The organism is Streptomyces sp. SID5464 (assembly GCF_009862985.1).
Lineage (GTDB): Bacteria > Actinomycetota > Actinomycetes > Streptomycetales > Streptomycetaceae > Streptomyces > Streptomyces chartreusis_D.
The window spans coordinates 164,316-219,802 of the sequence record NZ_WWIQ01000049.1; the positions used below are offsets into that span (position 1 = coordinate 164,316).

Genomic DNA, 55,487 nt, shown 5'->3' on the forward strand with positions numbered 1-55,487 from the left:
CCGGGCCCGGTCAGGGGCTGCTGCAATGCGGACGGCCGTCCGTCCCCGAGCCCGGTCAGGCGCTCCGCGGAACAGACGCGGCCCCCCCCCTGTCACGCCGAGTCGTTCAGCAAACGGCTCAGATGCTCGCGGCCCGCCCCCAGCAGGCCGGGCAGTTCGGCGGCCGACTCGTACCAGCGCTTCTCGTACTCCCAGCACAGCCAGCCGTCCCAGCCGTGCCGGGAGAGGACCTCCACGCACTCGGCCAGCGGCAGGACGCCCGCGCCGAGCGGCAGCGGGGTCGTGTCCTCGGCGGAGGCGATGTCCTTGACCTGGACGTAGCCGAGGTGCGGGGAGAGGGCCGCGTAGGTCTCCGAGGGCTGTTCGCCGCCCAGCCAGGTGTGCATCACGTCCCACAGCGCGCCCACCTGGCGGTGGCCGACCAGACCGAGGACGCGCATGGCGTCGGCGGCGGTGCGGTGCGAGTCGTGGGTCTCCAGGAGGATGCGGACGCCCAGGTCGCCCGCGTACTCGGCGGCCGTGCCCAGCCGCCTGGCGGCCGTCGCGTCGGCCTCCTCGGGCGTCTGGACGTCCAGGTCGCCGCCGGGGAAGACCCGGATGTACGGGGCGTCGAGGTCACGGGCCAGGTCGAGGAGGGATCGGATCTCGGCCAGGACGGGCTCGTCGTCGCCCGGCGCGGCGACCCGCGCGTAGCCCGCCAGGCCCAGGATCTCTACGCCCGACCCCTTGAACTCGGCCGCGACATCGGCCCGTTCGGCGGAGCCGAGGCCGGGGTGGACCGGTTCCTCGGGGTGGGCGCGCAGCTCCACGCCGTGGTAGCCGTGCGTGGTCGCGAGCCGCAGGACGTCGGGCAGGGGCAGGCCGGGGACACCGAGGGTGGAGAACGCCAGCTTCATGTGGACGGACCCTACCCGGCGGCCCTGCCGACGACTCCCCTTCGTCACTCGGGTGTTGCGAGAAGATCCAGTCGCCAGTCCTGGCCGACCAGGTCCTGCCCGAAGGAGCGGTGCGGTTTCTCCGCGACCAGCACGAAGCCGTGGCGCTGGTAGATGCGGCGGGCGGCGGCGAGGATGTCGTTGGTCCACAGGACGACCTCGCGGTAACCGGCCTCGCGCGCGAAGGCGACGACGGCCCCGACCAGCCGGTCCCCGATACCCAGGCCGCGCGCGTCCGGCTCGACGAGCAGCAGCCGGAGCCGGGCGGCCCCCGGCGCGTCGTCCCGTACGCACATCACGCACCCCACCGGCCGGCCGTCCAGCTCGGCGATCCACGTCCGCTCCAGGTGCGGGTCGTGGTCTTCGGCGTACTCGGCGACGATCCGGGCGACCAGACCCTCGTAGTCGAGGTCGAAGCCGTACTCGGCGGCGTACAGGGCGGCGTTGCGCTGCACGATCCAGCCGAGGTCGCCGGGGACGGGGTCGCGCAGCACGACGTCCTCCGGTCGCGGCGCCCGGCCCTCACCCAGGATCGTCCGGACGGTCCGCAGCGCCTCCGCCAGCCGCGGCCGGTCCTCGGCGCGCACGGTGCCCAGCATCGCCCCGACCGTCTCGCGCGCCCGCTCGTCGAGGAGCGCGGCGGCCTCCCGGCCACGCTCGGTGAGGGTGATGCGGCGGCGGCGCGGATCCGTCTCGGACGGCCCGCGCTCGACCAGGCCGTCCTCCTCGAACTTGTTCAGGATGCGGCTCAGGTACCCGGCGTCCAGGTGCAGCTGGGTCCGCAGGTCGGCGGCGTCCGTACGCGGCGCGTGCGCGAGTTCGTAGAGCACGCGGGACTCGGTGAGGGTGTAGGGCGCGTAGAGGTGGCGGCCGTAGTCGAGCGCGCCGATGACGTTCGTGTAGAAGCGGTTGAAGGAGCGGATGTCCTGGACGGTCATGACCACGACCCCCGATGGTTGACTCAGTCAGAGATTCCCGTGGGAGAGTCTAGACGTCCAGGACAGCCGGGACCAGACGGGGCGACGGCCGATGAGTTTCTCCGTGATCCGCAGTCAAAGACCACGATTGGTGCGCCGCGGCTGCGAGTGTGGTGGAAGCGCGCACAGACTGATTCTCTTGCGAACCGGACACGAGACACCGAAGGAACCTCAGATGCGTACCCTGATCAGCACAGCTTTCCTCTCGCTCGACGGCGTCGTGGAGGCCCCGGGCGGCGAGCCCGGTTACCGGAACTCCGGGTGGACCTTCAAGGACATCGAGTTCCTCCCCGAGGCATTCGAGATCAAGGGCCGGGAGCAGAAGGAAGCCGCCGCGATGCTGATGGGCCGGACCAGCTACGAGGCGTTCAGCGCGGTGTGGCCCGACATGGAGGACTTCGCCGACTACAAGGTGATGCCGAAGTACGTCGTCTCCACCACCCTCACCGAGGACGACCTGGTGTCGAACTGGGGCGAGACGACGATCCTGCGCTCGCTCGACGACGTCGCCGCTCTGAAGGAGACCGAGGGCGGCCCGATCATCGTCCACGGCAGCGCATCCCTGAACCAGGCCCTTTCGGACGCCGGCCTGATCGACCGTTACCACCTGCTCGTCTTTCCGCTCCTGCTCGGTGCGGGCAAGCGGCTCTTCAGCACCACGGACAAGGACACCCAGATGCTGAAGCTCGTCGAGCACGAGGTCTACGGCAACGGTCTGCAGAAGAACGTCTTCGACGTCGTGCGCTGACATCGGCGTCCGCGACTCCGAGCGAGCAGGGGGACCCCACCCGCACCTTCGACTCCTGGAACACCACCGGCCGCAGCGGGACTGCGCATCGAGCGGACGGCGGAGGCGGGGCCGGGCGGAGGTGCCCGGTCTGTTCGGGCTCACCGGGGTGCAGGCGTGGACCGCCGCGTCCGCAGGTCCGCACGCAGGGAAGCAGCGCCGAGGTCAGGAAACCCGCGGCACCCCGGAGGACCCCCGCACCATCAACTCCCCCCGCACCGAGGCGATCCCGCCGGGCGGCGCCTCCTCCCGCCCCATCGCGATCCGCCCGGCCCGCGCCCCGGCCTCCGCCAGCGGCAACCGCACGGTCGTCAGCGAGGGCACCGCGTCGATGCTGAACGGCAGATCGTCGAACCCGGCCACCGACACGTCCTCCGGGATCCGCAGCCCGGAGTCCCGCAGCGCCGCACACGCCCCCAGCGCGACGGAGTCGTTCGCGGCGACGACCGCCGTCAGCGACGGGTCGCGCCGCAGCAGTTCCAGCGTCGCCTCGTAACCGGACCGCCGGTCGTACCGCCCGTGCACCGTCCACCGAGGGTCCTCCTCGATGCCGTGCGCGGCGAGCGCGGCCCGGTGCCCCTCCAGCCGGTGCCGGGTGGTCGTCCGTTCCTCCGGGCCCGCGATGTAGCCGAGCCGCCGGTGCCCGAGCCCGATCAGGTGCTCGGTGAGTTCCTGCCCGCCCCCGCGGTTGTCGAAGGTCAGCGCGATCGCGCCGGTCTCCGGCGCCGGCGGCCGCCCGCACAGCACCACACGCGTCCCGGCGTCGGTCAGCTTGCGCACCTTCGCGTCCATCGCCGCCGTGTGCGCCGCGTCCTCGATCGCCCCGCCGGTCAGCACCACGGCCGCCGCCCGCTGCCGCTGCAACAGCGTGAGATACGTCAGCTCCCGCTCGGGAGAACCCCCCGTGTTGCAGACCACCGCGAGCCTCTCCCCGCCCGCGCGACCGCCCGGCCCGCCGATCTCGGCCTGGATCGCGCTCGCCATGATCCCGAAGAACGGGTCGGCGATGTCGTTCACCAGGATCCCGACCAGGTCGGAGGTGGCGGCGGCCAGGGCGCTCGCGGGCCCGTTGAGCACGTAGTCCAGCTCGTCCACGGCCTTCAGCACCCGCTCCCGGGTGGACGCGGCCACGGGGTAGTTCCCGTTCAGCACGCGCGACACCGTCGCGGGCGAGACCTGCGCGCGGGCCGCCACGTCCGCCAGGGTCACCGTCATCTCGTCGTCCTCCGGTCGCGCATCTCGTCGTCCGCCCTCGTACACATACAGAGTCGCCCTCGTACACATACAGACCTGTGGCCTTGGTTCCGATGGAACCGAGGCCCTGGCTCCGATGGACCTATGGCCATGGTTCCGAGCAGACCTTAAGCCCCCGGCCCCCGGTCGTTCGCCCCCTCGAACAACTCGTCCTGGTCACGGTCTTGTCCGGACCGCGGTTCAGAGGCTAGCTTCTTCCTGTATAGAAAGCGCTTGCTGTACCGCTCACCAGTCGGGCGTACGCGGCGCGACGACCGCGTACGAAGGGAACGACGTGACACGCAAGACGGTGCGTATCGCCATGAACGGCGTGACCGGGCGCATGGGCTACCGCCAGCACCTGGTCCGCTCCATCCTCGCCCTCCGTGAGCAGGGCGGCCTCGACCTCGGCGACGGCACCGTGCTGTGGCCCGAGCCGATCCTGGTCGGCCGCCGTGAGCACGCGCTGAAGGCGCTGGCCGAGCAGCACGGCCTGGAGCACGTCTCGACCGACCTGGACGCGGTCCTCGCCGACGAGACGGTAGACATCTACTTCGACTCCCAGGTCACCTCCGCCCGCGAGGAGGCGCTCAAGAAGGCCATCGCGGCCGGCAAGCACATCTACACCGAGAAGCCCACGGCCACCGGCCTCGACGGCGCCCTGGAGCTGGCCCGGCTGGCGAACGAGGCCGGCATCAAGCACGGCGTCGTCCAGGACAAGCTCTTCCTCCCCGGCCTGCTCAAGCTGAAGCGCCTCATCGACGGCGGCTTCTTCGGCCGGATCCTGTCCGTGCGCGGCGAGTTCGGCTACTGGGTCTTCGAGGGCGACTGGCAGGCCGCGCAGCGCCCGTCCTGGAACTACCGGGCCGAGGACGGCGGCGGCATCGTCGTCGACATGTTCCCGCACTGGGAGTACGTCCTGCACGAGCTGTTCGGCCGGGTGAAGTCCGTCCAGGCCATCGCCACCACCCACATCCCGCAGCGCTGGGACGAGAACGGCAAGCCCTACGACGCCACGGCCGACGACGCCGCCTACGGCATCTTCGAGCTGGAGGGCGGCGCCATCGCCCAGATCAACTCCAGCTGGGCCGTGCGCGTCAACCGCGACGAGCTCGTCGAGTTCCAGGTGGACGGCACGGAGGGTTCGGCGGTGGCCGGCCTGCGCAACTGCCGCGTCCAGCACCGCTCGGCCACGCCCAAGCCGGTCTGGAACCCGGACATCCCCGCCACCGAGGTCTTCCGCGACCAGTGGCAGGAGATCCCGGACAACGCCGAGTTCGACAACGGCTTCAAGGCGCAGTGGGAGCTGTTCCTCAAGCACGTCTACGCCGACGCCCCCTACCACTGGGACCTGCTGGCCGGCGCCCGCGGTGTCCAGCTCGCCGAGCTGGGCCTGCGGTCCTCGGCCGAGGGCCGCCGCCTCGACGTACCGGAGATCGCGCTGTGACGATCCGACTCCCCGACGCCACCGGCGGCCTGCGGACGTACGAGCCCCGCACGGAGCCCCTCGCCCTGACCCCCGGCACCCCCTTCACCTCCCGCACGGTCTTCTCGGCGGCGCACGTCGTCGCCGACCCGTACGCGGACGTGTCCCCCGACTCGCCCGCCGCGGTCGACTGGGACGCCACCCTCGCCTTCCGGCGGCACCTGTGGTCGCACGGGCTGGGCGTGGCCGAGGCCATGGACACCGCCCAGCGCGGCATGGGCCTGGACTGGGCGGGTGCGGCCGAGCTGATCCGCCGCAGCGCCGCCGAGGCCAAGGCGGTCGGCGGCCGGATCGCCTGCGGTGTCGGCACCGACCAGCTCACGGCCGGTTCACCGGCCGAGGTCCGCGCGGCCTACGAGGAGCAGCTCGCGGTCGTGGAGCAGTCCGGCGCGCAGGCCATCCTGATGGCGTCCCGGGCGCTCGCGGCAGCCGCCTCCGGCCCGGAGGACTACCTGGAGGTCTACGGCCACCTGCTCCGCCAGGCCGCCGAGCCGGTCGTCCTGCACTGGCTGGGCCCGATGTTCGACCCGGCGCTGGAGGGCTACTGGGGGTCGAGCGACCTGGACGCCGCCACCGACACCTTCCTGGACGTCATCGCGGCGCACCCGGACAAGGTCGACGGCATCAAGGTCTCGCTGCTGGACGCGCAGCGCGAGATCGACATCCGCCGCCGGCTGCCGCAGGGCGTGCGCTGCTACACGGGCGACGACTTCAACTACCCCGAGCTGATCGCGGGCGACGAGAAGGGCTTCAGCCATGCCCTGCTCGGCATCTTCGACCCGCTGGGTCCGCTGGCGGCGGAGGCGGTCCGGGTCCTGGACACGGGCGACGTGCGGGGCTTCCGCGACCTGCTCGACCCCACGGTCGAACTCTCCCGCCACCTCTTCCAGACACCGACCCGCTTCTACAAGACGGGCGTGGTGTTCCTGGCCTGGCTGGCCGGCCACCAGTCCCACTTCACGATGGTCGGCGGCCTCCAGTCGGCCCGCTCCCTCCCGCACTTCGCGAAGGCGTACGAACTCGCCGACGGCCTCGGCCTGTTCCCCGACCCGAAGCTGGCGGAGGAGCGGATGAAGAACCTGCTGGGCGTGTACGGGGTGGACCAGTGAGCACCACGGAGCTGGAGCGCTTCTCCATCAACCAGATGACGGTGAAGCAGCTGTCGATGCCGGAACTGGTGGACGAGTGCGGCCGGTTGGGCGTCCGCAACGTGGGCCTGTGGCGCGAGCCGGTCCAGACGTACGGCCTGGAGGCCACGGCGAAGCTGGTCCGGGACGCGGGTCTGACGGTGACGACGTTGTGCCGGGGCGGCTTCTTCACGGCGATCGACCCGGCCAAGCGCGCGGAGGCCCTGGCCGACAACCGCCGGGCGATCGACGAGGCGGCGACGCTGGGCACCGACACCCTGGTCCTGGTCTCGGGCGGCCTCCCGCCCGGCTCCAAGGACCTGCACGGCGCCCGCGAACGCATCGCGGACGCCCTGGCGGAACTGGGCCCGTACGCGGAACGGCACGGCGTCCGCCTGGCGATCGAGCCGCTCCACCCGATGTACGCCTCCGACCGCTGTGTGGTGTCGACGCTGGCCCAGGCCCTGGACCTGGCCGAACGCTTTCCGGCGCACCAGGTCGGGGTCACCGTCGACACGTACCACATCTGGTGGGACGACACGGCTCCCGCGCAGATCGCCCGGGCGGGTGCGGGCGGCCGGATCCACACCTTCCAGCTCGCCGACTGGACGACTCCGCTCCCCGAGGGCGTGCTGACCGGCCGTGGCCAGATCGGCGACGGCTCGATCGACATGCGGGAGTGGCAGCGGTACGTGCAATCCGCCGGCTACACCGGCGCCATCGAGGTCGAGCTGTTCAACGACGGGCTGTGGGCGAGGGACGGACGGGAGGTGCTGGCCGAGACGGCGGCGCGGTTCGTCGAGCACACCCTCTGAAGGTCGAGCGCACCCTTTGAAGGGAGAAGTGGCGGCTCATCCGCCCCGTTGAACCCCTGGTTCACCTCGCCTACCGACTTCCGGAAATCCGGCCCGGGCCGGGAACCCGGCCCGGACTCCCGTCGTCCAATCGCAGGCCGCCGGAGAGTCACCACGGTGCGGTGTCGGCCCTCGCTGCTGGCTGCGATCGCTGACCACCCTCTCCGCCGTACCGCGGCCGGCGGCACCGCCGCCATCGGCGCGTCCCCCTCCAACCGCGCCGGTGGCGGCCCCTGTGCAGTTAGTGTGCATTCCCTTGACTGGCAGAAACTTCCCGGTTACTGGTGACCTCTTGGAAGTTTCCTTCAGCGGATCCGAGCGGATCACCTCCGGAAGGAGCGCACGTGCACGACACCGGCACGGGAAGCACGGGAAACACCGCACAGCCCTCCAGACGCACCGTCCTCGCCGCCACGGCCGGCGCCGCCGGCGCCCTCGCAGCCGGGCCCGCGTACGCCGCGGACGCCCCCGACGACAAGCGACTTGGCGCCCTCGTCTCGCGCATGACGCTGGAGGAGAAGGTCGGCCAGCTCTTCGTGATGCGGGTGTACGGCCACTCCGCCACCGCCCCCGACCAGGCCGACATCGACGCCAACCTGAAGGAGATCGGGGTCCGTACGGCCGCCGAGCTGGTCGCGAGGTACCGGGTCGGCGGCATCATCTACTTCGCCTGGGCGCACAACACCCGCGAGCCGCACCAGATCGCGGATCTGTCCAACGGCATCCAGCGGGCCTCCCTGGAACTGCCGCGCGGGCTGCCCGTGATCGTCTCCACCGACCAGGAGCACGGGATCGTCGCCCGGGTGGGCAGGCCCGCGACGCTCTTCCCGGGCGCCATGGCCGTCGGCGCGGGCGGGTCGCGGTCCGATGCCCGGAACCTCGGGCGGATCGCCGGGCGCGAGCTGCGGGCGATGGGCATCCGGCAGGACTACTCCCCCGTGGCCGACGTGAACGTCAACCCGGCCAACCCGGTCATCGGCGTACGGTCCTTCGGTGCCGACCCGCGGGCGGTGGCCGCGCTGGTGGCCGCCGAGGTCGCCGGGTACCAGGGGTCCGGGGTGGCGGCGACCGCCAAGCACTTCCCCGGGCACGGGGACACCAACGTCGACAGCCACACCGGCTTCCCGACCATCACGCACAGCCGGGAGCTGTGGGAGAAGCTGGACGCACCGCCGTTCCGGGCGGCGATCGCCGCGGGCATCGACTCGATCATGACCGCGCACCTGATGGTCCCGGCCCTCGACGACTCCGGCGACCCGGCCACCCTCTCCCGCCCGATCCTCACCGGCATCCTGCGTGAACGGCTCGGCTACGACGGGGTCGTGGTGACGGACTCCCTCGGCATGGAGGGCGTGCGGACCAAGTACGGCGACGACCGGGTGCCGGTGCTCGCACTGAAGGCGGGCGTGGACCAGCTCCTCAACCCGCCGGACCTGGACCTCGCCTGGCACGCGGTCCTGGATGCCGTGCGCAGTGGCGAGCTGACCGAGGCGCGGCTCGACGAGTCGGTCCTGCGGATCCTGCGGCTGAAGACGAAGCTGGGCCTGTTCCGCGCGCCGTACGTCAGTCAGGCCGGTGTCGACCGCGTCGTCGGCACCCGGGCCCACCTGGCGGCGGCCGACCGGATCGCCGAGCGGACGACCACCCTGCTCGTCAACCGGGGGCGGCTGCTGCCGCTGTCCCGGCGCCGGTACCCGAAAGTGCTGGTGGTCGGGGCCGATCCGGCCTCGCCGTCGGGGACGACCGGACCGCCGACCGGGGTGCTCGCCGCCGCGCTGACCGGGCTCGGGTTCACCGCCACCGCCCTGTCGACCGGGACGGCCCCGTCCGCGGCAACCATCGCCCGGGCGGTCGCGGCGGCACGGGACGCGGACGCGGTGGTGGCGGCGACGTACAACGTCACGGCGGGCAGCGGCCAGCAGACGCTGGTCGAGCAGCTCGTGGCGACGGGGAGGCCGGTCGTGGCGGTGGCGATCCGCAATCCGTACGACGTGGCCCGGCTGCCCTCCGTGCCGGCGTGCCTCGCGGCGTACTCCTGGACCGACGTGGAACTGCGGGCCGCCGCCCGGGTGATCGCGGGACGGGTGGAGCCACGCGGCACACTCCCGGTGCCGGTGCAGCGGGCGGATGATCCGGAGCAGGTGCTGTACCCGATCGGGTACGGGCTGACGTACTAGACGTACGTCACGGACCCGGCGCACCACCCCCAAGGTGCGCAAACCGTCCCATGTGCCTGGCGTGCGCCCGCCGCGCGGGCCACGCTGGGCCAGGGAGCTCGGGGGGACGGCGATGCAGGTGAGAAGTTCGGCGGGGGTGGTGTGGGGGCTGCTGGCGCTGGTCGGTGTGCTGCTGACCGGGTGTCAGAGCCCCTCCGCGGGTGTCGCGCAGGACGGCCGGCCGGGCGGGCCCGCGTCGGGGACGGCGACCGGCGGGTCGCCGCCGGTGACCCGGCCGTCCGGGTACGGGGCGGTGTTCCTCGCGGTCGACGAGTGCAGTTCGTTCGGCACGACGAGCTTCACCGAGGTGCCGTGCGCCGGCGAGCGGGCGGCGGCCCGGGTCGTGGCGCGGCACGACGGCACGGTCCGGGACGGGCCGCGCTGCCCGGCGACCACGGACTTCGTGCTGCACATCAGCGAGCAGCGGCCCTCGTCCGACGAGGACGGCGACGGGGCGGTGCCGCAGGGCTACGCCTGCATGCGCAACCTCCAGCCGCCGCACCCGGGCGACCCCGGCGGCGGGGGCGGGCCGCGCACCATCGTCGGCGACTGCGTCTACAGCTCCGGCGACGGACAGGTCCGCGAGGCCGCGTGCGACGGCAAGGGCAGGCAGGAGCCGGAGTACGAGGTGACCGACGCCGTCGTCAGGCGCTCCGACTGCCCCGTCTCGACCGCCCTGTACGTCCGGCTCGGCGGCGACCGGCCGGTGGGGTGCGCCCGGCCGCTGTGAGAGTCGGTCGACGGGACAGGGCAGACACCGGCCAGTCGGCAGCAAGACGGCCGATGATGAGGCACAGCCGGTGGCCGTGGTGTGCCTTACGGCAACGAACGAACTCAGGACCTGGCTTTATGGGCGATTGAATTTCACGAGCTGCCCGAGCTGGGCCTTGCGCTGGTCGGAGAGGAAGTCGGGCAGCCGCACCAGCGTGGGAGCGGTGACGGTCTCCTTCAGCTTCTGGAACCGCTGCCAGTCCCACGTGGGGAAGCGGTTGTGGTTCTCGTCGAAGGGATAGTCGACGACGAAGCGGATGTTGCCCGTCATGCTGGGGACGAACTGCTCGTCGGAGAGCCTGCCGGCGTCGGCCACGTTGCCTTAGACGAACTCCACGGTGCGCTTCGTGCCCCGCCAGACGATCTCCCGCTTGTCGAAGAACTCCCCCTCCGTGACGTCGAGGAGCTTCCACAGCTGCTCGCGCACCCACACCCTGCGCGGCCCCTCCTTGTCCTCCCCTTCCACCCGCTTGAGCAGCGGCTCGATGTCCAGGTCGGACAGGTGCAGCGAGAAGACGGGATCTCTGCCGCCCTCGCTGCGCAGTTCGGTGGGGAACTCGCCCTGCAGGACCTTCATGCGCTCGACGACCTTCTCGCCGACGGGCACGGTCCGGGAGTGCACGGAGCCGTGGTTGAGGGCGGCGAGCCGAGCGCCCGTGAGCCGGCGCAGGGCCGGCACGTCGGGGGCGAGCGCGGCGAGCAGCAGCGTCTTCACGAAGCGGTCGTCGGCGAGGAAGTCGGCGTTGGTCACGTCCCGGCCGTACTTCTTCAGCAGGATCTCGCGCGCCTTGGCGTAGAACTTCTCGGCCGCCTAGGACTCGTGCGCCAGCTCGTCGGTGAAGGCCGCGCCGGTGCCGTCGACCAGGACGTCCCACAGATCACCGAGCGGAATGAGCTTGCCGAGCGGGGCGTCCGCGTTCTTCTCCAGCAACTGCTGGACGAGCTTGAGGCCGCTGCGCTCGCGCTGGAGCGCGCCGGACAGCGCCACGAGGACCGTTCGGCAGGCTTGACTTCCGTGATTGCCAGAAGAGCTCCTCCACGATGATCTGCGGATCCTCGACGCGCCGGATGAAGGTGTAGATCAGCCAACCGTTTCCGTGGTCGAAGAGGAGGATGCGGGCCCCCTTCGGCTTGCCCGACTCCGCCACGTGGCGTTTGGCGGCAACGACATCACGAATCGGAGACAGTCCGCCTGTGCACACTGCGCAGCCGAACCTCGATGTCCCTGTCGCGGTGCAGCAGCCCGTTACGGGATGTCTCCCATCCGGGGCCCCTGGGGCTCGCGTTCGACCGGTACGGCCGTGTTCACAGACTTCGTTGCGTTACGAAACGGTGACCATGCGACCCTTTCGCCAGCGGTGGCTTCTGTGGCGATTTGCCCGGTTGGATGGCCGGGCTTGACGTAAACCAAACTGGTGCCACCCAAGTCACCTGGATACCGTTGGCAGGCTCATGAGAACCCTCGCCCCACCGGGAGTCATTCGTGAACGGCCGCCCCACCTTGCTCGCAGCCGCTGCGCTGACCGCTGTAGCGGCCCTGTCGCTGTCCGCCTGCGGGGGCGGTGACGACAACTCCAAGGGCAATGACAAAATTGCGGGAGCGGACGCGGGGGACGAATCGGCGTCCTCGGCTTCGCCGAGCCCCAGCGCCCTGGACACCGCCAACCGGCCGGACATTGCGGTACCTGAAGACATGAAGAGCATCTTCGAGGGCTGGAAGACCGGGGATGCCGCGAAGGACGCTGCGCTGGCCGACGCCGAGCGGGCACTCAACTCGGTTGACGACGCGATCGCCCGAGGCGACACAAAGTCGAAGGCGCTCGCTTTCTACTACCAGGACGATGCACTCATCAGTGAAGTCAAGTGGGTCCAGGCATGGCTTGACGCGAACATCTCCTGGAAAGGGACCATCCGCTATTTCGACCCACAGGTGACGCTTCGCGACAAGAACACAGCCGTCGTCATCTATTGCGCGGACGACAGTAAGGCATACAACAAGGACCGAAAAACCGGCAAGGTGGATAAGACCCCAGCCAGCGACAGCCCCTACGTTCTTTACAACACTCGCTTGGAGAAGAACAACGAGGGCGTGTGGGTGACCACAGGCCTGAACACAAAGAGGGGGCACGAGCGTTGCGGAGGCTGATGACACCAACCCGGATCGGAACCACTGGCCTTCTGGCTCTGATTCTGGGAGGACTCCCGAATGCCGCATGGGCAACACCGGGACCCGCTCCTTCCGTAACCGAAGTCGACTCCGACACATCGGGCAAGGTCGACGGTGCCGCCCTCTCGGCGTCCGCTGGAGGCGTGATTGTCTTCGACCGCTCGAAGAACGGCAGTGGCGAGTCGGCCGGGGCCGTCACATCGACCACGTCATGGAATCCGCCCGCCTGCTACTACGCTCCGAAGTACACACCCAAGGAAATCGAGTCGCAGATGCGGCAGGTGTGGGAGAGTAGTGCGCCCAGTCCCGAGTGGTCCCTGAAGACCAAGAACTACTTCGTCAAGGGCAAGCCCTACAAGGACTTCAACAAGGACAAGGAGGGCGAGGGCTACTGGTGGGACGCGTACACCACCGAAGGGCACGAGGCGGACCCCGCGGCCCAGGACTGCGACGAGATGCCTTTCTGGGTCGACAAGGGTGACGCGCCGCCGGCTGAGGTTCCGCAGGCCATCACGTCCGAGATGCTGGCCCAGCTCGCTTACGCCGAGATCCGCGTCCCGTCGACGAAGGTCGAGCTGGCTCCTGAGGGCACCACGAAGGTGAACCTGCCGACGTGGGCGTGGCTGGACACGGCGGAGTTCAAGCCGGTCTCCGTCACCGCGCGCGTGCCCCTCCTCGGCATTGAGGCGACGACCACCGCTGAGCCGGTCGCGCTGAAGATCACCCCGGGTACGGACGACGCAGTCACCTACCCCGCCTCCGGCGCATGCCAGAACGCGGACGGCTCCATCGGTGAGCCCTACGCCAGGGGCAAGGCCGGTCAGACCCCGCCATGCGGCGTGAAGTACCTCCGGTCGTCCGGCGACGGCTCGTACAAGCTGCAGGCCACCGTCACGTGGAAGATCCAGTGGACCGGCACCGGCATGAACGGTGAACAGACTCTGCCGGACGGCACGTTCGGCGCCGAACAAGACGTCGTGGTTCAGGAGATCCAGGCCGTCAACCGCTGACGGTCGCACACGGGGAGTGAGCATGTCCAAGGGGTCGGATCTCCAGGTCGACTTCCACCTGCTGTCCACGAGCGCGAAGCAACTCCGCGACATTCGCGACGAGTTCAACGGCCTGGGCGAATGGAAGAAGGACGTCAGGGCCGTCGTCGGTGACGCCCGCGTCCAGGAGGCCATGGGCGATTTCGTGGACAACTGGGACAAGAACCGCAAGCGCCTGATCAAGGAGATCGAAGAGGTCGGAGAGATGGTCGAGACGACGCGCGACGCATTCAAGGGTCTCGACGACGATCTGGCCAACGCCACCAAGGGGAAGAAGAAGTAGCGACTTGGGCCCCGACCGACCGACGGCGCTCGTTACTCCGCACGGGGGAATCTTGCATGGCACGGCCGACTGACTGGTCTCCGCTCGCCGAAGCGGATCCTGTTCCTGGTGACCCGGACGGGATCCGCGACGAGGTCACGCACATGAAGAAGATCGCCAAGAAGCTCCGTGATCAAGCGGCAGCCATGCAGGCGATCGCCGACAGCGATGGCCTGAAGGGGAAGTACGCGGACAAGATCGGCGAGAAGGCGCGCGGACTGTCCAAGCGGCTCGATCTCGCCGAGGACCGTTACCGGGAAGTCAAGGGGCACCTCGACGGCTGGGCGGACGACATGGAGACCGCCCAGAAGAAGGCCGACCGGGCTCTGCAGGACGCCAAGGACGCCCAGCGAACCCTGGACGCCCATAAGACGGATGACACGAAGGGCGGCACGAAGAAGGACTCCGACAAGGGCGGAGCGTCCGAGGATCCTGCCGTCAAACGAGCCGAGGAAGACTTGGAGGAGGCACGCCGGAAGCTGAACTCGGCGGTGTCCTTCTATGACGAGCGCGCGGACCACTACGCGAGCAAGATCCGGTCGTCGATCGATGATGACATGGAAGACAGCTGGTGGAATGACTTCAAGGCCGCGGTGGGCGACGCCGACTGGCTGGACACGCTGGCCGACAAGCTGAGCGACATCAGCACCGTCTGCGGCCTGCTCGCGGTCGTCTTTCCGGCGCTTGGCCCGGTGGCAGCAGCACTGGCCGGCATCGTGGCGCTCATCCACGTGATCCAGGCGGTCACTGGAAACGGGTCCTGGTTCGATGTCCTCATGGACGTCACGGCCCTGAAGATGATGCGCAACGGCACAAGGGCGGCCAAGGCAATCAAAGGGCTGCAGAACCGGTCCCGGACCATCTCGCAGGGCCTCGCCAAGCAGAAGAGGGCGACGGAGTCCATGCGCGCGAGCGCGGCACGGCGATCAGCCGTCCGAGGAAGAGCTTCCCGTCTGCATCGCAGCTTGGACGTACAGCGGGGCCGGGCTGCGGCGACCCGGGTGCGTAATGAACCCCTGCCGGAGGTGACCAAGCAGGAGGTCAGCAGGACGACCTTCGGTGACCAGACGATGGCCAAGCAGATGAAGGACATCCGGCGCTGGCGGGACGAGCATCCCGACAGCCAGGAACTGCGTAATGTCGCCGGTGAAGCAGAGCGCCAGCTAGGTGTGCACCGAGCGTCCTGGCTCGTGGGTACAGGCCTCGACCTGGCTGACAAGGGCGGAGAGAGGATGACGGACGAATACGAGCGCACGAAGGACAACATGACGGCACCCGTGGGGTCGCAATGGTGAGGTTCAAACCGCCGAGGCGGAGTCCAGGCGCCGCGGAACCCTCACAAGCCGGGTCGGCGTCCTCCGGCCCGGAGGCCAGGGACGAGTTCCGCAGCGGGCAGAGGGCGCGCATCGGCCTCATCGCCGTGGCCGCCGTCATCATCCTGTGGTTCCTCAGCTCTGATGAACAACTTGGCGGTTGGCGCGTCCCCACACTCCAGGCATGGGCTCTGGATCTCGCCGCGGCCACCCCGCTGCTGGCCCTGATCCGCTTCCCGGGCCGGCAGGCACGGGAAGAGACCGCGACGCTGGAGTTCGAGCTGAAACTGCTCAGCGGCCTCTACGCCTTCTTCGCCGTCGTCGACATCTTCGACGACACAGGCGCCCCGCTGGCCGCTCTGCCCGCCGTGCTTTTCGGCGTCGCGGTCTTCGCAGGCATCTGGTACACGAACAGGCAGGCACGCACTCGTGGCTGAGCCCACCTCCCCACCCACCGGCTACAGGCTTGTCCTGCCCTCGGACTGGGTCCAGATCCCCCTGCGTACGGGTGACACCGAACGGACGGTCCGTGACGTCGTCGCCGCGGCCTTCGCTCGCGTACCGGCTGATGTACCACGCGACAAACCCACCCCACTCCGGCTGGAGTTGGAGCGTCGGCTGCTTTCCGCCGTTGCTGACGCCCGCAGGGCCAAGGCACTGGAACTGTATCTGCCGATGCGGTTGGCGGGGGAAGTGAATCTCGGCGCGTCGATCATCGTCTCCGAGACCCAAGTGCCCTCTCGTTCCAGCGTGAACGCTGCGACCGCTTCGGCGTCCGACTCCGCCGAGATCGCCGGGCAGCTCATGTCGCGGGACGACGGCACCGATCTCGACCTGAGCAGCGGGGAAGTGGACGGTGCACTCGCCGTGAGGCGTGAGCGGATCGTGCCCGCCGCAGCCGATCGAGGACTGGAGCTGGCCAGCCGGAGGGTCGACTACCTCGTGTCCGTGCCCGGCGACCCAGGCCGTTGGTTCCTGGCCGCCTTCTCCACCATTGGAGCCGGCAACCCGCAGGACGACCTGGCCGACGCGCTCGTCGAGTGGTTCGACGCGCTGATGGCGACCTTCCGATGGAGCTGGGCGTGACGGAGAACTGGGTGGATCTGGAGCACGAGTTCGATCTCGTCATCGACTACGACGCGAGCCTGTGGCTCGAAATTCCACCCCGTTGGGACGCGGAGTCATGGAGTGATATCGACTCCTGGGCAAGCGAGTGCGCCGAGTTGTTCTGCCGGTCACACGCCCAGGACCCGGGCGAGTCCGGGATTGCGTTTCTCGCGGGTACGCTGCGTCGCTGCGCGGACGCCTTCGCGCCGGAACGGTTCGACACCCGGGCTCTGCTGCATATCGCCTCGCCGACGACTATGCCCCTGCCTGTCTTCGCCGCAGTGCGGCCTGCAGAGGAGGAAGGCGAACGCGAGGCGGCACTGCGTGCCCTGGTGCAGGCAGATGATCCGGACGCAGTAGAGCCTCCGGTCGTCGAGATGTTCCACACGGAGAATCTCGGGGAGGGCGTGCGCGCACTGCGGTACGTGCGCCAGGACGACGCCCCGGAGGTGCTGGCCGGGCTGAGGTACGCCTGGCACGACGATGAGATCGATACGGATACGGTCCTGTGGACCGCCACAGACGACGTCGGTCAGGTCATCCGGGCTGCGAAGGACATCGAGAAGCTGGCGCACAAGATCCAGATCCGTATCTGGGACGTGGACCCGGAGGACTAAAGCGCGGCCAAGTTGCCGCGGCCCGGTGCGTATACGGTCAGTTCAGGCAGACCAGGCAAGAGCGGACTACGAGGGGCTTCCCTTGAGGCAGCACTTGCGCGATGGGCGGGGGCGGCTCGTCGTACATGGGGTGGCGAGGCGGCCCTTGTCAAAGTGCCGTTGGAGATCGCCACCCCCTATCACGTCCGTACGAAGGGGCTGGTCGGGCGAGATCGCGCCGACAAGACGCCCCTGCTCCCCCCGGCCAACAGCGTTCACACCTCTCGCAGGTGGGCCACACTCCCGCACTCGGCCCTTGAGGACCGTCATCCCGCGTTCCCACCTGATCCCCTCGGCGATCACCCGTGGCCAGCATCGCCGGCGTGGGCGTCCTACCCGATGTTCGAGAACGTCCCTCAGTACGGCCTTGCCGCCGCCCCTGGCCATCAGCCGCTCCAACTCCCCGCTCATGTCCCTCCCGGCCTGCGGCCGGCTACCCGGCGGAGCCGGCCGGTCACCCGGACCCCGCACGCCATACTCCTTCCTGCCAGCTTGGGCGAGACGGGAGAGGCGAGAGGGACGGGTGTGCGGAGCCGGGCACGGTCAGCCGGTTTTCCGCGCCGCGCCCGGCTGCGGGCTTCCGTGACGGCGGGTCCTCAGTGGCGGCTCCTCACAGGTAGGTCACCTGTGCACGAAGACGCACTCGTGCCGGGGAATGACCTGGTAGTTGAGGAAGCCGCCTGACACGTGGGCGACGCCTCCCTTCGGGTCCTGCTCCCGGTATCCGGTCACGCGGACACCGCCCGCCGGGCCGCGGCTTCGACGGCGCGACTGGGTGCCGACATGCGAACCGCCCCCGGCCCGTAGGCCGAGGGGCGGTCGAGTGCGGGCGGCATCCAGTTACGGACGCAGCGTCATCTCACGCTGCGTGTCCCGCTTGTCCAGCTTGGCGTCGAACTTCGCCAGCGGCTTCGCCGCCGCCGGGTCGGCCTGCACCGCGCTGGAGGCGACGCCGGCCCAGTCGAGGATGCGGGCGGTGGCGAGGGCCTTCTGCTCGGGCACGAGGCCCGCGACGTTGGCGCCGTGGTTCATGCCGGGGGCGGTCATGACGTAGGAGTCCTTCGCGCCCTTGCCGACGCGGAAGGGCTCCGCGCCCCACGGGTCGTTCTGGCCGTAGACGAACAGCATCTGCCGGGCGTTGTGGCGGACCCAGGTGTCCACATCCCGCATCGCCGACGGCTGGAACGTCATCGGGATGTCCCGGGGGACGAAGTTCCGCGGCGGCTGGTAGCCGTAGCGGATGTACTTCTTCTCGATGTGCGGGAACCGGATCGTCGGCGCGCCGAGCTGCGTGCCGGCCTGGTAGTAGTACGGCGTGTAGGCAGCAAGGCCCTGGTCGGCATAGGCGGAGAAGCCGGAGATCGTGTCGACGGAGTTCCAGATCTCGTCGTCGGTGGCGTTCTTCGCGTCGGCCGGGATCTGGTCGCAGTCCTCCAGCAGGCTGTACTGCCAGAAGCCCCACACATAGTCGAGGACGGTCGCCTCGTAGGCCTTGTCCAGGCTGCCGATGGTCTCGAAGGTGAGGTCGTTCTCCTTCGCGTAGGCGGCGTACTTGTTCTCCAGCGGCTCGCGGCGCACCAGCGCCTCGCGCTGCACGCCGTTCAGCCGGTCGCGGCACTCCTCGGTGCCGACGCGCGCGAAGAAGCGGTCGTAGGCCGAGTCCTCCTTGTTGACGACGTCGTTGGGGGCGACGTAGGCGACGACGCCGTCCATGTCGCGCGGGTAGAAGCGCTCGTAGTAGGTGGCGGTCATGCCGCCCTTCGAACCGCCCGTGGAGATCCAGTTCTTGCTGTAGATGCCCTTCAGCGCCTTGAAGACGCGGTGCTGGTCGCTGGCGGCCTGCCAGATGTCCAGCTTGGACCAGTCGGCCGGGTCGGGCCGGGACGGGGTGAAGAAGCGGTACTCCAGGGAGACCTGGTTGCCGTCCACGATCTGGGTGGGCTCGCTGCGGCGGGGCGACGTGGAGACGTTGTAGCCGCTGGTGAAGAAGACCGTCGGGCGGGAGACGTCCTTGTGCAGCACGGTGATGCGCTGCTGGAACGTGCCCTTGGAGGGCCTGCGGTGGTCGACCGGCTGGGTGTAGTTCAGGACGAAGAAGCGGTAGCCGGTGTACGGCTTCTCCTCGACCAGGCTCATGCCCGGTATGGAGAGCAGCCTTTCCTTGATGTCAGTGGTGCTGTCGGTGCCGGTGGCCTCCGGCTCGGCGGCGGTGGCCGCTCCGGCCGTGCTCAACGTGCCTATGAGCACCGTGAGCGCCAGCAGCCATCTGAGCGCCTTGCGCATGCGCACTCCCCTGTGAGACAGATGTGCGCCGGAAGCTAGCGGACCAACTCCCCCCAGCACCAGGGGACATAGGGAAAACCCTGTGCGCCGGTCGTCAGCACAGGATCCAGCCGGAGCTGACCGATCCCGGCCCCACCCTGCCCTTCAGCCATACGCAGCGGCGCCCGGCGTGCACCATGACCGGGCCGGCGTGGTAGGCGTACCGGCCCTCGTCGACGACCGGGCGGCTGCCGCGCGCCTGCACGCTCACCGACATCTTCCGTTTCACGCCGGGCTTCTTGGCGACGGTCACGGCGCAGACGTAGCCGCCGCGCTTGTAGACGAGCACGGTTCCGGTGGCGAAGGGCAGGGTGCGGACCTTGCGGCCGGGACAGTAGGCGGAAGCGGCGGCCTGCGCCTCGCCCGGCGCCGCTACGGCCAGCAGGCCGGAGGCGGTCAGCACGGCCAGGCCGAGCGCGAGCCGCCGGCGTATCGCTCCACTGTCCACTGTCGTCCTCCCGTACCGCGTCGTCCGCGACCATCGGCGTACGGCTGTACGGACGCATGACGTATGTCGCACGGTTGCACGACCGTCGCGGCGGCGCCGCACGGACTTGCGTCAGCGGGACGCGCCGACCGGCTCCTCCGGCTCCGCGGCGCCGATGAACGTCCGCCACAGCTCGGCGTACCGCCCGCCGCGCGCGAGCAGCTCCTCGTGGGTGCCGTCCTCGACGACCCGGCCGTGGTCCATGACGACGACCCGGTCGGCGCGGGCGGCGGTGGTGAGGCGGTGGGCGACGACGAGGGTGGTGCGGCGGCCCGCCAGGCGGTCGGTGGCCTGGTTGACCTGGGCCTCCGTGGCCAGGTCGAGGGCGGCCGTCGCCTCGTCGAGCAGCAGGACGTCCGGGTCGACCAGCTCTGCGCGGGCCAGGGCGATCAGCTGGCGCTGCCCGGCGGAGAGGTTGCGGCCGCGCTCGGCGACCTCGTGGAGGTAGCCGCCTTCCAGCGTGGCGATCATCTCGTGCGCGCCGACCGCGCGGGCCGCCGCCTCGACCTCGGCGTCGGTGGCGTCGGGGCGGCCGTAGGCGATGGCGTCGCGGACGGTGCCCTGGAAGAGGTACGCCTCCTGCGGGACGACCCCCAGACGGTGCCGGTACGAGGTGAGGTCCAGGGCGCGCAGATCGGTGCCGTCGACGGTGACCCGGCCGCCGGTGGGGTCGTAGAAGCGGGCCACGAGCTTGACGAGGGTCGACTTGCCCGCGCCGGTCTCGCCGACGAACGCGACGGTCTGCCCGGCGGGGATGCGCAGGTCGACCCCGCCGAGCGCCTCCTCGTCGTCGCCATACGCGAAGTGCACGTCCTCGAAGGCGATCTCGCCGCGCAGGGAGAGGACCTCGCGTGGCTCGTCGGCGGACTTCGTCGACGTCGGCTCCTGGAGCAGCTCCTGGATGCGGCCCAGCGAGACGGACGCCTGCTGGTAGCCGTCGAAGACCTGGGACAACTGCTGCACCGGCGCGAAGAACAGGTCGATGTAGAGCAGGTACGCCACCAGCGAGCCGATCGCCAGTGTCCCGTCGTCGACCCGCGCCCCGCCGACGATCAGCACGGCCGCCGCCGCCACCGACGACAGGAACTGCACGAAGGGGAAGTACACGGAGATCAGCCACTGGCCCCGGATGCGCGCCTGGCGGTAGCTGTCGCTGTGCCCGGCGAACCGCCGCCCGCCGTCCCGCTCGCGCCGGAAGGCCTGCACGATCCGCAGCCCGGACACCGACTCCTGGAGGTCGGCGTTGACCACCGACACGCGCTCACGGGCCAGTTCGTACGCCTTCACGCTCGCCCGGCGGAAGAAGAACGTGGCGATGATCAGCGGCGGCAGCGTCGCGAAGACGACCAGCGCCAGCTCCACGTCGAGCACCAGCAGGGCGACCATGATGCCGAAGAAGGTGACGACCGAGACGAAGGCGGTGACCAGGCCCGTCTGGAGGAACGTCGACAGGGCGTCGACGTCGGTCGTCATCCGGGTCATGATCCGGCCGGTCAGCTCCCGCTCGTAGTAGTCGAGCCCGAGGCGCTGGAGCTGGGCGAAGATCTTCAGCCGCAGGGAGTAGAGGACCCGTTCGCCGGTGCGGCCGGTCATCCGGGTCTCGCCGACCTGGGCCGCCCACTGCACGGCCACCGTCAGCAGCGCGAGCAGTGACGCCGCCCACACGGCGCCGAGCGCGGCCTGGGTGACGCCCGAGTCGATGCCGTGCCGGATCATGATCGGCAGCAGCAGGCCCATGCCCGCGTCGACGGCGACCAGACCGAGGCTGACCAGCAGCGGCAGTCCGAAGCCGCGCAGCAGCCTGCGCAGACCGTACGACTGCTCCGGCTGCACCGCCCGCGACTCGTCGACGTCGGGGACGTCGGTGGCCGGGGGCAGCGCCTCCACCTGGGCGAGCAGCTCGGGCGTGGCGGGGCTCTCGGCGAGGGCGAGGTCCTTGCGTTCGCGGTCGCCGGTCCACAGGCGCGGGGTGACCCCGCGCTCGGCGTCGAACTCGGCGTCCAGCTCGTCCCGGACGGAGGTGTCCTCCTCGGGGCAGGCCGCCTGGGTGTGGCCCGGGGAGACCGCTCCCAGCTCGTCGGGGTCGGTGAGCAGGCGCCGGTAGAGGGCGGAGCGCCGCTGGAGCTCCTCGTGGGTGCCGATGTCGGCGAGGCGCCCGCCGTCCAGGACGGCGATGCGGTCGGCGAGGTTCAGGGTGGAGCGGCGATGGGCGATCAGCAGGGTGGTGCGGCCCCGCATGACCTCCTTCAGTGCCTCGTGGATCTCGTGCTCGACCCGGGCGTCCACGGCGGAGGTGGCATCGTCCAGGACCAGCAGGCGCGGGTCGCTGAGGATGGCGCGGGCGAGTGCGACGCGCTGGCGCTGGCCGCCGGAGAGGGTCAGGCCGTGCTCGCCGACGGTGGTGTCGTAGCCGTCGGGCAGCTCGCTGATGAACCGGTGGGCCTGAGCGGCGCGGGCGGCCTGTTCGATCTCCTCCTGGGTGGCTTCCGGGCGGCCGTAGGCGATGTTGTTGCGGACCGTGTCGGAGAAGAGGAAGGAGTCCTCCGGGACCAGCCCGATCGCGGCCCGGAGCGATTCCAGGGTCAGTTCGCGCACGTCGTGGCCGCCGACCAGGACGGCACCGCGGGTGACGTCGTAGAAGCGCGGCAGCAGCAGGGAGACCGTGGACTTGCCGGAGCCGGAGGAACCGACGACGGCGAGGGTCTCGCCGGGGCGGATCTCGAAGGAGAGCCCGTCGAGGACGGGCCTGGTCTGGCCGGGGGCGACGTCGTAGCCGAAGGAGACGTCGTCGAACTCGACGGTCGCCGGGGCGTCGGCGGGCAGTTCCTTGCGGCCGTCCTCGAGAGACGGCTCGGTGTCGATCAGCTCCAGGACGCGTTCGGTGCCCGCACGGGCCTGCTGGCCGACGGTGAGCACCATGGCGAGCATCCGGACCGGGCCGACGAGCTGGGCGAGGTAGGTGGAGAAGGCGACGAACGTGCCGAGCGTGATGTGCCCGCGCACCGCGAGCCAGCCGCCGAGCGCCAGCATCGCGACCTGGCCGAGGGCGGGGACGGCCTGGAGGGCCGGGGTGTAGACGGAGTTGAGGCGGATGGTGCGCAGCCGCCCGGCGAAGAGCCTGCGGCTGACGTCCCTGAGCTTGCCGGTCTCCTGTTCCTCCTGCCCGAAGCCCTTCACCACGCGGACCCCGCTGACGGCACCGTCGACCACACCGGCGACGGCGGCGGCCTGGGCCTGGGCGTACCAGGTGGAGGGGTGCAGCCGGGTGCGGCTGCGCTTGGCGATCCACCACAGGGCGGGGGCGACGGCCAGGGCGACGAGGGTGAGCGGCAGCGACAGCGACGCCATGATCACCAGGGAGATCAGGAACAGCAGGAAGTTCCCGATGGTCATCGGGAGCATGAACAGCAGGCCCTGGATCAGCTGGAGGTCGCTGGTGGCCCGGCCGACGACCTGGCCCGTGGACAGTTCGTCCTGGCGGCGGCCGTCGAGCCGGGTGATCGTGCCGTACATCTCCGTCCGCAGGTCGTGCTGGACGTCGAGGGCGAGGCGTCCGCCGTAGTAGCGGCGGATGTAGGTGAGGACGTAGACGACGAGTGCGGCGGCTATCAGGAGGCCGGCCCAGGTGGTCATCGAGCGGGTGTGGTCGCTGATGACGTCGTCGATGATCACCTTGGTGATCAGCGGGACGAGGGCCATGACCGCCATGCCGGCCAGCGAGGAGCCGAGGGCGAGTACGACGTCCTTCGGGTGGCGCCATGCGTAGGCCCACAGTCGTCGTGCCCATCCCCGTTGCGGTGTCACGCGGGTGCCCTCCGATCGTCCTGGTCTGCCGGAAGGCACCAACGCCGTGGGAGGCTGTTTTCATCCCGCGGCGTGACGAGCGTTACCCCGCACCCACCCTGGACGGTCGTTGATACTCGCCGGTATCTTGTTCTGAGCAAGCGCTTAGACAGCTGAGGTCCCTGGAGGTGGCGGCGTGCGCCGTACGGTGTTCAACGAGGATCACGAGGCGTTCCGGGAGACCCTGCGCGCCTTCATCGAGGCCGAGGTCGTACCGGTGTACGACGAGTGGTTCGCGGCGGGCCAGGCGCCCCGCGACTTCTACTACAAGCTCGGTGAGCTGGGCATCTTCGGGATCAACGTCCCCGAGGAGTTCGGCGGCGCGGGCCTGGACAGCCACAAGTTCGAGGCCGTGCTCTACGAGGAGACCGCTCGCGCGGGCGTCCAGTTCGGCGGCTCCGGCGTGCACGTGCTGCTCGCCCTGCCCTACATCAAGATGCTCGCCACCGACGAGCAGAAGAAGCGCTACCTGCCGAAGTTCGTCACCGGCGAGGAGATGTGGGCCATCGCGATGACGGAGCCGGGCACCGGTTCCGACCTCGCGGGCATGAAGTCCACCGCCAAGCTGAGTGAGGACGGCACGCACTACGTCCTCAACGGCGCCAAGACCTTCATCACCGGCGGCGTCCACGCCGACCGCGTGATCGTCTGCGCCCGGACCGCCGCCCCGACCGCCGAGGACCGCCGCCACGGCATCTCCCTGTTCGCCGTCGACACCAAGTCCGAGGGCTACTCGGTCGGCCGCAAGCTCGACAAGCTCGGCCTGAAGACCTCCGACACCGCCGAGCTGGCGTTCGTCGACGTCAAGGTGCCCGTCGAGGACCTCCTCGGCGAGGAGAACAAGGGCTTCTACTACCTCGGCCACAACCTGGCCTCGGAGCGCTGGGGCATCGCCTTCGGCGCCTACGCCCAGGCCAAGGCCGCCGTCCGGTTCGCCAAGCAGTACGTGCAGGAGCGCACGGTCTTCGGCAAGCCCGTCGCCCACTTCCAGAACACCAAGTTCGAGCTGGCCGCCTGCCAGGCCGAGGTGGACGCCGCCGAGGCCGTCGCCGACCGCGCGACCGAGGCCCTCGACGCCGGTGAGCTCACCCCCGCCGAGGCCGCCTCCGCGAAGCTGTTCTGCACCGAGGTCGCCCACCGCGTCATCGACCGCTGCCTCCAGCTGCACGGCGGCTACGGCTACATGAACGAGTACCCGATCGCCCGCCTGTACGCGGACAACCGCGTCAACCGCATCTACGGCGGCACCAGCGAGATCATGAAGACGATCATCGCGAAGGACATGGGCCTGTAAGGCCCCCGACACCGGCACGCGATCACTGGCCGGTACAACTACCTCATGAGTCAGGCACTACAGGACCTCCTCGATCTGCTCGACCTGGAGCAGATCGAGGAGGACATCTTCCGCGGCCGGTCCCGGTCCGCCGTCGTCCCGCGGGTCTTCGGCGGGCAGGTCGCGGCCCAGGCGCTCGTCGCCGCCGGGCGGACCGTCCCCGAGGACCGGCCCGCGCACTCCCTCCACGCGTACTTCCTGCGCCCCGGTGACCCCGGCGCGCCCATCGTCTACACCGTCGACCGGATCCGCGACGGCCGCTCCTTCACCACCCGCCGGGTGGTCGCCGTCCAGCACGGCAAGCCGATCTTCCACCTCTCGGCGTCGTTCCAGGTGTACGAGGACGGGCTGGACCACCAGGAGCGCATGCCGGACGCGCCCGATCCCGCCACGCTGCCCACCGGTGAGGAACGGCTGCGCGGCTACGGGCACCTCGACCCGGCGGTCGTGGAGAAGTTCCTGGAGGCCCGGGCCGCCGTCGATCTGCGCTACGTCGACGAGCCGCCGTACGGGAAGTTCGGCGAGCCGCGCGAGCCGCACTCGCAGGTGTGGTTCCGGACCAACGGCAAACTGGGCGGCGCTGTTGACGAACCGCTGCTGCACGTCGTCCTCGCCACCTACGTCTCCGACATGACGCTGCTCGACTCCGTGCTGCTCGCGCACGGGCGGGGCGGCTGGGCCGTCGGGGACGTCGTCGGAGCCTCCCTCGACCACGCGATGTGGTTCCACCGGCCGTTCCGCGCCGACGAATGGCTGCTCTACGACCAGGAGTCCCCGTCCGCGTACGGCGGCCGGGGACTGGGACAGGCCCGCATCTACACGCAGGACGGGCGGCTGGCCATCACGGTGATCCAGGAGGGCGTGGTCCGCGTCCCGCGCGAGCCGGGCACTAGCTGAGGCCCGCCTCCGCCAGCAGGTACGCCGTCATCGGGTCGTAGTGGCGGGGGCTGACCACGTGGTCGTCGAGGGGCACCGTCACCTGTACGGTGCCCTCGGCCTCGGCGATGAAGAGGGCCGGGTCGTTGCAGTCGGCGTAGCCGACGGAGTCCACGCCGTGCTGTCCCGCGTAGCCCGCCCAGCCGTGGTCGGCGACGACCAGGTCGGGCAGCGGGCGGCCCTCGCGCTCCAGGGCGGTCAGGATGGCCTTCATCGGCTCGCCCGAGTGGGTGTGCCACAGGGTGGCGCCGTGCTCCAGCACCGCCACGTCCGCGAACTGCATGACGTAACCCTCCTCGGTCGTCAGCCCGTCCGGGATGACGACGATCTCGCAGCCGGCCGCGCGCAGGGCGGACGCGGTCGCGCGGTGCACGTCGAGCAGGCCGCCGGGGTGGCCGGTGGCGAAGAGCACCCGCTGCTGCCCGTCCGCCGCCTTGCGCAGCCGCCCGGCGAGCCGGTCCAGGGCCGCGACGGTCAGCTCCGGGTCGATGGTGTCCTGGCCGTACCGGTGCTCGGGGTCGTCGTTCACGCCGACTCGTTCCGCCATCACCGCGAGGACGTCCTGCTCGTCGCTCCAGCGGTCGCCGAGTTCCAGGCCGAGCCAGTAGTGGCGGTCGGCGTTCGCCAGCTTGCGGTAGTGGGAGAGGTTGTTCTCGCGGGGGGTGGCGACGTCGCCCGCGATGCGCGTCCTGACGAGGTGGTCGACGAGTTCGGCGCGGCTGGGTGTCCCGGGTATCGGCATGACAACCATTGTGGAGCAGCCGACTGGGGGCGGCCCTGGCGTATCGCACGCTGGGATGTGCGTCACGTACTCAGCGGGACCCCGCTCACCTACTCAGATCTGCCGCAGCGCGAACCACAGTTCCATGCGGACGTCCGGGTCGTCCAGGTCCGCTCCCAGCAGGGTCGCGCACCGGGCGATGCGCTGCCGCACGGTGTTGCGGTGCACGGACAGGGCGACGGCCGTGCGGTCCCAACTGCCGTGCAGGGAGAGCCAGGTGCGCAGGGTCTCGGGGAGCGCGGGGTGGGCCGTGACGGGCGCGAGCAGGGTGCGGGCGTGGGCCGCCGCCTCGTCGGGCGGGACCAGGTCGGCGAGGGCGGGGCGCGGTCCGTGCCGGAGCAGCGGGGCGCGGGTGGCGCGGGCCCGGGCCAGGGCGCGGGCCGCCTGGGTGTCGGCGGCGGGCCAGTCCTCCGGGGCGACGTCGGCGCTGACGCCCAGGGTCCAGCCGGGCAACGGGTCCGGTGCCGGGTCGGCCGGGAGCAGGACCCGTACGACGTCGCCCGCCGGGTCGACCAGGGCGGAGCCGAGCGCGGCACCCAGCGCGCCGGCCGCGACGGCGTCGGGGACGCCCTCCCCGTCCGGACGGGCGTGCACGACGACCCACCGCCGCCCGTCGCCGAGCAGCGGTGCGACGTCCTCGGGCGCGGCCCCCAGCAGCAGCCGCACCAGCGCCGAGGAACGGGCGGCACCCGTACCGCTGTGCTGCTCCCCGGTGAGGAGGGAGAGCAGCACGGCGGCGACCGACACGATGGTGTGATCCCCCGGCGCACGCCCCGGGGCAGCCACCCCGAGCACGAAGCCGCGCCCGGCACCGAGGGCGTAGGCGGCGAGATGCGTACCGGAGACGGTGTCGGTGGCGGAGGTGGGGTGGGGGCGGTTGGCGGGAGAGGGCGTCCGGGGCTGAGGCGGGGGCGCGGGTCGGTTGGGTGGTTGGGGCTGGGGGCGGCCTGCGTCGGGTGCCCCGTCACGCGGCCGCGAGCGCCTGGCCCCGGCGAGCCCGCCCGGGCGTTCGACTTCGGCGGGCCCGCCCGGACGTCCGACACCGACGGGACCGCCCGGCTGCGCCGCCGGTCCGTCCGTGTGCGGTGCCCTGCCCGGCTCGACCGCCCGGGAGAACTCGCCCGGAGACCGCGCGCCCCCAGTGGGCGCCGACCGCACCACCCCGGAGCCGACCTCGCCAGGCACGCCCGGCCGTCCGCCCCCGCCAGGCACGCCGGACCGTCCGCCCTCGCCAGGCACGCCCGACCGCGTCGCCCCGCCCGCCCGCGAGGACTCGCCCGGAGACCGCGCGCCCGCAGTGGGCGCCGACCGCACCACCCCGGAGCCGACCTCGCCAGGCACGCCCGGCCGTCCGCCCCCGCCAGGCACGCCGGACCGTCCGCCCTCGCCAGGCACGCCCGACCGCGTCGCCCCGCCCGCCCCCGAGGACTCCACCGCAGGCCGCGCGCCCGCACCCTGCGTGCCCGCCGGCGGCCCGGCCCCCGCGTCCACCGGCCGCACCACTCCCGCCAGCTCCGCCAGCGCCTCGCGCGCCTCGCCCGCGGGCTCCCTGCCCGCCCCCGCGATCTCCGCCCCCTCCGGGCCGTACAGCACCGCCCACCCGCCCAGCCGCTGGGCCAGTTGCCGGAGGACCGACGGGACCGGGTCGGGGCGGGAGGCGGCCGCGGCCAGGCTCTGCTGGGCCTCCGTCACGCGGCGGAGTTCGGCCAGGCGGGCCTGGGCCATCAGCTGCCAGACCGCGCGGGCCACGCCCGAGAAGGTGGTCTGCTCCGGCACCTCCAGCAGCGGCAGGCCGTGCCTCTCGCACGCCGCGACCAGCGCCCTCGGCACCGTGTCGTGGACCGGCGCCACCCCGAAGCCGAGGGCCGCGCCGCCCGCCGCGACGATCCGGGCCACGTAGTCGTCGAAGTACGTCCCCGACCCCGCCGCCTCCGGGATGTGCACGCCCGCCGTGAGCAGCAGTTCCCCGCCCAGCAGATACGGATACGGGTCCGCCATCTCCGAGGTGTGCACCCAGTGGACGACGGTGCCGGGGTCGTCGGGGCCTGCGATCCGGCGCAGGGCCAGGTCCTCGCGGGCCAGGAGGGCGGACAGCGGAACGGGGGGTGTGGGGGGAACCGTCGAATCCGGCATGTGTGCGTTCCCTCCGGCCAGTGCCGTTCGAATGGATGAAACGTACACTTCGCAGTCGCTTTCCGGCCACCTAGGGTCAGTCCTCGTCAACCTCGTCCCCCACGACCGAGCTCCGCGCCCCGTGCGTGCGCGAAGGAGGCCCCATGGCCGTCGACTACCTCGTGATCGTCGTCTACCTGGCCGGCATGCTCGCCATGGGCTGGTGGGGCATGCGCCGCGCCCGCTCCAAGAGCGAGTTCCTGGTGGCCGGCCGCCGGCTCGGCCCGGCCATGTACTCCGGCACCATGGCGGCGATCGTCCTCGGCGGCGCCTCCACCATCGGCGGTGTCGGGCTCGGCTACCGGTACGGCCTGTCCGGCGCCTGGATGGTCTTCACCATCGGCCTCGGTCTGCTCGCCCTCTCCGTCTTCTTCTCCGCCCGCATCGCCCGGCTGAAGGTCTACACCGTCTCCGAGATGCTCGACCTGCGCTACGGAGGCGGCCGGGCCGGCGTCATCTCGGGCGTCGTCATGTGGGCGTACACCCTCATGCTCGCGGTGACCTCGACCATCGCCTACGCCACGATCTTCGACGTCCTGTTCGACATCAACCGCACGCTCGCGATCGTCCTCGGCGGCTCGATCGTCGTGGCGTACTCCACCCTCGGCGGGATGTGGTCGATCACCCTGACGGACATGGTGCAGTTCGTCGTGAAGACCATCGGCGTGCTGCTCCTGCTGCTGCCGATCGCCGTCGTGAAGGCCGGCGGGTTCAGCGAGATGAAGGACCGGCTGCCCACCGACTACTTCGACCCGCTCGGCATCGGCGGCGAGACGATCTTCACCTACGTGCTGATCTACACCTTCGGCATGCTCATCGGGCAGGACATCTGGCAGCGCGTGTTCACCGCCCGCAGCGACCGAACGGCCAAGTGGGGCGGGACCGTCGCCGGCACCTACTGCCTCGCGTACGCCCTCGCCGGCGCCGTCATCGGCACGGCTGCCAGGGTGCTGTACCCGAAGCTCGGCAGCCCGGACGACGCCTTCGCGACCATCGTGAAGGAGGAACTGCCCGTCGGAGTCCGGGGCTTGGTGCTGGCCGCCGCCCTGGCAGCCGTGATGTCGACCTCGTCCGGCGCGCTGATCGCCTGCGCCACCGTCGCCAACAACGACATCTGGTCCCGGCTGCGGGGCCTCGGCAAGGCGGCGCCTGCGGAAGACCACGACGAGGTACGGGGCAACCGCGCCTTCATCCTGCTCATGGGCCTCGCGGTGATCGGCACGGCCATCGCGATCGACAACGTCGTGGAGGCGCTGACCGTCGCCTACAACCTCCTCGTCGGCGGACTGCTCGTGCCGATCCTCGGCGGGCTGGTGTGGAAGCGGGGCACGGTGTACGGCGCCCTCGCCTCCGTCGTGGTCGGCGGGCTCGCGGTCATCGTGCTGATGGCGGCGCACGGCATCCTCGCCAACGAGCCCGTCTACTACGGCCTGCTCGCCTCGCTCGCCGCCTATCTGGTCGTCTCCCTGGCCACCCCCGCCACCGACGCCGCCGTCCTCGCCGCCTGGCGCGAGCGGCTCTCCGGACGGGCCCCCGAACTCGCGTCCGAACCGGTCACGGCTCCCCAGTAGAGTCGTAGAGCAAGCAGTACATACGCGATGAAGCGTAGGAAAGAAGGCATTTCTCCATGAGCAGCAACGAGACTCCCCGCGGACCCGTCGACTCCTCGCGCGTTCCGCGGTACGCGGGCCCCGCGACCTTCGCCCGGCTGCCCCGGCTCGACGAGGTCGGCGGGCGGGCCGATGTCGCCGTGGTGGGCGTGCCGTTCGACTCGGGTGTCTCGTACCGGCCGGGCGCCCGCTTCGGCGGCAACGCGATCCGCGAGGCGTCCCGGCTGCTGCGCCCGTACAACCCGGCGCAGGACGCCTCGCCGTTCGCCCTCGCCCAGGTCGCGGACGGCGGCGACATCGCCGTGAACCCGTTCAACATCAACGAGGCCGTCGAGACCGTCGAGGCCGCCGCCGACGACCTGCTCGGCACGGGCGCCCGGCTGATGACCCTCGGCGGCGACCACACCATCGCGCTGCCGCTGCTGCGCTCGGTGGCGAAGAAGCACGGCCCGGTGGCCCTGCTGCACTTCGACGCCCACCTCGACACCTGGGACACGTACTTCGGCGCCGAGTACACCCACGGCACCCCGTTCCGCCGCGCGGTCGAGGAGGGCGTCCTCGACACCTCCGCCCTGTCCCACGTCGGCACGCGCGGCCCGCTCTACGGCAAGCAGGACCTGACCGACGACGAGAAGATGGGCTTCGGCATCGTCACCTCGGCGGACGTCTACCGGCGCGGCGCGGACGAGGTCGCCGACCAGCTCCGCCAGCGCATCGGCGACCGGCCGCTGTACATCTCCATCGACATCGACTGCCTCGACCCGGCCCACGCCCCCGGCACGGGCACCCCCGAGGCCGGCGGCATGACCTCGCGCGAGCTGCTGGAGATCCTGCGCGGCCTGGCGTGCTGCAACCTGGTCTCCGCGGACGTCGTCGAGGTGGCGCCCGCGTACGATCACGCGGAGATCACGTCGGTGGCCGCGTCCCACACGGCGTACGAACTGACCACGATCATGTCCCGCCAGATCGCCGCGGCCCGGAAGGACTCGGAAGCCAAGTGACTCACGACCACGACCTGGTGCTCCGCCCGACGCCCGCCCAGACGGAGGCCGCCCTGAACCCTCCCCCCGGCCGGGGCGGCGGAGACCTGGTCGTGGAGACGCTGGCCGCGCTGGGCGCGACGACCGTGTTCGGACTGCCCGGCCAGCACGCGCTGGGCATGTTCGACGCGCTGCGCCGCTCGGACTTGAGGTACGTCGGCCTGCGGGTGGAGAACAACGCCGGCTTCGCTGCCGACGCGTACGGCAGGATCACGGGTGAGGCGGCGCCGCTGCTGCTGTCGACGGGGCCGGGAGCCCTGACGTCGCTGGCGGCGCTCCAGGAGGCGGCCGCGGCCAGCGCCCCCGTCCTGGCGATCAGCAGCCAGGTCCCGACGACCGGGCTCGGCGGCGGACGCCACGGCTATCTGCACGAACTGCCCGACCAGGCGGCCTCGTTCCGGGGCGTGGTGAAGTCGGTCCACACCGTCCGCACCCCGTCGCAGATCCCGTCCGCCATCGAGGCGGCCTGGAAGTCGGCGCTGAGCGCCCCGCACGGGCCGGTGTGGGTGGAGGTCCCGCAGGACGTACTGCTCGCGCCGACGGCGATCCCGGTGGTGACCGGCGGCGACGCCTTCCCCGAGGAGCTGCCGCCGCGCCCCGAACTGACCGCCGTGGCCGCCGACCTGCTGTCGAAGGCGGCCCGCCCGGCGATCATCGCGGGCGGCGGAGTGATCCGGGCGGACGCGTCGAAGAAGCTGCGCCGGCTGGCCGAGACGCTCCAGGCGCCGGTCGTCACGACACCGGGCGGCAAGGGCGCCTTCCCCTGGACGCATCCGCTGTCGCTCCAGTCCTGGATCGAGGACCGCCACACCACGGACTTCCTCGAGGACGCGGACGTCCTGCTCGTCGTCGGCTCGGGTCTCGGTGAACTCTCCTCGAACTACCACACGTTCAAGCCGCGCGGCCGGATCATCCAGATCGAGGCCGACCTCGGCAAGCTGGAGTCCAACCACCCGGCCCTGGGCATCCACGCGGACGCCCGCCTCGCCTTGCAGGCACTGCTGGAGACGGTCACCGAGCGGGAGGACCCGACGGCACCGGAGCGCGTCCGCGCGCTGCTCGCGAAGGTCGCCGAACGCATCGCCGCCCAGGAACTCGCCCTGGAGCAGGACGTGCTGGCGTCCGTCCGCAGGGCGCTCCCCGCCGACTCCCCGTCCTTCTGGGACATGACGATCCTCGCCTACTGGGCCTGGTCGGCCTTCGACGCCAAGGGCCCCAACCACATGCACTCCGCACAGGGCGCGGGCGGCCTCGGCTACGCCTTCCCGGCGGCACTCGGCGCGGCGGTGGCCGACCCGACCCGGCCGGTCCTCGCCGTCTCCGGCGACGGCGGGGCCCTGTACTCGATCGCCGAGCTGGCGACGGCCCGCCAGTACGGCCTGAACGTCACCTGGCTGATCGTCGACGACGGCGGCTACGGCATCCTGCGCGAGTACATGACCGACGCGTTCGGCGAGGCGAGCGCGACGGAACTGACCCGGCCGGACTACGTGGCCCTGGCGGAGTCCTTCGGCGTCCCCGGGGTCCGTACGACCCCGGAGAACCTGGAGCAGGACCTCGCGAAGCAGCTCGCGTCGCCGGGGCCCTCGGTGGTCCTGCTCCCGGCCGTGCTGCGGATGTTCGCGCCGACGCATCTGGACTGAGCGCCGACCGGTCCGGCCGGGCCGTTTCTTCGCTCCTCACATGGGCGGGACCGAGCGGGGCACCCGTGTATCCGTCCACCAGCGAAGGGGAGCCGATCATGGTAGTCGCCGTCGTCATCGTCGGGTGTGTGGTCCTGGCCGTCCTGGCCTTCCTCGTCCCCCGTCTCTCCCGCCATCCCGAGCGCGGCACGCAACGTACCCTCGGTGCCGGGGCCCGGGCCGGTGGCAAGGCGCCCGGCATTCTGGGCCGGCTCTTCAGCAAGCCCTTCCACACCAGCTCGCGCGCGGTGAGCCGCAGCGGTTCGGCAGGTCGCCGCTCCCGCGGCCGCATGCCCTTCTGACCGACGGCGCGGACCGAGCGGGGAGCATAATCATGAACGCCGAAGACGCCGAAGACGCGAACAGGTTGCTGGACGGGCTGACCGTGGATGCCAGTCGGCGAGAGCAGCCGATCGTGCTGGACGAGGACGGACGTCCCATCCGGACCTGGCGGGAGAACCATCCGTACGACCACAAGGTCCGCCGCAAGGAGTACGAGCGGACCAAGCGCATCCTGCAGATCGAGCTGCTCAAGCTCCAGCGGTGGGTCAAGGACACCGGCGCCCGTCTGGTCGTCGTGTGCGAGGGGCGTGACGCCGCGGGCAAGGGCGGCACGATCCAGCGGCTCACCGAGCGGCTCAACCCCCGCGGCGCACGCGTGGTCGCCCTGGACAAGCCCACCGAACGCGAGATGGGCCAGTGGTACTTCCAGCGGTACATCGCGCATCTGCCGACGGCCGGGGAGATCGTCTTCTTCGACCGCTCCTGGTACAACCGGGCCGGCGTCGAGCGCGTGATGGGGTACTGCTCCAAGGACGAGTACGAGCTGTTCCTCGACCAGTGCCCGGCCTTCGAGCGGATGCTGGTCGACGACGGCGTCCTGCTGGTGAAGTTCTGGTTCTCGGTCTCCCGCTCCGAGCAGCGCACGCGCTTCGCGATCCGGCAGGTCGACCCGGTGCGCCAGTGGAAGCTCTCCCCCACCGACTTGGCCTCGCTGGACCGCTGGGACGACTACACCGAGGCGAAGGTCGACATGTTCCGCGCCACGGACACCGCATACGCCCCCTGGACCGTCGTCAAGAGCAACGACAAGCGGCGCGCCCGGCTGGAGACCATGCGCAGTCTGCTGTCGCGCATCGACTACGCCAGCAAGGACCGCGAGGCCGTCGGCACACCCGACCCCCTCATCGTCGGCGCCGCCGACACCCTTCTGGAGCCCGGCGAGGAGGACACCGCACTGTCACCCACTCCGTTGTCCTCCGGCGCCGACGGGCCGGGCAAGCACCCCGAGCACCCCGGGACCGACTGACGCTCACGAGCCCGTCCCTCTCATCCGGAACCGTGCGATGGCGGTGGTCGTAGGACGCCCACTCAGTCAGTTGCTGCTGCCGTCATGCCGGTCGTTGCCGGTGTCGGTGTCGGTGTCGGTGTCGGTGTCGGCGGGACGGAAGCATGCCGTCACCGTCTTGCCGTTCCGCCGGCACCGCATCCCCCACTCGTCGGCGAGCTTCTGCACGATCGCCACTCCGCGGCCGGAGACGTCCCCCGGCGCTGCTTCGCGCTGGCGCGGCAGCGTCGGGTCCTCGTCGTGGACGCTCACATGAAGGCAGTCGCCGTCCCACGTGAGGACCAGGTGCGCGTCGCTGTGCGCGTGGACGTGCGCATTGGTGATCAGCTCGGACACGGCCAGGACGACGGCGTCCACCGTGTCCGGCTCCGCGGCAGCCCAGGGCAGGGATTCGAGACGCCTGCGTGTCCACTCCCGCCCGGCGCGCACTCCCTCGGACATGGGGAACGAGTGCGCCCATCCCATCGCCTTCACCGCCACCGCCCCGGCCTCCTTCCCCTCGGCCCCACACAGGTGCATGAACCGTGTACCCGGCGCCCTCCTCAACAGACACGACGCGGTGGGCCGCCCACGACTTTCCGGGCGGCCCACCCCACATGCCGGTTACTTCTCGAGCACGGCTCGAACACGACCTACAGGCCGTCGCGGACCATCGCGGCGACGAGGTGGACGTGGCGGTCGGCCGCCGTGTTCGACATCTCGTTCTCGAAGTTCAGGCCGTAGGGCCAGAAGTGGCCGCCGCCGGTGGAGATCTTCGCGCCGGAGCCGTCGTACTGCTTGACGAGCGCGGTGGCCTGCCCGCCGGTCCAAGTGCCGCTGCCGCCGAGGCGGGACCAGCCCGAGCTGGTGCCCACGCCGATGGTGTGGGCGATCTCGTGCAGGGCCGTCCGCTTGGTCATGTAGCTGCGGTTGCTGCCGAAGCGGATGGTCCCGTTGATGTTGCCGTCGGCGGTGGGGACGCCCGGCTCGTAGCGGACGGTGATGGTCTTGCCCAGGTCACTGAGGTTGTTGTAGCGGGCCACCGCCGCGTTCATGGCCCGGGTGATGGCGTCGTAGGCGGTGCGCTGGTCCTCGGTCGGGTTGCTCGCCCGCACGAGGGACCAGGTGATGGTGGCCGCGGCGGCGCGTTCGCGGGCCGGGGCGGGGGCGGCCTGGGGGGTGGCGGCCTGGGCGACGCCTGGGCCGGCCAGTAGTGCGGCTGTCAGGGCAGCTACAAGTGCCTTGCGTGGGCTCATCGCGGATCCTCCTGTGGGGGTGACCGTCAGAAGCTTGCGAGACTTCGTACGGCGTTCGGGATCTCGGACACACGTGACCACTGTCGACATCAGATCGGATACGACGAAATCCCGTCACTGACGCGGCAGTTGGCGCGCTGTCGACCGCAAGTATCCCGGCGGGAAAACCGACGTCAAGAGTTTTCACAGGGGTCAGCGGAGCGGCACCTGACCGAAGGGCCGGGGGCCGTTCGGCCGCCACGGCGTGCCCGAACACCCGCTTCGAAGCTCCCGGCGTTCCAGGGTTCGGTGGCAGCTGTCACCCCGGCATCGTGAACAGCCCTGACTGGAGGCCGCTGTGACGAAACCGGGACCCTCCTGTGAAACAACGCAGCGCCCGGTAACGACTCGCACAAGCCTTCGCCGATCGCTACAACCTTTGCCCCTTCCCGGTGAGTCATGGAGTGCATGACTTCTGGGATATCCCGCCGCGCGAGAGTGCTGGCGGTGGCCGTGGGTACGGGTGTGCTCGTGCCGCTCGTCGCTGCCGCCACGCCCGCCGCCGCCGCGACTCCGGCCGTGACCTGCACGTCGGCCAAGGCCGGGCTCGCCGCCAAGCTGAAGAAGGACATCACCGCCGCGCTCGCCACCCGCAAGGGAACGGTCGCCGTCGGCCTCTACGACCGCAGCACCAACACGACGTGCACCCTGCGCGCGAGCTCCGCCTACGACTCGGCCAGCGTCGTCAAGGTGACTGTCCTCGCCACGCTGCTGTGGGACGCGAAGAAGCACGACCGGTATCTCACCGACCGCGAGAACACCCTCGCCAAGGCCATGATCACCAAGTCGGACAACGCCGCGACCTCCACCCTGTGGAAGCAGCTCGGCATGACGAAGATCAAGGGCTTCCTCAGCGCCGCCGGCATGACCCAGACCAAGCCCGGCGCGAACGGCTACTGGGGCCTGACGCAGATCACCGTCACCGACGAGCAGAAGCTGCTGAAGCTCCTCACCGCCAAGAACGCGGTCCTGAGCGACAACTCCCGTGCCTACATCCTCAAGTTGATGGGCCAGGTCGTCTCGTCCCAGCGCTGGGGCACGCCGTACGGAGTGCCGTCCGGCGTCACCGTGGCCGTGAAGAACGGCTGGCTGCAACGCTCCACGAACGGCTGGCGGGTGCACAGCGTCGGCGCGTTCAAGGGCGGCGGCCACGACTACATGATGACCGTGCTCACCCACGGCAACAGCACCATGAACTACGGCATCGCGACCATCCAGGCCGTGGCCAAGGTCATCCACAAGGACCTGGCCGCGAGCTGACCCTTCACCGCGCGTCCTACCCGGCGTCACCGGTCCGCCCTACGGTGGCGCCATGCCCCTGAGAAACCCTCTCGCCCTCCTCACCGCGGGCCTGGCGGTGGCCACGTGCCTGACCGCCGCCGGCCCCGCCCAGGCGCACACCCGGCACGCCTGCTCGCCGGACGTGTCCATCGACGGCTTCTCCGACGCGCTCGACAAGACGACGTACGAGAACACCTACGTCGGCAATCTCTCGGCCCTCGCCATGGACGGCGGCGGCTCACTGGCCGCCCTCTCCGACCGCTCGTCCCTCTTCCGCCTGGACGCGAGGACCCTCAAGCCCCGGTCCGTGACCCCGCTCGCCGACGAGAACGGGACCGCGCTCGACTCCGAGGGCCTGGTCATCGACGCCGACGGCACTCTCCTGGTCACCTCCGAGACCGAGCCGTCCGTCCGCCGCTACTCCCGCACCGGCGAGATCCTCGACCGCCTCCCGGTCCCGGACGCCCTGCGCGTGAGCCCCGTGGGCCGGGCCCAGCCCAACGGCACCTTCGAGGGCCTGACGCTGCTTTCCGGCGGCCGCACCCTGCTGGCCTCCATGGAGTACTCGCTGTCCGGCGACGACTCGACGATCGTCCGCTTCCAGACCTGGCGCAGGACGGCACACGGCCACTTCGCCCTCGGCGCCCAGTACGCCTACCGCAAGGACCCCGGCCTGGGCGTCCCCGAGGTCCAGGCGACCCCCGACGGCCGCCTGCTGGTCCTGGAGCGCGGCTTCACCTCCGGCGTCGGCAACACGGTCCGCCTCTACCTGGCCGACCCGCGCGGGGCGACGGACACGAGCGGCATCGAGACCCTCCCGGCCCGCCCCGAGGCCCGCCTGATCAGGAAGACCCTCCTCACCGACCTCGTGACCTGCCCCTCCCTCGGAGCGACGGCCGAGCAGCCCCAGCCGAACCCGCTGCTCGACAACATCGAGGGCATGACGATCACGGGCCGGACGAAGAAGACCCTGAAGGTCCTCCTGGCCAGCGACGACAACGAGAACAAGACCCAGACGACCCGCTTCTACGCCCTGCGGGTGAGAACGACCACCCAGCGCTGACCACGAGGGATCCTCCCCGGGCGGGCGGGAGTGGCTACGCCCCCGCCGCCGCGAACGCCCCCCGGGCCATCCGGTGCAGCAACTCCGCCGTGGCCCCCCGCCCGGGCAGGGACCCGGCCCTCCCCAGATGCGGCGTCGAGTTCAGCAGCCCGAACACCGAGTGCACAGCCGACCGCGCCGCAGGCTCCCCCAGTCCGGGATACACCTCCCGCACGACGGCCACCCACAGCTCCACGTACTGCCGCTGGAGCTGCCGGACCATCTTCCGGTCGCTGTCCCGGAGGCGGTCCAGCTCCCGATCGTGCAGGGTGATCAGAGGCCGGTCGTCGAGCGCGAAGTCGATGTGCCCCTCGATCAGCGAGTCGAGGACCGCCTCCGCCCCCGCGCCCCCGTCCGCCTCCGCCACCCGCCGCTTCGCCCCGGTCAGCAGCTGCCCGCTGATCCCCACCAGCAGCTCCGCGAGCATCGCGTCCTTGCCCGCGAAGTGCCGGTAGAGCCCGGGCCCGCTGATCCCGACAGCGGCACCTATCTCGTCGACTCCGACCCCGTGGAAGCCCCGCTCGGCGAAGAGCCGGGCGGCCTCCTTGAGGATCTGCTCGCGTCGGGTGGGGGCGTCGGTTCTCGTGGCCATGAAATCAATTCTAGACAGGGAGGTTAGCGGTCGTTAACCTGAAGGAAATGCGTTAACGCTCATTAACAAGGTGAGGGGACCGCAGGATGCACGAGGCACCGGAGCTCACGAGCGCGGCAGACCCCGCGTCGGAGGCCTTTCGGGCCAACGAGGAGGCGCACCGCGCCCTCGTGGAGGAGCTGCGCGCCAAGCTGGCCGCGGCCGCGCGGGGAGGCGGCGAGAAGGCCCGCGCCCGCCACACCGCGCGCGGCAAGCTGCTCCCCCGCGACCGCGTCGACACCCTCCTCGACCCGGGTTCACCCTTCCTGGAGCTGGCCCCGCTCGCGGCCGACGGGATGTACGAGGGCCAGGCCCCGGCCGCCGGTGTCATCGCCGGCATCGGCCGGGTCAGCGGCCGCGAAACCGTGATCATCGCCAACGACGCCACGGTCAAGGGCGGCACGTATTACCCGATGACGGTCAAGAAGCACCTGCGCGCCCAGGAGGTCGCCCTCGACAACCGCCTCCCCTGCGTCTACCTGGTGGACTCCGGCGGCGCCTTCCTCCCCATGCAGGACGAGGTCTTCCCGGACCGGGACCACTTCGGCCGGATCTTCTACAACCAGGCCCGTATGTCGGGCGCCGGCATCCCCCAGATCGCCGCCGTCCTCGGTTCCTGCACGGCCGGCGGGGCGTACGTCCCGGCGATGAGCGACGAGGCGGTGATCGTCCGCAACCAGGGCACGATCTTCCTGGGCGGACCGCCCCTGGTGAAGGCGGCCACGGGCGAGGTCGTCACGGCGGAGGAGCTCGGCGGCGGCGAGGTCCACTCCCGCGTCTCGGGCGTCACGGACCACCTCGCGGAGAACGACGCGCACGCGCTGCGCATCGTCCGCACCATCGTCTCCACCCTCCCCGCGCGCGGGAAGCTCCCCTGGGAGGTCACGCAGGCGATCGAGCCGAAGGTCGACCCGCAGGGCCTCTACGGCGCAGTCCCGGTCGACTCCCGCACCCCGTACGACGTCCGGGAGATCATCGCGCGCGTGGTCGACGGCTCCCGTTTCGCCGAGTTCAAGTCCGAGTTCGGCCAGACCCTGGTCACGGGCTTCGCCCGGATCCACGGCCACCCGGTGGGCATCGTCGCCAACAACGGCATCCTGTTCTCCGAGTCCGCCCAGAAGGGCGCCCACTTCATCGAGCTGTGCGACCAGCGCGGCATCCCGCTGGTCTTCCTGCAGAACATCTCGGGGTTCATGGTCGGCCGGGACTACGAGGCGGGCGGCATCGCCAAGCACGGCGCCAAGATGGTCACGGCCGTGGCCTGCACGCGCGTACCGAAACTCACGGTCGTGGTCGGCGGCTCGTACGGCGCGGGCAACTACTCCATGTGCGGCCGGGCGTACTCCCCCCGGTTCCTGTGGATGTGGCCGAACGCCAAGATCTCCGTGATGGGCGGCGAGCAGGCCGCCTCGGTCCTCGCGACCGTCAAGCGGGACCAGCTGGAGGCGCGTGGCGAGTCCTGGCCGGCGGAGGACGAGGAGGCCTTCAAGGCCCCGATCCGCGCCCAGTACGAGCGCCAGGGCAACGCCTACTACGCGACGGCCCGCCTCTGGGACGACGGTGTGATCGACCCGCTGGACACCCGCCAGGTCCTGGGGCTGGCCCTGACCGCGTGCGCCAACGCGCCCCTGGGTGACCCCCAGTTCGGCGTCTTCCGGATGTGAGGGGACGGACGACGATGTTCGAGACAGTGCTGGTTGCCAACCGTGGCGAGATCGCCGTGCGGGTCATCCGTACGCTGCGGTCGATGGGCGTGCGCTCGGTGGCCGTCTTCTCCGACGCGGACGCCGACGCCCGGCACGTCCGCGAGGCGGACACGGCGGTCCGGATCGGACCGGCCCCGGCATCGATGAGCTATCTGTCGGTGGAGCGCCTGCTGGAGGCGGCGGCGCGCACCGGCGCCCAGGCCGTCCACCCCGGCTACGGCTTCCTCGCCGAGAACGCCGCCTTCGCGCGCGCCTGCGCCGAGGCCGGCCTGGTCTTCATCGGCCCTCCGGCGGACGCGATCGCGTTGATGGGCGACAAGATCCGCGCCAAGGAGACGGTCCGGGAAGCCGGCGTACCGGTCGTCCCCGGCGGACGCGACCCGGACCTGGCCGAGGCGGCCCGCGAGCTGGGCGCGCCCGTGCTGCTGAAGCCGAGTGCGGGCGGCGGCGGCAAGGGCATGCGCCTGGTGCGGGACCTGACCCGGCTGGAGGAGGAGATCGCCGCGGCCCGCCGCGAGGCCGGCGCCTCCTTCGGCGACGACACGCTCCTGGTCGAGCGCTGGATCGACCGCCCCCGCCACATCGAGATCCAGGTCCTGGCCGACGGCCACGGCCGTGTCGTCCATCTGGGCGAGCGCGAGTGCTCCCTCCAGCGCCGCCACCAGAAGATCATCGAGGAGGCGCCGAGCGTGCTCCTCGACGAGGAGACGCGCTCCGCGATGGGCGAGGCGGCGGTCCAGGCGGCCCGCTCCTGCGGCTACCGGGGCGCGGGCACGGTGGAGTTCATCGTCCCGGGCAACGACCCGTCGTCGTACTACTTCATGGAGATGAACACCCGCCTCCAGGTGGAGCACCCGGTCACGGAGCTGATCACCGGTCTGGACCTGGTCGAGTGGCAGCTGCGGGTGGCGGCCGGGGAGCCCCTGGCCTTCGCCCAGGAGGACGTACGCCTGACCGGCCACGCCGTCGAAGCCCGCATCTGCGCCGAGGACCCGGCCCGCGGCTTCCTCCCCTCCGGCGGCACGGTCCTGAGGCTCCGTGAACCGCAGGGCGACGGCATCCGCACCGACTCGGGCCTCACGGAGGGCACGGAGGTCGGCAGCCTCTACGACCCGATGCTCTCGAAGGTCATCGCGTACGGCCCCGACCGCGCGACCGCCCTGCGCAAGCTCCGTTCGGCCCTGGCGGAGACGGTCACGCTCGGTGTGCAGACCAACGCCGGCTTCCTGCGCCGGCTGCTCGCCCACCCGGCGGTGGCCGCCGGTGACCTGGACACGGGCCTGGTCGAGCGGGAGGTCGAGGGGCTGGTCTCCACGGCCGTACCGGAAGAGGTCTACGAGGCGGCGGCGGCCGTACGCCTGGAGGCGCTGACGCCCGAGCCCGGCGGCTGGACGGACCCCTTCTCGGTCCCCAGCGGCTGGCGGCTCGGCGGGACACGGAAACCGCCCGCCTTCCACCTCAGGGTCCAGGACTCGCTGGAGTACACCCCGCGCGGCACCGCCACGGTCACCGGCGACCGGGTCTCCGTCACGCTGGACGGCGTCCGCCACACCTTCCACCGAGCCGCCGACTGGCTCGGCCGCGACGGCGACGCCTGGCATGTACGCGACCACGACCCGGTGGCCGCCTCCCTGAGCCGCGCGGCCCACGCGGGCGCCGACTCGCTGACCGCGCCCATGCCGGGCACGGTGACGGTGGTGAAGGTCGCCGTCGGCGACGAGGTGGCCGCGGGCCAGAGCCTGCTGGTGGTGGAGGCGATGAAGATGGAGCACGTCGTCTCCGCCCCGCACGCCGGCAAGGTCACCGAACTGGACGTGGCCCCGGGCTCGACGGTCGCCATGGACCAGGTGCTGGCGGTCATCGCACCCCACGAGGAGGCGGAGGAATGACAGTCGACGGTCTCCCGATGGTGGTTCCGACCGGGGACCTCCCCACCCGCGTCCGCATCCACGAGGTGGGCGCGCGCGACGGCCTGCAGAACGAGAAGGCGACGGTCCCCACCGAGGTCAAGGCGGAGTTCGTCCGCCGCCTGGCGGAAGCGGGCCTGACGACGATCGAGGCGACGAGCTTCGTCCACCCCCGGTGGGTCCCCCAACTGGCGGACGCGGAACAGCTGTACCCCATGGTCAGCGACCTCCCGGTGGCACTGCCGGTGCTCGTCCCGAACGAACGCGGCCTGGACCGGGCCCTGGCCCTGGGGGCCCGGCGGGTGGCTGTCTTCGCCAGCGCCACGGAGTCCTTCGCCAAGGCCAACCTCAACCGCACGGTGGACGAGGCACTGGCGATGTTCGAGCCGGTGGTGAGCCGGGCGAAGGCCGAGGACGTCCATGTCCGCGGCTACCTCTCCATGTGCTTCGGCGACCCCTGGGAGGGCGCGGTCCCGGTCCCCCAGGTGGTCCGGGTCTGCAAGTCCCTCCTGGACATGGGCTGCGACGAGCTGAGCCTGGGCGACACGATCGGTGTGGCGACACCCGGTCATGTCGTCTCCCTGCTGCGGTCGCTGGACGAGGCCGGCGTCCCCCCGGCCGCCCTCGGCGTCCACTTCCACGACACGTACGGCCAGGCCCTCGCCAACACGCTCGCGGCCCTCCAGCAGGGCGTCACGACGGTCGACGCCTCCGCGGGAGGCCTGGGCGGCTGCCCGTACGCGAAGTCGGCGACCGGCAACCTGGCCACCGAAGACCTCGTGTGGATGCTGCGGGGCCTCGGCATCGACACCGGGATCGACCTCGGCCGCCTCGTCGCCACGAGCGTGTGGATGGCCACCCGTCTGGGCCGACCCAGCCCGTCCCGCACCGTCCGAGCCCTGTCCCACGAGGACACCGAGGAGCAGTGATCACCATGGACTACCGACTCTCCCCCGAGTTGGAGGAACTCCGCCGCACGGTAGAGGAGTTCGCGCACGAGGTCGTGGCGCCGAAGATCGGCGACTTCTACGAGCGGCACGAGTTCCCGTACGAGATCGTCCGGGAGATGGGCCGCATGGGCCTGTTCGGGCTGCCGTTCCCCGAGGAGTACGGCGGCATGGGCGGCGACTACCTCGCCCTGGGCGTGGCCCTGGAGGAACTGGCGAGGGTCGACTCCTCGGTGGCCATCACCCTCGAAGCCGGCGTCTCGCTCGGCGCGATGCCGGTGTTCCGCTACGGCACGGAGGCCCAGAAGCGGGAATGGCTCCCCCGCCTCTGCTCCGGCGAGCTCCTGGGCGCGTTCGGCCTGACGGAACCGGACGGCGGCAGCGACGCGGGCGCGACCCGCACGACGGCCCGCCTGGACGAGTCGGCGAACGAGTGGGTGATCAACGGCACGAAGTGCTTCATCACCAACTCGGGCACGGACATCACGGGCCTGGTGACGGTCACGGCGGTCACGGGCCGCGCCCCGGACGGCAAACCGCTCATCTCCTCGATCATCGTCCCCTCCGGCACACCCGGCTTCACGATCGCCGCCCCGTACTCGAAGGTCGGCTGGAACGCCTCGGACACCCGCGAGTTGTCCTTCTCGGACGTCCGGGTCCCGGCGGCGAACCTCCTGGGCGAACAGGGCCGCGGCTACGCCCAGTTCCTCCGCATCCTCGACGAAGGCCGCATCGCCATCGCGGCGCTGGCAACCGGCCTGGCACAGGGCTGCGTGGACGAATCCGTCAAGTACGCCAGGGAACGCCACGCCTTCGGCAAGCCGATCGCCGCCAACCAGGCGATCCAGTTCAAGATCGCCGACATGGAGATGAAGGCCCACACGGCCCGCCTCGCCTGGCGCGACGCGGCAGCCCGCCTGGTGGCCGGCGCCCCCTTCAAGAAGGAAGCGGCCCTGGCCAAGCTCTACTCCTCCACGGTGGCGGTCGACAACGCCCGCGAGGCCACCCAGATCCACGGCGGCTACGGCTTCATGAACGAGTACCCGGTCGCCCGCATGTGGCGCGACTCCAAGATCCTTGAAATCGGCGAGGGCACGAGCGAGGTCCAGCGGATGCTGATCGCACGGGAGTTGGGGCTGGTCAGCTGAACGACCGGCTGGGGCTTGCTCGCGGGCGCGGTGATCCGGATCACCGCGCCCGTTCGCATTCCCTCGCCTTCCCCCGGGCACAGGTACCAGGGCCCCCCTGGACACAGCATGAGGTTAGGCTAACCTAAGCTTAATTCCAGCCAACTGGCTGTCAGCCGTGCCCGCAGTGGCTCCGTACGTACGAAAGCAGACCCAGCGATGTCGAACGCCAGAACCGCCCGCTTCTCCCGCCGCGGCATCCTCGCCGCCGGCGGCGCCCTCGGACTCGGCGCGCTCGTGACCGCGTGCGGCAGCGAGGACTCGACGGACGGCGGCTCGGACTCGAAGGCGTCCGCCAAGTCCGGCCCGTGGTCCTTCAAGGACGACCGCGGCAAGAACGTGCAGCTCGACAAGGTCCCCGCGAACATCGTCGCCTTCACCGGCGTCGCCGCCGCCCTGTACGACTACGGCGTCTCGGTCAAGGGCGTCTTCGGGCCCACCAAGACGCAGGACGGCAAGCCCGACGTCCAGGCCGGCGACATGGACATCAGCAAGGTGACCATCCTCGGCAACAGCTGGGACCAGTTCAACGTCGAGAAGTACGCCGCCCTCGCCCCCGACGTGCTGATCAGCACCATGTTCGACTCCGTCGGCACCCTCTGGTACGTCCCCGAGGCCTCCAAGGACAAGATCGCCAAGCTCGCCCCGAGCGTCGGCATATCCGTCTACGACCGTCAGCTCACCGCCCCGCTCCAGCGCATGTGGGAGCTGGCCGAGTCCCTCGGCGGCGACATGAAGGCCGCGAAGGTCACCGACGCCAAGGAGCGGTTCGAGGAGGCCTCCGAGCGGCTGCGCAAGGCCGCCAAGGCACACCCCGACATCAAGGTGATGGCCGGTTCCGCGAGCCAGGAGCTGTTCTACGTCTCCGGCACCAACCTCTCCGTCGACCTGGAGTACTTCAAGGCCCTCGGCGTGAACTTCGTCGAACCGCCGGAGAAGGCCAAGGCCAAGGGCGGCGGCTGGTTCGAGAGCCTCAGCTGGGAGAACGTCGACAAGTACGCGGCCGACGTCATCATGATGGACGACCGGTCCTCGGCGATCCAGCCGGCGAACATCACCGAGGCGACGTGGAAGAAGCTGCCCGCGGTGAAGGCGGGGCAGGTCATCTCGCGTTCTGCCGAGCCGATCCTGTCGTACGACAAGTGCGTGCCGTTGGTGGAGAACCTGGCGAAGGCCATCGAGTCCGCGAAGAAGGTTGCCTAGCGAGCCTGCGAGTGGGGCGTTGAGTTTCGTCGGCGCGTGCGGGTCCGTTGTGGCCTGTCGCGCAGTTCCCCGCGCCCCTGGGCAAGTCGCCCAGCCCCCTGACCATGACTCAGGAGCTTCTATGACCACCGCCGTAGCCGCCCCGTTCCGTTTCTTCTCGCTCCAGGTCGTGCGGACGAGGCGGCTCGGTCCGTCCCTGGTCCGTGTCACCTTCGGCGGGCCCGATCTGCACGCCTTCCACTCCGACGGGCGTGACCAGTCGCTGTCGCTGTTCCTGCCCCACCCCGGACAGCCCGAGCCGGTCGTGCCGCTCGAGCTCGGGGACGGCTGGTGGCAGGGTTGGCGTGAACTGCCGGACGACGTACGGGCCGTGATGCGGTCGTACACCCTGCGGGCGCTGCGCCGCGGCCCGGACGAGATCGACATCGACTTCGCCCTGCACGGCATCGAGCCGGGCGCCTCGGTCCAGGCCGGCCCCGCCTCCCGCTGGGCCGCCCGGGCCGCCGTCGGCGACCGGGTGCTGCTGCTCGGCCCGGCCGTCGCCGACAACCGGGCGATCCGCTTCCGGCCGCCCGAGGACACCGACCTCGTGGTCGTCTGGGGCGACGAGACCGCCGTCCCCGCCGCCTCGGCCATCGTCGAGTCGCTGCCGGCCGGCACCCGTGCCCGGGTCTGGCTGGAGGTGCCGCACGCCGGGGACATCCAGGACCTGGCGACCGAGGCCGACGCCGAGATCACCTGGCTCGTGAGAGAAGAGAAGGGTGCCCAGGGCTCCGCCATGGTCCTCGACACCCTGCGAGAGGCCCGACTACCGCCGGCCCAGCGGCCGTACGTCTGGATCGCGGGGGAGTCCGGCTGCGTGAAGCAACTGCGCCGGCACTTCGTGCGCGAGCGCGGCATCGACCGCCGCCGGGTCACGTTCGTCGGCTACTGGCGCCGCGGCGTGAGCGAGGAGCAGTTGAGGGCCGAGGAATAGCCTCAGCCCTCCACCCCCTTTCCCCAACCCATGTGACACGAGTGACCACAGTCACGGCAGGGCCCGATCTTCAGCCAAACAACTTAGGTTAGGCTTGCCTAAGTTGATTGAATCGGCGGTTCCAGCCCGCCCTGTCCCGCACCGGACTGTCCCCACCGGAGGACCCCTACATGCGCTCGCACCTGCTCAACGACACCACCGCGGAGCAGTACCGCCGCTCCGTGACCGACGGAGTCGAGCGGGTGGCCGCCAAAATCGCCACCACCGAACGGCCGTTCACCGGGGTCACCGTCGACGCCCTGGCTCCCGCCATCGACGCGATCGACCTCGACAAGCCGCTGCACGACACCGCCGCGGTGCTCGACGAACTGGAGGACGTCTACCTCCGGGACGCGGTCTACTTCCACCACCCCCGCTACCTGGCCCACCTCAACTGCCCGGTCGTCATCCCGGCCGTGCTCGGCGAGGCCGTCCTGTCCGCCGTCAACTCCTCCCTCGACACCTGGGACCAGTCGGCCGGCGGCACCCTGATCGAGCGCAAACTGATCGACTGGACGACCGAGCGCATCGGCCTCGGCCCCGCCGCCGACGGCGTGTTCACCTCCGGCGGCACGCAGTCCAACCTCCAGGCGTTGCTGCTCGCGCGTGAGGAGGCCAAGACCGACACGCTGGCGAAACTGCGCATCTTCGCCTCCGAGGTCAGCCACTTCAGCGTGCAGAAGTCGGCCAAACTACTGGGCCTGGGCCAGGACGCCGTGGTCTCCGTACCCGTCGACCACGACAAGCGCCTGCAGACCGTCGCCCTCGCCCGCGAGCTGGAGCGCTGCAAGCAGGACGGCCTCGTCCCCATGGCCGTCGTCGCCACCGCCGGCACCACCGACTTCGGCTCGATCGATCCGCTGCCCGAGATCGCCGAGCTCTGCGAGCAGTTCGGCACCTGGATGCACGTCGACGCCGCCTACGGCTGCGGCCTGCTCGCCTCCCTGAAGCACCGGGACCGGCTGAACGGCATCGAGCGCGCCGACTCCGTCACCGTGGACTACCACAAGTCCTTCTTCCAGCCGGTGAGTTCGTCCGCGGTGCTGGTCCGCGACGCGGCCACCCTCCGGCACGCCACCTACCACGCCGAGTACCTGAACCCGCGCCGCATGGTGCAGGAACGTATCCCCAACCAGGTGGACAAGTCCCTGCAGACCACCCGCCGCTTCGACGCCCTCAAGCTGTGGATGACCCTGAGGACCATGGGCGCCGACGGCATCGGGCAGCTCTTCGACGAGGTGTGCGAGCTGGCCCGGGAGGGCTGGAAGCTGCTCGCGGCCGACCCGCGCTTCGACGTCGTCGTGGAGCCGAGCCTGTCCACCCTGGTCTTCCGCTACATCCCGGCGTCCGTCACCGACCCCGCCGAGATCGACCGCGCCAACCTCTACGCCCGCAAGGCCCTGTTCGCCTCGGGCGACGCCATCGTCGCGGGCACCAAGGTCGGCGCCCGCCACTATCTGAAGTTCACCCTGCTCAACCCCGAGACGCAGGCGTCCGACATCGCCGCCGTCCTCGATCTGATCGCCGGCCACGCCGAGCAGTACCTGGGAGAGTCCCTTGACCGCGCGTCCTGAAAACCCGAACAGAATCCATGACTTCGTGGGCATCGGGCTCGGCCCCTTCAACCTCGGCCTGGCCTGCCTCACCGAACCGATCGACGAACTCGACGGCGTCTTCCTGGAGTCGAAGCCCGACTTCGAGTGGCACGCGGGGATGTTCCTCGACGGCGCCCACCTCCAGACCCCGTTCATGTCGGACCTGGTCACCCTCGCCGACCCGACGTCCCCGTACTCCTTCCTGAACTACCTGAAGGAGAAGGGCCGGCTCTACTCGTTCTACATCCGCGAGAACTTCTACCCGCTGCGCGTCGAGTACGACGACTACTGCCGCTGGGCAGCGAACCAGCTGAGCAGCATCCGCTTCGGCACGACGGTGACGGAAGTCCGCCACGAGGACGACGTCTACGTCGTGCGGACCGAGACCGGAGAGGCCTTCCGCGCCCGTCACCTCGTCCTCGGCACGGGCACCCCGCCCCACATCCCCGCGGCCTGCCAGAACCTGGGCGGCGACTTCATCCACAACTCCCGCTACCTGAGCCACAAGGCGGAGCTGCAGAAGAAGGACTCGATCACGCTCGTCGGCTCCGGCCAGTCGGCCGCCGAGATCTACTACGACCTGCTCAGCGAGATCGACGTCCACGGCTACCGGCTGAACTGGGTCACCCGCTCCCCGCGCTTCTTCCCGCTGGAGTACACCAAGCTCACGCTGGAGATGACGTCGCCGGAGTACGTCGACTACTTCCGCGAACTGCCCGAGGCCACCCGCTACCGCCTCACGGCCGAGCAGAAGGGCCTGTTCAAGGGCATCGACGGCGACCTGATCAACGAGATCTTCGACCTGCTCTACCAGAAGAACCTCGGCGGTCCCGTGCCCACGCGGCTGCTCACCAACTCCTCGCTGACCAGCGCGACGTACGAGAACGGCACGTACACGCTCGGCTTCCGCCAGGAGGAGCAGGAGAGGGACTTCGAGCTGACCTCCGAGGGCCTGGTCCTGGCCACGGGCTACCGGTACGCCGAGCCGGAGTTCCTGAAGCCCGTCCGCGACCGCCTGGTCTACGACTCCAGGGGCAACTTCGACGTCGCCCGCAACTACGCCATCGACGTCACCGGCCGGGGGATCTTCCTCCAGAACGCCGGCGTCCACACCCACAGCATCACCAGCCCCGACCTGGGCATGGGCCCGTACCGGAACGCGTACATCATCCGCGAGCTGCTCGGCACCGAGTACTACCCCGTCGAGAAGACGATCGCGTTCCAGGAGTTCTCCGTATGAGCACCACCGGCATCGGCACGTTCACCCTGCGCCCCGTCGACCCCCTGAAGGACGCCGAGCTGCTGCACTCCTGGGTCACCCACCCCAAGGCGGCCTACTGGATGATGCAGGACGCCCGGCTCCAGGACGTCGAGCGCGAGTACATGCGGATCGCGGCGCACGAGCACCACCACGCCCACCTCGGTCTGCACGAGGGCCGGCCGGCGTTCCTGATGGAGAGGTACGACCCCCGCTACGTCGAGTTGACCGGGCTGTACGACCCGGAGCCCGGGGACGTCGGCATGCACTTCCTGGTCGCGCCGACCGACCGGCCGATCCACGGCTTCACCCGGGCCGTCATCACCGCCGTGATGGACGAGCTGTTCGCCGACCCGCGCACCCGGCGGGTCGTCGTGGAACCCGACGTGAACAACAAGGCCGTGCACGCGCTGAACGAGGCCGTGGGCTTCGTGCCCGAGCGCGAGATCGACAAGCCGGAGAAGCGCGCGCTGCTGAGTTTCTGCACGCGCGAACAGTTCCTGGCCGCCCGAGGAGTAGCCGTATGACCCTGTCCGACGCCGTAGCGCACCTGTCCCCCCACCGCTGGGCGCGGGCCAACCGCCTCCTGATCCGCAAGGCCCTCGCCGAGTTCGCGCACGAGCGCCTGATCACCCCCGAGCAGGACGGGGACGGTTACGTCGTCCGCAGCGACGACGGCCAGACCCGGTACACCTTCACGGCCACGCTCCGCGCCCTCGACCACTGGCAGGTCGACGCCGAGTCGATCACCCGCCACCGGAACGGCGCCGAACTCCCGCTCGCCGCCCTGGACTTCTTCATCGAGATGCAGAAGTCCCTGGGCCTGAGCGACGACATCCTGCCCGTCTACCTGGAGGAGATCTCCTCCACCCTCTCGGGCACCTGCTACAAACTCACCAAGCCGCGGATCACGGCCGCCGAGCTCGCGCGCGGCGACTTCCAGACCATCGAGACCGGCATGACCGAGGGCCACCCCTGCTTCGTGGCCAACAACGGCCGGCTCGGCTTCGGCATCCACGAGTACCTGTCGTACGCGCCGGAGACGGCGAGCCCGGTCCGGCTCGTCTGGCTCGCGGCACACCGCTCGCGCGCCGCGTTCACGGCCGGTGTGGGAGTCGAGTACGAGTCTTTCCTGCGCGAGGAACTGGGCGCGGAGACCGTCGAGCGCTTCCACGGCGTCCTGCGCGACCAGGACCTGGACCCGGCGGACTACCTCCTCATCCCCGTCCACCCCTGGCAGTGGTGGAACAAGCTCACCGTCACCTTCGCCGCCGAGGTCGCAAGGAAGCACCTGGTGTGCCTGGGCGAGGGCGACGACGAGTACCTGGCCCAGCAGTCGATCCGGACCTTCTTCAACCGGTCCAGCCCCGAGAAGCACTACGTGAAGACGGCCCTGTCCGTCATCAACATGGGCTTCATGCGCGGGCTGTCGGCCGCCTACATGGAGGCCACGCCCGCGATCAACGACTGGCTGGCCCAGCTCATCGACAACGACGCGGTCCTGAAGTCGACCGGCCTGTCGATCATCCGGGAGCGTGCCGCCGTCGGTTACCGGCACCTGGAGTACGAGCAGGCGACGGACCGCTACTCGCCGTACCGCAAGATGCTCGCCGCGCTGTGGCGGGAGAGCCCGGTGCCGTCCCTGAAGGACGGCGAGTCCCTGGCCACGATGGCGTCCCTGGTCCATGTCGACCACGAGGGGGCGTCGGTCGCGGGCGCGCTGATCGAGCAGTCGGGCCTCGCCCCGAAGGAGTGGCTGCGCCGCTACCTCCGCGCGTACTTCACGCCCCTCCTGCACAGCTTCTACGCCTACGACCTGGTCTTCATGCCGCACGGCGAGAACGTCATCCTCGTGCTGAAGGACGGGGTCGTGCAGCGCGCGATCTACAAGGACATCGCCGAGGAGATCGCCGTCATGGACCCGGACGCGGTACTGCCGCCGGCGGTGGAGCGGCTGCGCGTGGAGGTCCCGGAGGACAAGAAACTCCTGTCGATCTTCACGGACGTCTTCGACTGCTTCTTCCGCTTCCTCGCGGCGAACCTCGCCTCCGAGGGCATCCTGGAGGAGGACGACTTCTGGCGCACGGTCGCGGAGGTCACCCGCGCCTACCAGGACTCGATGCCCGAACTCGCCGACAGGTTCAAGCAGTACGACATGTTCGCCCCCGAGTTCGCGCTGTCCTGCCTCAACCGCCTCCAGCTCCGCAACAACGAGCAGATGGTCGACCTGTCGGACCCGTCCGGCGCCCTCCAGCTGGTCGGCAACCTGAAGAACCCGATCGCCGGGTTCTGACCCACGGGCAGACGGGCACCCCCGGTGTACGGTCCACCGGGGGTGCGCGTCTTTCCGGGCCGCGGGAACCGCGCACTCCAACGGCGGTGTGGAACCCGGGTCGTCGCGTGCCGAGCGACTCAGAAGGCCGGTGCTGCCTGCCCGGCGGCCTGACTCCGGCGCCGCGCACTGAGCACGGCGTCTCGCAGCCGTTCCTGAGCGATCGTCAAGCACGCGTAGACCGCTCCTTGTGCCGTCGACAGGCCGATCTGATGCGGACCCGTCCTGATCTCCGGCACCGCGGGAAGGTTCTGGTCGAGCCGCTCGCGCACCTGGGGAAGGACGACGTCGACGAGCGGACGCAGCCGGCCCACGAAGTAGACCGACTCCGGGTCGAGCGTCACCGCGACGACGCTGACAGCGGTCACGATCGCGGTGGTGAACGCCTGCAGCACTTCGGCGTGCGGCGCCTCGTTGGGCGGCGCTTCGGTGTGCGGCTGCAGCCAGAGATCCTCGATGCGCTCCAGGTCGAGTCCCCGCTTGCGAGCGAACCGGAGGAGACCCCGGGTGCTCAGCAGCTCGTCGAGGTTCTCGTCGCCGGCTCCCGAGGAGAGCACGCCGATGTCGCCGAAGGTGGGGGTACTTCCCCGGGCGAGCTCGTGATCCGTGCAGCTGGCGAAGTTCAGTATGGTGCTGACGCTGAAGAGCGCGGCGTTCCTGATCGTTGCGTCGTCGGTGAGGATTCCGAGCAGGGACGCATTGGCATCGCTGTCGAGGAGCACGGGGGCCTCGACCAGGTTCTCGACGGCTCGGTGGAGGCCGGAGCCCGCGAAGATTTTCATCGACTCCGCGGGGCCGAAGATCTCCGTGCCGTTGCGGACCCGGCCGGGCACCGCGGCGACGATCTGCCGCAGAGGACCCTGCGCAGACCGGGCGGCCCTCTCGATGAGGTCGACCAGCCATCTCGCGGCGTCCTCGACCTCCTGGTGATCGGCGGTGGGAACCGTCACGTGCTGGATCTCCCGCCCCCTCAGATCGGTCACCAGAACACCGGTGGTCTGGGCACCGAAGCTGACTCCGGCGACGTGACCGGTCGTGCCGGGCAGGTCCAGATAGGTGGAGCGGCGGCCGCGGCCGGTGATCTCGTCGACCCCGCCGTCGACGACGAAGCCGTCGGCACGGAGCTCCTCCACCGCTCTGGACACCGTGGCCTTGCTCAGGCCCGTCAGCTCGATCAGCTGGTTCCGCGTCAAGGGCGCGTGGGAGAGGACCACGTCGAGGACTGATGCCTTGTTGTAGTCGCGAGAGGTCGGGTTGGTCACGTGATGACCATAGCGAGCGCGGTACGCCGATCGGTCTGGGACCGGTCTGGGCGGTACGTCCAAGGGTTTCGACGCGGTGAGAACCGGGTGTTCCGACGGATCCGTCCCTCCCGCCCGGCCGCGCTCGTAGGGGTCCGTGTCGGCGTGTTCTGCCTTGCCGGACGGTTCTCGACTCATCTGTCATGCACTCCGCAGGGTTCGTGAAGCACTCCAGGAGCGCATCGTCGCGTTGCGGCGAAGCCTGGAAGCCGGGGTCGACCACCCACTGACTGTCTGCTGTAAGCGGGGCGACTTGACCGTGTGCGGCGAGCATACCATTTTAGTTTCAGGCTGGAACTGATACTGATAAGGTTCGAGCCCGGCATCGAGCACTCCCGCGCACCTGACCCAGGGCGGCGGACGGCACTGGCAGGAGAGAGCAGCGACATGAAGTTCACCCCTTATTGGCTCGACACCGCTCCCCAGGGTCCGGACCGGTCCCGGACCGAGATCGGTGGGAGTGTCGAGGTGGCGATCATCGGAGCCGGCCTGACCGGCCTCTCGGCGGCACTTCACCTGGCCCGCAAGGGAGCCTCCGTGCACGTCTTCGAGAAGGACACGGTCGGCTTCGGCGCGTCGGGCCGCAACGGCGGCATGGCCACCACGGGCTTGTCGATCGGCTTCCGCGACGCGATCTCCCGCTACGGCTTCGACACCGCCAAGCGGTATCTGATGACCTACCACGACGCGGTCGACACCCTCGAGAAGCTCGTCACGGACGAGAACATCGACTGCGACTTCGCCCGCACGGGCAAGCTGAACCTGGCGTCCAAGCCCGCCCACTTCGAGGGCCTGCGCAAGACCCACGAGATCATGTCCGGCCGGCTCGGGCTCGAGACCCGTCTGATCCCCAGGAGCGAGATCCACTCCGAGATCGGCTCCGACAGCTACCACGGCGCGCTGGTCGAGGCCAGGAGCGCCGGGCTGCACGCCGGCAAGTTCACCAGGGGGCTCGCCGAGGCCGCCGCGCGTCTTGGTGTCACCATCCACGAGAAGGCACCGGTCGAGAAGGTCGAGCGGCTGGGCGGCACGAAGCACGAGCTGGTCACCGCGCGCGGAACCGTCCGCGCCGGCCAGGTGCTCGTGGCGACCAGCGGCTACACCAGCCGGCCGTTCCGCTGGCACCAGGTGAGGATCGCGCCCGTCGGCAGCTTCATCATCGTGACCGAACCGCTGGGCAAGGACGTCTGCGACCAGCTGCTGCCGAACCGCCGGATGGCGTCGAACAGCATGAACCTGCTGAACTACTTCCGGATCACTCCGGACCACCGGCTGCTGTTCGGTGGCCGCGCCCGGTTCGCCATGTCCAACCCGCAGTCGGACGAGAAGAGCGGACGCATCCTGCACAAGACGATGACCGAGGTCTTCCCGCAGCTCACCCACGCCCGCGTGGACTACTGCTGGGGCGGCCTGGTCGACATGAGCATGGACCGCATGGTGCACGCCGGCGAACAGGACGGACTGTTCTACTCACTCGGCTACTCCGGTCACGGCGTGCAGATGGCCACCCACATGGGCAAGCAGATGGCCGAGTACATGAGCGGGAGCCCGGACGCCAACCCCTGGAACGACCTGCCCTTCAAGCGGATCCCGGGACACTTCGGTCCGCCCTGGTTCCTGCCCTTCGCCGGCGCCTTCTACAAGTTCAAGGACATCGTCAAGTAGGAGTCGCGGCAGGGCGCACGCGGGGAACACCGCGGAGTCCCCTTGCTGACGGATTTGATGCGCCCGAGGGCCGCGAGGGCATCACGGGCGTCCGCGCCGGCAAGCCGACGGAGAGCATCGAAGCAGGAGGCGCGCGGCTGCACCAAGGCCCGGAGGCTCGACAGCCCCGCAGCCCAACAGCCTTGCTCGGCGAGTCAAGCAGTCCGGGTCGGCTCTGCTCCCCGCCCAGCCCGGCGGGGGCATCGGTCCAAGTAGTGGCGTCGCCAGGCGCCCTCCCTCCCCTTCCCACCGCAGCGGGCCGGCGGTCACCCTCGGACGATCCCCCCCCCGGGGGGTGGTGAAACGCCCCTCACGGGCATGCGGAGCGGGCTGCCGGCGACCTCGAAGATCCCGCGAAAAAAGTTTTTAGTTTCAGGTTGGAACTGGAATGAATGATGGTATGGTTTCGGCCAACGCAGCGAGCAACCCCGGACAGACTGAAGGTGTGCCGATGACTTCGACGCTGAGTCGGGCAATCGCCCACTACCCC

The 55,487-nt window shown here is 70.3% G+C and carries 48 protein-coding genes; 33 read left to right on the plus strand and 15 right to left on the minus strand.

Going from position 1 to position 55,487, the window contains the following annotated elements; translation table 11 throughout:
* Positions 1–92 precede the first annotated feature (92 nt).
* Both GTY47_RS23815 and GTY47_RS23820 read right to left on the minus strand, forming a co-directional pair.
* Positions 93–896: a sugar phosphate isomerase/epimerase family protein gene (locus GTY47_RS23815; RefSeq protein ID WP_010046892.1), complete on the minus strand. Its 804-nt coding sequence runs from the start codon at positions 894–896 to the stop codon at positions 93–95.
* Positions 897–940: 44 nt separating this feature from the next.
* Positions 941–1,873: a bifunctional helix-turn-helix transcriptional regulator/GNAT family N-acetyltransferase gene (locus tag GTY47_RS23820; protein ID WP_010046896.1), complete on the minus strand. Its 933-nt coding sequence runs from the start codon at positions 1,871–1,873 to the stop codon at positions 941–943.
* A gap of 214 nt (positions 1,874–2,087) precedes the next feature.
* Here GTY47_RS23820 and GTY47_RS23825 point away from each other — a divergent pair, with 214 nt between their 5' ends.
* Entirely contained in the window at positions 2,088–2,660 is a 573-nt protein-coding gene (locus tag GTY47_RS23825; protein ID WP_010046898.1) for a dihydrofolate reductase family protein, read from the plus strand.
* Positions 2,661–2,864: 204 nt separating this feature from the next.
* On the opposite strand, the gene GTY47_RS23830 is transcribed toward GTY47_RS23825, so the two are convergent.
* Entirely contained in the window at positions 2,865–3,914 is a 1,050-nt protein-coding gene (locus tag GTY47_RS23830) for a LacI family DNA-binding transcriptional regulator (RefSeq protein WP_010046900.1), read from the minus strand.
* Between the two features lie 313 nt (positions 3,915–4,227).
* Between GTY47_RS23830 and GTY47_RS23835 the strand changes: the two genes are divergently transcribed.
* The 5 genes from GTY47_RS23835 to GTY47_RS23855 all read left to right on the plus strand — a co-directional run bounded on the left by GTY47_RS23835 (position 4,228) and on the right by GTY47_RS23855 (position 10,345).
* A complete protein-coding gene (locus GTY47_RS23835) occupies positions 4,228–5,379 on the plus strand; it encodes a Gfo/Idh/MocA family oxidoreductase (RefSeq protein WP_010046901.1) in 1,152 nt (383 codons plus the stop codon).
* Positions 5,376–6,527: a dihydrodipicolinate synthase family protein gene (locus GTY47_RS23840; protein ID WP_010046906.1), complete on the plus strand. Its 1,152-nt coding sequence runs from the start codon at positions 5,376–5,378 to the stop codon at positions 6,525–6,527. Before GTY47_RS23835 ends, GTY47_RS23840 begins: the two co-directional genes overlap by 4 nt.
* Positions 6,528–6,562: 35 nt before the next feature.
* Complete coding sequence (locus GTY47_RS23845) at positions 6,563–7,360, plus strand: sugar phosphate isomerase/epimerase family protein (protein WP_050810327.1); 798 nt, start codon at positions 6,563–6,565, stop codon at positions 7,358–7,360.
* 383 nt (positions 7,361–7,743) lie between these two features.
* Positions 7,744–9,576: a glycoside hydrolase family 3 protein gene (locus tag GTY47_RS23850; protein ID WP_010046910.1), complete on the plus strand. Its 1,833-nt coding sequence runs from the start codon at positions 7,744–7,746 to the stop codon at positions 9,574–9,576.
* 112 nt (positions 9,577–9,688) lie between these two features.
* Positions 9,689–10,345: a hypothetical protein gene (locus GTY47_RS23855; protein WP_040904183.1), complete on the plus strand. Its 657-nt coding sequence runs from the start codon at positions 9,689–9,691 to the stop codon at positions 10,343–10,345.
* A 117-nt stretch (positions 10,346–10,462) separates the two neighbouring features.
* Here GTY47_RS23855 and GTY47_RS40380 read toward each other — a convergent pair whose 3' ends face one another.
* From GTY47_RS40380 to GTY47_RS40390, 3 genes are read right to left on the minus strand one after another with little or no spacing between them, the layout of a single operon-like run.
* Positions 10,463–10,702, minus strand: a complete 240-nt coding sequence (locus GTY47_RS40380; protein ID WP_029181659.1) for a hypothetical protein — start codon at positions 10,700–10,702, stop codon at positions 10,463–10,465.
* Between the two features lie 6 nt (positions 10,703–10,708).
* Positions 10,709–11,137, minus strand: a complete 429-nt coding sequence (locus GTY47_RS40385) for a hypothetical protein (protein WP_029181660.1) — start codon at positions 11,135–11,137, stop codon at positions 10,709–10,711.
* Between the two features lie 60 nt (positions 11,138–11,197).
* Entirely contained in the window at positions 11,198–11,374 is a 177-nt protein-coding gene (locus GTY47_RS40390; RefSeq protein WP_197709816.1) for a hypothetical protein, read from the minus strand.
* Between the two features lie 495 nt (positions 11,375–11,869).
* On the opposite strand from GTY47_RS40390, the gene GTY47_RS23865 reads away from it, so the two are divergent.
* The 7 genes from GTY47_RS23865 to GTY47_RS23895 all read left to right on the plus strand — a co-directional run bounded on the left by GTY47_RS23865 (position 11,870) and on the right by GTY47_RS23895 (position 16,961).
* Positions 11,870–12,532, plus strand: a complete 663-nt coding sequence (locus GTY47_RS23865; RefSeq protein WP_029181661.1) for a hypothetical protein — start codon at positions 11,870–11,872, stop codon at positions 12,530–12,532.
* The gene (locus GTY47_RS23870) at positions 12,532–13,563 is read left to right on the plus strand and encodes a hypothetical protein (protein ID WP_078602964.1); all 1,032 of its coding nucleotides are present in this window, start codon (positions 12,532–12,534) and stop codon (positions 13,561–13,563) included. The genes GTY47_RS23865 and GTY47_RS23870 overlap by 1 nt, the downstream gene beginning before the upstream one ends.
* A gap of 22 nt (positions 13,564–13,585) precedes the next feature.
* Positions 13,586–13,885, plus strand: coding sequence for a hypothetical protein (locus GTY47_RS23875; RefSeq protein WP_040904187.1), 300 nt, complete (start codon positions 13,586–13,588; stop codon positions 13,883–13,885).
* A gap of 56 nt (positions 13,886–13,941) precedes the next feature.
* The gene (locus GTY47_RS23880; protein ID WP_102514867.1) at positions 13,942–15,219 is read left to right on the plus strand and encodes a putative T7SS-secreted protein; all 1,278 of its coding nucleotides are present in this window, start codon (positions 13,942–13,944) and stop codon (positions 15,217–15,219) included.
* A gap of 125 nt (positions 15,220–15,344) precedes the next feature.
* Complete coding sequence (locus GTY47_RS23885) at positions 15,345–15,674, plus strand: hypothetical protein (RefSeq protein ID WP_010046923.1); 330 nt, start codon at positions 15,345–15,347, stop codon at positions 15,672–15,674.
* 169 nt (positions 15,675–15,843) lie between these two features.
* The gene (locus tag GTY47_RS23890; RefSeq protein WP_234025782.1) at positions 15,844–16,323 is read left to right on the plus strand and encodes a hypothetical protein; all 480 of its coding nucleotides are present in this window, start codon (positions 15,844–15,846) and stop codon (positions 16,321–16,323) included.
* Positions 16,320–16,961, plus strand: a complete 642-nt coding sequence (locus GTY47_RS23895; RefSeq protein ID WP_050810325.1) for a hypothetical protein — start codon at positions 16,320–16,322, stop codon at positions 16,959–16,961. The genes GTY47_RS23890 and GTY47_RS23895 overlap by 4 nt, the downstream gene beginning before the upstream one ends.
* Positions 16,962–17,840: 879 nt before the next feature.
* Here the strand turns inward: GTY47_RS23895 and GTY47_RS23900 are convergent.
* From GTY47_RS23900 to GTY47_RS23910, 3 genes are all read right to left on the minus strand, one after another.
* Complete coding sequence (locus GTY47_RS23900; protein ID WP_010046932.1) at positions 17,841–19,283, minus strand: S28 family serine protease; 1,443 nt, start codon at positions 19,281–19,283, stop codon at positions 17,841–17,843.
* A gap of 94 nt (positions 19,284–19,377) precedes the next feature.
* Positions 19,378–19,770 carry a hypothetical protein gene (locus GTY47_RS23905; RefSeq protein WP_010046934.1) on the minus strand — a complete coding sequence of 131 codons (393 nt, stop codon included), beginning with the start codon at positions 19,768–19,770 and terminating at the stop codon, positions 19,378–19,380.
* A 111-nt stretch (positions 19,771–19,881) separates the two neighbouring features.
* Positions 19,882–23,613, minus strand: a complete 3,732-nt coding sequence (locus GTY47_RS23910; RefSeq protein ID WP_010046937.1) for an ABC transporter ATP-binding protein — start codon at positions 23,611–23,613, stop codon at positions 19,882–19,884.
* Positions 23,614–23,788: 175 nt separating this feature from the next.
* On the opposite strand from GTY47_RS23910, the gene GTY47_RS23915 reads away from it, so the two are divergent.
* Both GTY47_RS23915 and GTY47_RS23920 read left to right on the plus strand, forming a co-directional pair.
* A complete protein-coding gene (locus tag GTY47_RS23915; RefSeq protein ID WP_010046948.1) occupies positions 23,789–24,946 on the plus strand; it encodes an acyl-CoA dehydrogenase family protein in 1,158 nt (385 codons plus the stop codon).
* A 45-nt stretch (positions 24,947–24,991) separates the two neighbouring features.
* Positions 24,992–25,882, plus strand: a complete 891-nt coding sequence (locus tag GTY47_RS23920; protein WP_010046950.1) for an acyl-CoA thioesterase II — start codon at positions 24,992–24,994, stop codon at positions 25,880–25,882.
* On the opposite strand, the gene GTY47_RS23925 is transcribed toward GTY47_RS23920, so the two are convergent.
* Positions 25,875–26,663 carry a phosphatase gene (locus GTY47_RS23925; RefSeq protein ID WP_010046952.1) on the minus strand — a complete coding sequence of 263 codons (789 nt, stop codon included), beginning with the start codon at positions 26,661–26,663 and terminating at the stop codon, positions 25,875–25,877. The two genes, GTY47_RS23920 and GTY47_RS23925, sit on opposite strands and share 8 nt — an antisense overlap.
* Positions 26,664–26,756: 93 nt before the next feature.
* Entirely contained in the window at positions 26,757–28,835 is a 2,079-nt protein-coding gene (locus tag GTY47_RS23930) for a PucR family transcriptional regulator (RefSeq protein WP_010046954.1), read from the minus strand.
* A gap of 143 nt (positions 28,836–28,978) precedes the next feature.
* Here GTY47_RS23930 and GTY47_RS23935 point away from each other — a divergent pair, with 143 nt between their 5' ends.
* The 5 genes from GTY47_RS23935 (at position 28,979) to ppk2 (ending at position 34,515) form a co-directional block, all read left to right on the plus strand.
* Complete coding sequence (locus GTY47_RS23935) at positions 28,979–30,445, plus strand: sodium:solute symporter (RefSeq protein ID WP_010046956.1); 1,467 nt, start codon at positions 28,979–28,981, stop codon at positions 30,443–30,445.
* A 56-nt stretch (positions 30,446–30,501) separates the two neighbouring features.
* Positions 30,502–31,485 carry an agmatinase gene (speB, locus tag GTY47_RS23940; protein WP_010046962.1) on the plus strand — a complete coding sequence of 328 codons (984 nt, stop codon included), beginning with the start codon at positions 30,502–30,504 and terminating at the stop codon, positions 31,483–31,485.
* Complete coding sequence (locus GTY47_RS23945; RefSeq protein ID WP_010046964.1) at positions 31,482–33,167, plus strand: thiamine pyrophosphate-binding protein; 1,686 nt, start codon at positions 31,482–31,484, stop codon at positions 33,165–33,167. Before speB ends, GTY47_RS23945 begins: the two co-directional genes overlap by 4 nt.
* Before the next feature lie 98 nt (positions 33,168–33,265).
* On the plus strand, positions 33,266–33,508 hold the full coding sequence (locus GTY47_RS23950) for a DUF6411 family protein (protein WP_010046966.1): 243 nt from the start codon (positions 33,266–33,268) through the stop codon (positions 33,506–33,508).
* Between the two features lie 32 nt (positions 33,509–33,540).
* On the plus strand, positions 33,541–34,515 hold the full coding sequence (gene ppk2, locus GTY47_RS23955) for a polyphosphate kinase 2 (RefSeq protein ID WP_010046971.1): 975 nt from the start codon (positions 33,541–33,543) through the stop codon (positions 34,513–34,515).
* A 66-nt stretch (positions 34,516–34,581) separates the two neighbouring features.
* Here ppk2 and GTY47_RS23960 read toward each other — a convergent pair whose 3' ends face one another.
* Both GTY47_RS23960 and GTY47_RS23965 read right to left on the minus strand, forming a co-directional pair.
* A complete protein-coding gene (locus GTY47_RS23960) occupies positions 34,582–35,034 on the minus strand; it encodes an ATP-binding protein (RefSeq protein ID WP_010046973.1) in 453 nt (150 codons plus the stop codon).
* A 152-nt stretch (positions 35,035–35,186) separates the two neighbouring features.
* Positions 35,187–35,789, minus strand: coding sequence for a hypothetical protein (locus GTY47_RS23965; protein WP_010046975.1), 603 nt, complete (start codon positions 35,787–35,789; stop codon positions 35,187–35,189).
* 447 nt (positions 35,790–36,236) lie between these two features.
* Between GTY47_RS23965 and GTY47_RS23970 the strand changes: the two genes are divergently transcribed.
* Together GTY47_RS23970 and GTY47_RS23975 are read left to right on the plus strand one after the other, a co-directional pair.
* Positions 36,237–37,088 carry a serine hydrolase gene (locus tag GTY47_RS23970; RefSeq protein ID WP_029181665.1) on the plus strand — a complete coding sequence of 284 codons (852 nt, stop codon included), beginning with the start codon at positions 36,237–36,239 and terminating at the stop codon, positions 37,086–37,088.
* Between the two features lie 52 nt (positions 37,089–37,140).
* Positions 37,141–38,172 carry an esterase-like activity of phytase family protein gene (locus GTY47_RS23975; protein WP_010046979.1) on the plus strand — a complete coding sequence of 344 codons (1,032 nt, stop codon included), beginning with the start codon at positions 37,141–37,143 and terminating at the stop codon, positions 38,170–38,172.
* A 34-nt stretch (positions 38,173–38,206) separates the two neighbouring features.
* Here GTY47_RS23975 and GTY47_RS23980 read toward each other — a convergent pair whose 3' ends face one another.
* Positions 38,207–38,803 (minus strand): TetR/AcrR family transcriptional regulator, encoded by a 597-nt coding sequence (locus tag GTY47_RS23980; RefSeq protein ID WP_010046981.1) that lies wholly within the window; start codon positions 38,801–38,803, stop codon positions 38,207–38,209.
* Between the two features lie 86 nt (positions 38,804–38,889).
* Here GTY47_RS23980 and GTY47_RS23985 point away from each other — a divergent pair, with 86 nt between their 5' ends.
* The 10 genes from GTY47_RS23985 (at position 38,890) to GTY47_RS24030 (ending at position 51,953) form a co-directional block, all read left to right on the plus strand.
* Entirely contained in the window at positions 38,890–40,506 is a 1,617-nt protein-coding gene (locus GTY47_RS23985) for a carboxyl transferase domain-containing protein (protein WP_010046982.1), read from the plus strand.
* A 14-nt stretch (positions 40,507–40,520) separates the two neighbouring features.
* On the plus strand, positions 40,521–42,437 hold the full coding sequence (locus GTY47_RS23990; RefSeq protein WP_010046983.1) for a biotin carboxylase N-terminal domain-containing protein: 1,917 nt from the start codon (positions 40,521–40,523) through the stop codon (positions 42,435–42,437).
* Positions 42,434–43,384 carry a hydroxymethylglutaryl-CoA lyase gene (locus GTY47_RS23995; protein ID WP_029181666.1) on the plus strand — a complete coding sequence of 317 codons (951 nt, stop codon included), beginning with the start codon at positions 42,434–42,436 and terminating at the stop codon, positions 43,382–43,384. Before GTY47_RS23990 ends, GTY47_RS23995 begins: the two co-directional genes overlap by 4 nt.
* 5 nt (positions 43,385–43,389) lie before the next feature.
* Positions 43,390–44,550 carry an acyl-CoA dehydrogenase family protein gene (locus tag GTY47_RS24000; protein ID WP_010046986.1) on the plus strand — a complete coding sequence of 387 codons (1,161 nt, stop codon included), beginning with the start codon at positions 43,390–43,392 and terminating at the stop codon, positions 44,548–44,550.
* A gap of 198 nt (positions 44,551–44,748) precedes the next feature.
* Entirely contained in the window at positions 44,749–45,792 is a 1,044-nt protein-coding gene (locus tag GTY47_RS24005) for an ABC transporter substrate-binding protein (protein WP_010046988.1), read from the plus strand.
* Positions 45,793–45,913: 121 nt separating this feature from the next.
* Positions 45,914–46,768: a siderophore-interacting protein gene (locus GTY47_RS24010; RefSeq protein WP_010046991.1), complete on the plus strand. Its 855-nt coding sequence runs from the start codon at positions 45,914–45,916 to the stop codon at positions 46,766–46,768.
* Positions 46,769–46,938: 170 nt separating this feature from the next.
* Entirely contained in the window at positions 46,939–48,381 is a 1,443-nt protein-coding gene (gene desA / locus GTY47_RS24015; protein ID WP_010046993.1) for a lysine decarboxylase DesA, read from the plus strand.
* Positions 48,365–49,642, plus strand: a complete 1,278-nt coding sequence (locus tag GTY47_RS24020; protein ID WP_029181667.1) for a lysine N(6)-hydroxylase/L-ornithine N(5)-oxygenase family protein — start codon at positions 48,365–48,367, stop codon at positions 49,640–49,642. The genes desA and GTY47_RS24020 overlap by 17 nt, the downstream gene beginning before the upstream one ends.
* Positions 49,639–50,187 (plus strand): GNAT family N-acetyltransferase, encoded by a 549-nt coding sequence (locus GTY47_RS24025; RefSeq protein ID WP_010046995.1) that lies wholly within the window; start codon positions 49,639–49,641, stop codon positions 50,185–50,187. The genes GTY47_RS24020 and GTY47_RS24025 overlap by 4 nt, the downstream gene beginning before the upstream one ends.
* Positions 50,184–51,953 carry an IucA/IucC family siderophore biosynthesis protein gene (locus GTY47_RS24030; protein ID WP_010046996.1) on the plus strand — a complete coding sequence of 590 codons (1,770 nt, stop codon included), beginning with the start codon at positions 50,184–50,186 and terminating at the stop codon, positions 51,951–51,953. Before GTY47_RS24025 ends, GTY47_RS24030 begins: the two co-directional genes overlap by 4 nt.
* A 119-nt stretch (positions 51,954–52,072) precedes the next feature.
* Here the strand turns inward: GTY47_RS24030 and GTY47_RS24035 are convergent, their stop codons facing one another.
* Positions 52,073–53,254: an ROK family transcriptional regulator gene (locus GTY47_RS24035; protein ID WP_010046997.1), complete on the minus strand. Its 1,182-nt coding sequence runs from the start codon at positions 53,252–53,254 to the stop codon at positions 52,073–52,075.
* Positions 53,255–53,680: 426 nt separating this feature from the next.
* On the opposite strand from GTY47_RS24035, the gene GTY47_RS24040 reads away from it, so the two are divergent.
* Positions 53,681–54,958, plus strand: a complete 1,278-nt coding sequence (locus GTY47_RS24040; protein ID WP_010046999.1) for an FAD-binding oxidoreductase — start codon at positions 53,681–53,683, stop codon at positions 54,956–54,958.
* Positions 54,959–55,487 lie beyond the last annotated feature (529 nt).

What these genes read in the sequence shown, in the direction of transcription:
- GTY47_RS23815 (WP_010046892.1), bottom strand. Translation starts at nt 896, where the DNA reads ATGAAGCTGGCGTTCTCCACCCTCGGTGTCCCCGGCCTGCCCCTGCCC.
- GTY47_RS23820 (WP_010046896.1), bottom strand. Translation starts at nt 1,873, where the DNA reads ATGACCGTCCAGGACATCCGCTCCTTCAACCGCTTCTACACGAACGTC.
- GTY47_RS23825 (WP_010046898.1), top strand. Translation starts at nt 2,088, where the DNA reads ATGCGTACCCTGATCAGCACAGCTTTCCTCTCGCTCGACGGCGTCGTG.
- GTY47_RS23830 (WP_010046900.1), bottom strand. Translation starts at nt 3,914, where the DNA reads ATGACGGTGACCCTGGCGGACGTGGCGGCCCGCGCGCAGGTCTCGCCC.
- GTY47_RS23845 (WP_050810327.1), top strand. Translation starts at nt 6,563, where the DNA reads ATGACGGTGAAGCAGCTGTCGATGCCGGAACTGGTGGACGAGTGCGGC.
- GTY47_RS23855 (WP_040904183.1), top strand. Translation starts at nt 9,689, where the DNA reads ATGCAGGTGAGAAGTTCGGCGGGGGTGGTGTGGGGGCTGCTGGCGCTG.
- GTY47_RS23870 (WP_078602964.1), top strand. Translation starts at nt 12,532, where the DNA reads ATGACACCAACCCGGATCGGAACCACTGGCCTTCTGGCTCTGATTCTG.
- GTY47_RS23875 (WP_040904187.1), top strand. Translation starts at nt 13,586, where the DNA reads ATGTCCAAGGGGTCGGATCTCCAGGTCGACTTCCACCTGCTGTCCACG.
- GTY47_RS23880 (WP_102514867.1), top strand. Translation starts at nt 13,942, where the DNA reads ATGGCACGGCCGACTGACTGGTCTCCGCTCGCCGAAGCGGATCCTGTT.
- GTY47_RS23900 (WP_010046932.1), bottom strand. Translation starts at nt 19,283, where the DNA reads ATGCGCAAGGCGCTCAGATGGCTGCTGGCGCTCACGGTGCTCATAGGC.
- GTY47_RS23920 (WP_010046950.1), top strand. Translation starts at nt 24,992, where the DNA reads ATGAGTCAGGCACTACAGGACCTCCTCGATCTGCTCGACCTGGAGCAG.
- GTY47_RS23925 (WP_010046952.1), bottom strand. Translation starts at nt 26,663, where the DNA reads ATGCCGATACCCGGGACACCCAGCCGCGCCGAACTCGTCGACCACCTC.
- GTY47_RS23930 (WP_010046954.1), bottom strand. Translation starts at nt 28,835, where the DNA reads ATGCCGGATTCGACGGTTCCCCCCACACCCCCCGTTCCGCTGTCCGCC.
- GTY47_RS23935 (WP_010046956.1), top strand. Translation starts at nt 28,979, where the DNA reads ATGGCCGTCGACTACCTCGTGATCGTCGTCTACCTGGCCGGCATGCTC.
- speB (WP_010046962.1), top strand. Translation starts at nt 30,502, where the DNA reads ATGAGCAGCAACGAGACTCCCCGCGGACCCGTCGACTCCTCGCGCGTT.
- GTY47_RS23950 (WP_010046966.1), top strand. Translation starts at nt 33,266, where the DNA reads ATGGTAGTCGCCGTCGTCATCGTCGGGTGTGTGGTCCTGGCCGTCCTG.
- ppk2 (WP_010046971.1), top strand. Translation starts at nt 33,541, where the DNA reads ATGAACGCCGAAGACGCCGAAGACGCGAACAGGTTGCTGGACGGGCTG.
- GTY47_RS23965 (WP_010046975.1), bottom strand. Translation starts at nt 35,789, where the DNA reads ATGAGCCCACGCAAGGCACTTGTAGCTGCCCTGACAGCCGCACTACTG.
- GTY47_RS23970 (WP_029181665.1), top strand. Translation starts at nt 36,237, where the DNA reads ATGACTTCTGGGATATCCCGCCGCGCGAGAGTGCTGGCGGTGGCCGTG.
- GTY47_RS23975 (WP_010046979.1), top strand. Translation starts at nt 37,141, where the DNA reads ATGCCCCTGAGAAACCCTCTCGCCCTCCTCACCGCGGGCCTGGCGGTG.
- GTY47_RS23980 (WP_010046981.1), bottom strand. Translation starts at nt 38,803, where the DNA reads ATGGCCACGAGAACCGACGCCCCCACCCGACGCGAGCAGATCCTCAAG.
- GTY47_RS23985 (WP_010046982.1), top strand. Translation starts at nt 38,890, where the DNA reads ATGCACGAGGCACCGGAGCTCACGAGCGCGGCAGACCCCGCGTCGGAG.
- GTY47_RS23990 (WP_010046983.1), top strand. Translation starts at nt 40,521, where the DNA reads ATGTTCGAGACAGTGCTGGTTGCCAACCGTGGCGAGATCGCCGTGCGG.
- GTY47_RS23995 (WP_029181666.1), top strand. Translation starts at nt 42,434, where the DNA reads ATGACAGTCGACGGTCTCCCGATGGTGGTTCCGACCGGGGACCTCCCC.
- GTY47_RS24000 (WP_010046986.1), top strand. Translation starts at nt 43,390, where the DNA reads ATGGACTACCGACTCTCCCCCGAGTTGGAGGAACTCCGCCGCACGGTA.
- GTY47_RS24005 (WP_010046988.1), top strand. Translation starts at nt 44,749, where the DNA reads ATGTCGAACGCCAGAACCGCCCGCTTCTCCCGCCGCGGCATCCTCGCC.
- GTY47_RS24010 (WP_010046991.1), top strand. Translation starts at nt 45,914, where the DNA reads ATGACCACCGCCGTAGCCGCCCCGTTCCGTTTCTTCTCGCTCCAGGTC.
- desA (WP_010046993.1), top strand. Translation starts at nt 46,939, where the DNA reads ATGCGCTCGCACCTGCTCAACGACACCACCGCGGAGCAGTACCGCCGC.
- GTY47_RS24025 (WP_010046995.1), top strand. Translation starts at nt 49,639, where the DNA reads ATGAGCACCACCGGCATCGGCACGTTCACCCTGCGCCCCGTCGACCCC.
- GTY47_RS24030 (WP_010046996.1), top strand. Translation starts at nt 50,184, where the DNA reads ATGACCCTGTCCGACGCCGTAGCGCACCTGTCCCCCCACCGCTGGGCG.
- GTY47_RS24040 (WP_010046999.1), top strand. Translation starts at nt 53,681, where the DNA reads ATGAAGTTCACCCCTTATTGGCTCGACACCGCTCCCCAGGGTCCGGAC.